The 40,712-nt window shown below is 72.5% G+C and carries 36 protein-coding genes; 23 read left to right on the top strand and 13 right to left on the bottom strand.

The window, feature by feature from the left end; translation table 11 throughout:
• Nucleotides 1-1,504: flagellin N-terminal helical domain-containing protein (locus VQ02_RS00815; RefSeq protein WP_048442249.1), on the bottom strand; the 1,504-nt coding region annotated here is incomplete at its 3' end.
• Between the two features lie 419 nt (nucleotides 1,505-1,923).
• Between VQ02_RS00815 and VQ02_RS36600 the strand changes: the two genes are divergently transcribed.
• The 9 genes from VQ02_RS36600 to VQ02_RS00770 all read left to right on the top strand — a co-directional run bounded on the left by VQ02_RS36600 (nucleotide 1,924) and on the right by VQ02_RS00770 (nucleotide 8,738).
• Entirely contained in the window at nucleotides 1,924-2,352 is a 429-nt protein-coding gene (locus VQ02_RS36600) for a flagellar biosynthesis repressor FlbT (RefSeq protein ID WP_048442248.1), read from the top strand.
• Nucleotides 2,353-2,436: 84 nt separating this feature from the next.
• Nucleotides 2,437-3,309, top strand: a complete 873-nt coding sequence (motA, locus tag VQ02_RS00805) for a flagellar motor stator protein MotA (RefSeq protein WP_048442247.1) — start codon at nucleotides 2,437-2,439, stop codon at nucleotides 3,307-3,309.
• Nucleotides 3,310-3,375: 66 nt separating this feature from the next.
• Nucleotides 3,376-4,314: a flagellar motor switch protein FliM gene (locus tag VQ02_RS00800; RefSeq protein WP_048442246.1), complete on the top strand. Its 939-nt coding sequence runs from the start codon at nucleotides 3,376-3,378 to the stop codon at nucleotides 4,312-4,314.
• Complete coding sequence (locus VQ02_RS00795; RefSeq protein ID WP_048442245.1) at nucleotides 4,298-4,591, top strand: hypothetical protein; 294 nt, start codon at nucleotides 4,298-4,300, stop codon at nucleotides 4,589-4,591. The genes VQ02_RS00800 and VQ02_RS00795 overlap by 17 nt, the downstream gene beginning before the upstream one ends.
• 126 nt (nucleotides 4,592-4,717) lie before the next feature.
• Nucleotides 4,718-5,071, top strand: coding sequence for a flagellar motor switch protein FliN (fliN, locus tag VQ02_RS00790; protein WP_048442244.1), 354 nt, complete (start codon nucleotides 4,718-4,720; stop codon nucleotides 5,069-5,071).
• Nucleotides 5,072-5,081: 10 nt separating this feature from the next.
• Nucleotides 5,082-6,113: a flagellar motor switch protein FliG gene (locus VQ02_RS00785; protein WP_048442243.1), complete on the top strand. Its 1,032-nt coding sequence runs from the start codon at nucleotides 5,082-5,084 to the stop codon at nucleotides 6,111-6,113.
• A 77-nt stretch (nucleotides 6,114-6,190) separates the two neighbouring features.
• Entirely contained in the window at nucleotides 6,191-7,255 is a 1,065-nt protein-coding gene (gene flhB, locus VQ02_RS00780; protein WP_048442242.1) for a flagellar biosynthesis protein FlhB, read from the top strand.
• Nucleotides 7,252-7,692 (top strand): hypothetical protein, encoded by a 441-nt coding sequence (locus tag VQ02_RS00775; protein ID WP_048442241.1) that lies wholly within the window; start codon nucleotides 7,252-7,254, stop codon nucleotides 7,690-7,692. The genes flhB and VQ02_RS00775 overlap by 4 nt, the downstream gene beginning before the upstream one ends.
• Nucleotides 7,693-8,015: 323 nt before the next feature.
• Nucleotides 8,016-8,738: a response regulator transcription factor gene (locus VQ02_RS00770; RefSeq protein ID WP_048442240.1), complete on the top strand. Its 723-nt coding sequence runs from the start codon at nucleotides 8,016-8,018 to the stop codon at nucleotides 8,736-8,738.
• A 52-nt stretch (nucleotides 8,739-8,790) separates the two neighbouring features.
• Here the strand turns inward: VQ02_RS00770 and VQ02_RS00765 are convergent, their stop codons facing one another.
• The 6 genes from VQ02_RS00765 to fliF all read right to left on the bottom strand — a co-directional run bounded on the left by VQ02_RS00765 (nucleotide 8,791) and on the right by fliF (nucleotide 18,146).
• Nucleotides 8,791-9,393, bottom strand: coding sequence for a transglycosylase SLT domain-containing protein (locus tag VQ02_RS00765; protein ID WP_053080093.1), 603 nt, complete (start codon nucleotides 9,391-9,393; stop codon nucleotides 8,791-8,793).
• Entirely contained in the window at nucleotides 9,347-10,072 is a 726-nt protein-coding gene (gene fliK, locus VQ02_RS36595) for a flagellar hook-length control protein FliK (RefSeq protein ID WP_157080434.1), read from the bottom strand. Before fliK ends, VQ02_RS00765 begins: the two co-directional genes overlap by 47 nt.
• 3,032 nt (nucleotides 10,073-13,104) lie before the next feature.
• A complete protein-coding gene (locus VQ02_RS00750; RefSeq protein WP_048442238.1) occupies nucleotides 13,105-14,355 on the bottom strand; it encodes a chemotaxis protein MotC in 1,251 nt (416 codons plus the stop codon).
• Nucleotides 14,352-15,683: a MotB family protein gene (locus tag VQ02_RS00745; RefSeq protein WP_048442237.1), complete on the bottom strand. Its 1,332-nt coding sequence runs from the start codon at nucleotides 15,681-15,683 to the stop codon at nucleotides 14,352-14,354. Before VQ02_RS00745 ends, VQ02_RS00750 begins: the two co-directional genes overlap by 4 nt.
• A gap of 1 nt (nucleotide 15,684) precedes the next feature.
• A complete protein-coding gene (locus tag VQ02_RS00740) occupies nucleotides 15,685-16,458 on the bottom strand; it encodes a hypothetical protein (protein WP_048442236.1) in 774 nt (257 codons plus the stop codon).
• Entirely contained in the window at nucleotides 16,458-18,146 is a 1,689-nt protein-coding gene (fliF, locus tag VQ02_RS00735) for a flagellar basal-body MS-ring/collar protein FliF (protein ID WP_048442235.1), read from the bottom strand. The genes VQ02_RS00740 and fliF overlap by 1 nt, the downstream gene beginning before the upstream one ends.
• A gap of 195 nt (nucleotides 18,147-18,341) precedes the next feature.
• Between fliF and VQ02_RS00730 the strand changes: the two genes are divergently transcribed.
• Nucleotides 18,342-19,127, top strand: coding sequence for an SDR family NAD(P)-dependent oxidoreductase (locus VQ02_RS00730; protein ID WP_048442234.1), 786 nt, complete (start codon nucleotides 18,342-18,344; stop codon nucleotides 19,125-19,127).
• A 159-nt stretch (nucleotides 19,128-19,286) separates the two neighbouring features.
• Here the strand turns inward: VQ02_RS00730 and VQ02_RS00725 are convergent, their stop codons facing one another.
• From VQ02_RS00725 to VQ02_RS00715, 3 genes are all read right to left on the bottom strand, one after another.
• A complete protein-coding gene (locus VQ02_RS00725; protein WP_053080089.1) occupies nucleotides 19,287-20,777 on the bottom strand; it encodes an oligosaccharide flippase family protein in 1,491 nt (496 codons plus the stop codon).
• A 75-nt stretch (nucleotides 20,778-20,852) separates the two neighbouring features.
• Nucleotides 20,853-21,755: a glycosyltransferase family 2 protein gene (locus tag VQ02_RS34520; protein WP_053080087.1), complete on the bottom strand. Its 903-nt coding sequence runs from the start codon at nucleotides 21,753-21,755 to the stop codon at nucleotides 20,853-20,855.
• Between the two features lie 6 nt (nucleotides 21,756-21,761).
• The gene (locus VQ02_RS00715) at nucleotides 21,762-22,412 is read right to left on the bottom strand and encodes a NeuD/PglB/VioB family sugar acetyltransferase (RefSeq protein WP_048442233.1); all 651 of its coding nucleotides are present in this window, start codon (nucleotides 22,410-22,412) and stop codon (nucleotides 21,762-21,764) included.
• Between the two features lie 327 nt (nucleotides 22,413-22,739).
• On the opposite strand from VQ02_RS00715, the gene VQ02_RS00710 reads away from it, so the two are divergent.
• Nucleotides 22,740-24,008 (top strand): glycosyltransferase family 4 protein, encoded by a 1,269-nt coding sequence (locus tag VQ02_RS00710; RefSeq protein WP_048442232.1) that lies wholly within the window; start codon nucleotides 22,740-22,742, stop codon nucleotides 24,006-24,008.
• A gap of 256 nt (nucleotides 24,009-24,264) precedes the next feature.
• Here the strand turns inward: VQ02_RS00710 and VQ02_RS00705 are convergent, their stop codons facing one another.
• Both VQ02_RS00705 and VQ02_RS00700 read right to left on the bottom strand, forming a co-directional pair.
• Complete coding sequence (locus VQ02_RS00705) at nucleotides 24,265-24,696, bottom strand: GtrA family protein (protein ID WP_048442231.1); 432 nt, start codon at nucleotides 24,694-24,696, stop codon at nucleotides 24,265-24,267.
• Between the two features lie 150 nt (nucleotides 24,697-24,846).
• Nucleotides 24,847-25,626, bottom strand: a complete 780-nt coding sequence (locus tag VQ02_RS00700) for an SDR family NAD(P)-dependent oxidoreductase (RefSeq protein WP_048442230.1) — start codon at nucleotides 25,624-25,626, stop codon at nucleotides 24,847-24,849.
• A gap of 162 nt (nucleotides 25,627-25,788) precedes the next feature.
• On the opposite strand from VQ02_RS00700, the gene carB reads away from it, so the two are divergent.
• From carB to VQ02_RS00670, 6 genes are all read left to right on the top strand, one after another.
• Nucleotides 25,789-29,262, top strand: a complete 3,474-nt coding sequence (gene carB, locus VQ02_RS00695) for a carbamoyl-phosphate synthase large subunit (RefSeq protein ID WP_048442229.1) — start codon at nucleotides 25,789-25,791, stop codon at nucleotides 29,260-29,262.
• Nucleotides 29,263-29,386: 124 nt separating this feature from the next.
• Entirely contained in the window at nucleotides 29,387-29,863 is a 477-nt protein-coding gene (gene greA / locus VQ02_RS00690) for a transcription elongation factor GreA (protein ID WP_048442228.1), read from the top strand.
• 133 nt (nucleotides 29,864-29,996) lie between these two features.
• Entirely contained in the window at nucleotides 29,997-30,518 is a 522-nt protein-coding gene (locus tag VQ02_RS00685; RefSeq protein ID WP_157080433.1) for a hypothetical protein, read from the top strand.
• A gap of 251 nt (nucleotides 30,519-30,769) precedes the next feature.
• A complete protein-coding gene (locus VQ02_RS00680; RefSeq protein WP_048442227.1) occupies nucleotides 30,770-31,669 on the top strand; it encodes a LysR substrate-binding domain-containing protein in 900 nt (299 codons plus the stop codon).
• A gap of 201 nt (nucleotides 31,670-31,870) precedes the next feature.
• The gene (aspA, locus tag VQ02_RS00675) at nucleotides 31,871-33,286 is read left to right on the top strand and encodes an aspartate ammonia-lyase (protein ID WP_048442226.1); all 1,416 of its coding nucleotides are present in this window, start codon (nucleotides 31,871-31,873) and stop codon (nucleotides 33,284-33,286) included.
• Nucleotides 33,287-33,407: 121 nt separating this feature from the next.
• Complete coding sequence (locus tag VQ02_RS00670) at nucleotides 33,408-34,724, top strand: dicarboxylate/amino acid:cation symporter (RefSeq protein WP_048442225.1); 1,317 nt, start codon at nucleotides 33,408-33,410, stop codon at nucleotides 34,722-34,724.
• A 104-nt stretch (nucleotides 34,725-34,828) separates the two neighbouring features.
• On the opposite strand, the gene VQ02_RS00665 is transcribed toward VQ02_RS00670, so the two are convergent.
• On the bottom strand, nucleotides 34,829-35,638 hold the full coding sequence (locus tag VQ02_RS00665) for an alpha/beta fold hydrolase (protein ID WP_245239577.1): 810 nt from the start codon (nucleotides 35,636-35,638) through the stop codon (nucleotides 34,829-34,831).
• 187 nt (nucleotides 35,639-35,825) lie between these two features.
• Between VQ02_RS00665 and VQ02_RS37980 the strand changes: the two genes are divergently transcribed.
• The 6 genes from VQ02_RS37980 to VQ02_RS00640 all read left to right on the top strand — a co-directional run.
• On the top strand, nucleotides 35,826-36,002 hold the full coding sequence (locus VQ02_RS37980) for a hypothetical protein (protein ID WP_167350690.1): 177 nt from the start codon (nucleotides 35,826-35,828) through the stop codon (nucleotides 36,000-36,002).
• Nucleotides 35,999-37,060, top strand: a complete 1,062-nt coding sequence (locus tag VQ02_RS00660) for a single-stranded-DNA-specific exonuclease RecJ family protein (protein ID WP_048442224.1) — start codon at nucleotides 35,999-36,001, stop codon at nucleotides 37,058-37,060. Before VQ02_RS37980 ends, VQ02_RS00660 begins: the two co-directional genes overlap by 4 nt.
• 225 nt (nucleotides 37,061-37,285) lie before the next feature.
• Entirely contained in the window at nucleotides 37,286-38,026 is a 741-nt protein-coding gene (locus VQ02_RS00655) for a DUF7986 domain-containing protein (RefSeq protein WP_048442223.1), read from the top strand.
• Between the two features lie 320 nt (nucleotides 38,027-38,346).
• On the top strand, nucleotides 38,347-38,835 hold the full coding sequence (locus VQ02_RS00650) for a DNA polymerase ligase N-terminal domain-containing protein (RefSeq protein WP_048442222.1): 489 nt from the start codon (nucleotides 38,347-38,349) through the stop codon (nucleotides 38,833-38,835).
• 302 nt (nucleotides 38,836-39,137) lie between these two features.
• Nucleotides 39,138-40,265 carry a mechanosensitive ion channel family protein gene (locus VQ02_RS00645; protein WP_048442221.1) on the top strand — a complete coding sequence of 376 codons (1,128 nt, stop codon included), beginning with the start codon at nucleotides 39,138-39,140 and terminating at the stop codon, nucleotides 40,263-40,265.
• A 262-nt stretch (nucleotides 40,266-40,527) separates the two neighbouring features.
• Nucleotides 40,528-40,712 (top strand): transposase family protein (locus tag VQ02_RS00640; RefSeq protein WP_048442220.1); only part of this gene is annotated, 185 nt, incomplete at its 3' end.

Here is a 40,712-nt window from a genome sequence, read left to right as displayed (position 1 = left end):
CCGCCGTGATGATCGCCTGGAGATCCGTGTCACCGGCAGTGCCGACGAGATTGGCGATGTTGAGGTTGGCGATCGAGTAGGAGCCGCCGCCGGTGTAGGAGCCGACCGCGGTGTCGAGGATACCTTGAGCCTGGGTGGTGCCGGCATTGGTGCCGGACGCGGTGCGCGCCACGACCGTGCCGGCCGCCGCCGCGTTGGTGACGCTGGCGGTGAGGCCGACGCTCGTCGCATCGGCGCCCGCGATGGTGATGGCGGTGGTGGCGGACGAGTTGGTCAGGGTGATCTTGCCACCGGCGAGCGACGCCGTGATCGTGCTGGCGGTCGCCGCGCTCAGCGTCGCGTTGATCATCGCCACCACGTCGGTGGCGTTCACCGAGGCGTTGCTCGTCGACGTCGCGGCGCCGCCGAGCGCCGTGTAGCTCGCGGCGTTGAGGTTGATGGTCTTCAACGTCGCGCCGTCGTTGATGGTGAAGGTCTTCGTCCCCGACGAAAGATCGAGATTGCTGAAGGTGGTGCCGGTGACGATCGCCGGCTGGGCCGCGGCCGTCGTGGTGCCGAAGCCGACGTCGATGACCTTCTTGCTGCCCGACGACGCGTTGGCGAGCTGCACGCTCAGGGTCGACGTGGTGCCGGTGCCGGTCGTGGTGAAGGTGAGGCGCCCGGCCGAGTCGAGACCCGCCGTCACCTTGCCGCTGAGGTTGCTCGAGGCGGCGATCTGGTTGTTCAGGGCCGCGAGGAACTCGTCGGTGGTGACCTTGTTCAGGTCCTTGGCCGCCGACTGAAGGGTGGCCGTATTGAGCGTCAGGGTGCTGGCTTGTCCCGCCACGTTGACGGTCAGCGAGACCTCGTTCGGACCCGAGAAGTCGGCGGTGCCCGCGCCCGAGCCGAAGCCGGCCGTGCCGGTCAGCGAGGTCGTGGAGACGATCTGGGCGTTGGTGGCAGCCGTCGTCACGCTGGTCGAGTTGGTGTCGTAGAGCTTCACGCTCTGCACGTTCACGGCGATCTGCGAGAAGGTGATCGTGCCGCTCGCCGAGCGGGCAAAGCCGCCCACCACGTTCTGCGTCGCTTGGTAGGCGGTGTTGCTGGCCGAGGAGTTGACCGAGAGCCAGTTCTGGCCGCTCGAGTTCGAGGAGTCGGCGGTCGCCTTCATCTTCGACTGGATGGCGGCGATCTCGGTCTGCACCTTCGTGCGGTCGGTGCCCGGCGACAGCGCCGTCTGCAGCTTGGCGCGCATGTTCTGCAGGTCGGAGATGATGCTGTTGAGGCCGTTATAGGCCGTGTCCACCGCCGACGAGCCGAGGCCCAGCGAGTCCTTGACGGCGCTCAGCGAGGCGTTGTCGGTGCGCACCGTGGTGGCGATGGACCAGTAGGCGGCATTGTCGGAGGCGCTCGAGACGCGCTGGCCGGTCGAGACGCGGTTGCTGGTCGTGTCGAGTTGCTGGTTGATGCCCTTGAGCGTCGTCAGGGCCGTCATCGCAGAGTTGTTCGTCAGCAGGCTGGTCACGGCTGTTGGTTCCGGTGTTGCGCGTTGGCAGGAATGTGCAAGAGTCCGGGCTCGCACCGGTGCAGCGGAACGGCATCATGCCTTCGGGCGCTGCGCGCCCGACCAACTGCGCTTTGTACACATCCGGATTCTCACCGGGGTCAGCGGTCCGACATCATGTCCCTGGGCCCGGGGGAGCCCATCCGCTGCGCCTGCCGCCGCGGCCCTCCATGGGCCCCGCCGACACGAGGCACTATCCCCACCCGCCCCTTATCAAGCGATTAAGCCGCTTCCCGCGGTGCAGCGATCCGGGCGCGGCGACCTGGGACAAGCGGGGACAACCTCGCGGAAGGCCGGCGCTCCCCGCGCGCCGCCCCCAAGGCCCGGGCAAGGAAGCCGCCCTATGCGGGGCGGGACGGAGCGGGGGTCCCGGGCACAGGATGAGCGACAGAGGCAACGTGGCGGCACCGTCCAGGGGAAGGGATCCCGGCGGCACGGCGGCCGGGCCGGCACGCGTCGTCATCAAGCGGGGCGCGACCTTCTTCCTCAACGGCGCGCTGATCCGGGCCCAGGACGGCTTCGGCGCCGAGATCCACCTCGCCGAGGCCCTGCTGCTGCCGAGCCAGATCCTCGCCGCCGACGAGGTGCGCACGCCGCTGCAGCGGCTCTACTACTGCGTCCAGCAGGCGCTGATCGAGCCCGGGCGGGCGGCGGCCTGGTCCGGCGCCTTCGCCCAGGGCCTGCGGGACGCGGACGCGTCGGCACCCCGGGAGATCCTCGCCCGCATCGCCGACCTGGTGGCGCAGGAGCGCCTCGCCGAGGCGCTCGCGTCCCTGCGCCGGCTGATCCGGGCCGAGGCCGCGGCCTGACCCGGCCGGCGGAAAGGCCGGCAAAAAGCCCCGCGCAAGCCACCGGCCTTAGGGCTGTCACCATCAAACGGAGCGTTGCGGGACATGGGGATCTTCGTCGGCCTGCTCATCGCCATCGGCTGCATGCTCGGCGGCTTCGTGGCCATGGGCGGCCACCTGATCGTGATCTGGCAGCCCTGGGAGTTCGTCATCATCGGCGGGATGGCGGCCGGCACCTTCGTGATCGCCAACCCGATGAAGACGGTGGTCGATTCCGGCAAGGCGACCATGGAGGCGATCACCAACAAGGGCCCGAAGCGCCAGGATTTCCTGTCCCTGCTCGGCCTGCTCCACGCCCTCTTGCGCGAGATCAAGACCAAGCCGCGCAACGAGGTCGAGACCCACTTCGACGATCCGGCGAATTCCGAGATCTTCAAGAACTATCCGGACGTGACCAAGGACCAGAGCCTGGTCCTGTTCATCTGCGATTACTGCCGGCTGATCCTGATCGGCGGCGCCCGCTCACACGAGATCGAGGCGCTGATGGAGGAGGAGATCGGCACCCACAAGAAGTACGCGCTCAAGCCCTACGCGGCGATCAACACGGTGGCGGAAGCGCTGCCGGCGCTCGGGATCGTGGCGGCGGTGCTCGGCATCGTGAAGGCGATGGGCGCGCTCGACCAGTCGCCCCAGATCCTCGGCGGCCTCATCGGCGCGGCCCTCGTCGGCACCTTCATCGGGGTGTTCGCCTCCTACGGCGTGCTGGCGCCGCTCGCCATCAAGATCAAGGGCCTGCGCGAGAAGCAGTGCTCCGTCTACACCATCGTGAAGCAGAGCCTGATCGCCTACATGAACGGCGCCCTGCCGCAGGTCGCGATCGAGCACGGCCGCAAGGGCATCGCCGCCGCCGACCGCCCGACCATCGACGAGGTCGAGGCCGCCACCGTGCCGGGCGCCCAAGCCCGCGAAGCGGCATGAAGCCCCCGCGAGGCGGCATAACGATCACCATCCGCGAGGCGGCCTGAGGGCCTGGACACCCGAGAGATGGACCCGACGATCCTCAAGAACCCCGCCGACATCCGCGCCCGCATCCAGGAGGCCGCCGGCCTGTCCCTGGACCGGCTGCCGATGCTGCAGCTCATCTTCGACCGCCTGGCCACCGCCTGCGGCGACGGCCTCAAGCACCTCGCCGCCTCGTCGATCCTCTACTCCCTGAGCGGCGTCGAGAGCGGACGCTTCGGCGAGTTCCTGGACGCCTACGACTCGAATGCCGTGGTGGGCATCTTCCAGGCCCCGGCCTGGGACGGCCACATCCTGGTCGGCTTCGACCGCGACTTCATCTTCACCATGGTGGAGGTGCTGTTCGGGGCCGACGGCTCGGAGCAGCCGGTGGACGACGAGCGCGCCTTCTCGGCGACCGAGCTGCGCATCGCCCAGATGATCCTCGAGCAGGTCGGCCGGGCGCTCGAATCCTCCTTCGGCCTCGTCTCGAAGACGCCGTTCATCCTCGAGCGCACCGAGACCCGGATGGAGTTCGCGGTGATCGGCCGGCGCAGCAACAAGGCGGTGCAGGCCAAGTTCCTGCTCCAGGCGCTCAACCGCGGCGGCGAGATGTTCATCATCATCCCGCAGACGGTCCTCAACCCGCTGCGGCCGAGCCTCGCCAAGGTGCTGACCGGCGAATCGAGCGCCCGGCGCGACCCGCGCTGGGCGACCCAAATCGCCGCCGAGGTGCAGAAGACCACGGTGCACCTGCGTGCCGTGCTGGAGGAGCGCCACCTGAGCTTGGGCGAGATCGCCGGGCTGAAGGTCGGCCAGGTGATCGCCCTCGACGCCACGCCGGCGACGCGGATCAAGCTCGAGGGCAACGACAAGCCGCTGTTCTGGTGCCATGCCGGGCAGTCGCAGGGGGCCTACGTCCTGCGGATCGACGAGGCCATCAACCCGGACAAGGAAGGGGCGGAGCATGGTCTCGCTGGTTGACGGAGTGCTGCTCGCCGCCCTGGTCGGGACGAATGCCTGCGTGCTGCCGCTCTACCTGAAGCTCAAGCGCCTCGACCGCGCCCAGGCCGAGTACGGCCGGGCGGTCGCCGCCTCGGGCCACGCGCTCGCCAGCGCCGGGGAGGCGGTGCGCAGCTTCACCGGCGAGGGCCGCGAGGTGCTCGAGGCCCTGAGCCGGAAGATCGACGAGGCCCGCGCCACCCTGGACGCCCTCGAGGCGGGCCGCCGCGCCGCTGCGCCGGCCGAGGGCGGCCGGTAGCGCCGGGACCCGCTGGCGCCGGCGCCGCGCGTCGGTGCCGAGCGCCGGGGACGGATGCCGCAAGCCTCGGATCAGCTTGGGCGCATACGACTGTCAGGGACTTCCAGGATTCCACGCGAGCCCGCGATGAGCACGAGCCCCTTCCCCGATGCCGGCGCCAGCCCCGTCTTCCCGAGCCAGGGGTCCCAGCAAGGCTCCTTGCAGGCCGGCGACGAGCGCAACCTCGACTCGATCCTGCGCATCCCGGTGCTGGTGCAGGTGGTGCTGGGCTCGGCCACCATGCCGGTCGCCAACCTGATGAAGCTCGGCCGCGGCGCCATCGTGTCCCTCGACCACCGGGTCGGCGAGCCGGTGGACGTGATGGTCAACGGCCGGGTGATCGCCCGGGGCGAGATCGTCATCGTCGAGGAGGACAATTCCCGCTTCGGCGTCTCGCTGACCGAGGTGGTCGGCCCGGCCGACGCGCCGCACAACGGCTGATCGCGTGAACATGGCGGCGCCCCCCCCGGCCCTGCGCGGCGCCTCGCGGCAGCTCGCGCCCGTTGACCAGGTCGCGACCCTGCTCCTGGCCATGGGCAAGCCCGCGGCGGGGCGCCTGCTGAAGTACTTCGAGCCGGACGAGATCAAGCGGATCACCCACTCGGCCTCGCGGCTCGGCGCGGTGAGCCCCGACCAGCTCGACACGGTGGTGGCGACCTTCGCGGAGGAATTCGCCGGCGGCTCGAGCCTCGTCGGCACCGTGCAGGAGGTCGAGAAGCTCCTCACCGGCCTGCTGCCGGCCGACCAGGTCGCCGACATCCTGGCCGAGGTGCGCGGCAACGCCAACCGCTCGGTCTGGGAGCGCATGGCCTCGGTGTCGGAGAGCGTGCTGGCGAGCTACCTCGTCAAGGAGCACCCGCAGACCGCCGCCCTGATCCTGTCGCGGGTCAAGCCCGCCATCGCCGCCAAGGTGATGGGGCACCTGCCGCTTCCCTTGCGCAACACCGTGATGCGGCGGATGCTGAGCTTCAAGCCGGTGGTCGACGAGGCGATGCAGGCGGTCGAGCGCGCCCTGCACGAGGACTTCCTGATCAACGGGTCGCGCAACTCCGGCGCCGACACCCACGCCAAGATGGCCGATATCATCAACAAGATGGACCGCCAGCAGATGGACGAGGCGCTTACCAGCCTCGCCGAGGCGCGGCCGAAGTCGGTCGAGATCCTCAAGGGCCTGCTCTTCACCTTCGACGACATCGTCAAGCTGGCGCCGCGCGCCCGCACCACCCTGTTCGACGCGGTGCCCAACGACCGGCTGGTGCTCGCCCTCAAGGGGACGGACGCGGAGTTCCGCACCGTGGTGCTGAGCGCCCTCTCGGCGCGCGTGCGCCGCATGGTCGAGCACGAGCTCAACGGCGGCGAGCCGGCGGCGCAGCGCGACGTGATGGAGGCCCGCCGCAGCATCACCGACCTCGCCATGGACATGGCGGGCCGCGGCGAGATCGAGATCAACCCGGGAGGCGAGGATGAGGCCCTCATCCGCTGAGCGGCGCAGGGCGGCGACGGTGAGAGGGACGGCCGCGACGGCGCGCGCGCCGGGCCTGCGGCCCCGCGGTCCGATCCATGTCTGAGGAGACCGACCAGGAGAGCAAGACCGAGGCCGCCACCGAGCGGAAGGTGCGCGACGCGATCGAGAAGGGCGACGTGCCGTTCTCCCGCGAGGCGCCGGTCTTCGCCTCGATCCTCGGCCTGCTGGTCTGCCTGAGCCTGGTGGTGCGGGGGCAGGCGGCGGCGCTCGCCCGCGACCTCGCGTCGTTCCTCGACCATCCGGGGGACTTCTCCCTCGGCAGCGGCGAGGACGCGCTGACGCTGATGCACGCCACCGGCTTCGCGCTGGCGCGTTTCCTCACCCCGATCCTGCTGGTGCTCGCCGGCTTCGGGCTCGTCGCCTCGCTGGCGCAGAACGTGCCGAGCCTCGTTTCCGACCGCATCGCCCCGAAGTGGAACCGCATCTCTCCGGCCTCGGGCTGGAGCCGGATCTTCGGCCGCTCCGGCCAGATCGAGTTCCTGAAAGCCGTCCTTAAAGTCTCATCGGTCAGTCTCGTCGTCCTCCTGCTCCTGCGCTCGGAACAGGGCAAAGCCGTGAGTGCCATGTTCGTCGACCCGAGCCAGCTCCCGGAGCTGATCCTCACGACCGCGATCCGCCTCGTCTCGGCGGTGAGCATCGCCACGATCGTGATCGTGGCGGGCGATCTCGTCTGGGCGCGCCTGCGCTGGCAGCGCTCGCTCAGGATGTCGCGCCAGGAGATCAAGGACGAGCACAAGCAGGTCGAGGGCGACCCGAGCGTCAAGGCGCGCCTGCGCTCGCTGGCCCAGGACCGCACCCGCAAGCGCATGCTCGGCCAGGTCAGCCGGGCCACCGTCGTCATCGCCAACCCGACCCACTTCGCGGTGGCCCTGCGCTACGAGCCCTCCGAGGGCCCGGCCCCGATCGTGCTTGCCAAGGGCCAGGACCTCATCGCCCTGCGCATCCGCGAGATCGCCGAGGAGCACGGCATCGCGGTGATCGAGGACAAGCCTCTGGCAAGGTCGCTGTACGATGCTGTCCAGGTCGACCAGATGATCCCCGCGGAGTTCTACCGCGCGGTCGCGCAGATCCTGTTCTTCCTGTTCGCGAGACAACGATGATCCCTCACGACCACGATCTCGCGCAGGCCCGGCCGGTGTCCCGGGACGTGATCGCGGCGGCCGAGGAGGTCTTCGCGGCGGCGATCCGCGACTTCATCTCCGAGTTCTGCCTGCTCGACGGCAGCGTGCTGATCGGCTGGGTGCGGGGCGAGCGCCACGGCAATATCGCCGACCTCGTCGCCTCCTCGGCCGAGCCGTTCTTCAAGCACGCCACCCTGACCTACGCCGACGCCGCCGACGTCTGCCTCGACTGGGGCCGCTCGATGCAGGTGGTGCTCGACATGGAGTTCGCAGCCAAGCCCGTGACGGTGTTCTTCAAGCTCGTCCTCGACGGCTGCTACGTCGGCGTGGCGATCCAGCGCATCCTGGCCGAGGACGGCCCGCCGCTCCGCCTCGACGCCTTCGCCCGCGCCCTCTCGGATGCCCGCCTGGCCTGAGCCGGAGCCCGGCCGGGCCGCCAGGGTGCTGCTTCCCGGCGAGCTAACTCCGGCCTAACGCGTCCTCGCGCACACACTCCCCCACCGTTTCTTAAAAAAGCCCTGCGAAGCGGGCTCGCTGCGGCGTGGCAGTCATTGACCGGCCGCTGCGGCCCGGACATGTATTGGTGCGGCGCACATCGGACACCGCAGGGTTTCGGGACGGCGCGCGGGCCTCGCGCGCCGGACAGGTCAAGATTGCGCGCCGACGGGAACAAGACAGGTCGCAGGCCGGATCGGCGCGCCGCTGCGCCACCCGGCCGGGTCCAGCGGGGACATGACAGATGTATTTCTTGGTCGATGCCAGGAAATCGGTGAACGCGGGCTTCAAGGCCGGCTTCGATCGGGAAGGCGTATCGTCCTTCTCGCTGTCGCCGGAAGAGTTCACGAGCTGGATCGAATCGGCGTCCCGCAGTGATTTGGATGCGGTCCAGGGTTTCCTGCTGGGCGATTTCGACGAGCGCGCCCGCTGCGCGAGCGTGATCCGCCGGCAGTCCCGCGCCCCGATCATCGCCCTCGCCGACACGCGCTCGCTGGAGCAGACCCTGGTGCTGTTCGACGCCGGGATCGACGACGTGCTGCCCAAACCGGTCCACGTGCGCGAGATCCTGGCCCGGACCGAGGCGATCTGGCGGCGGGTCAACGGGGAACCGCCGCAGGCCGCCGAGACCGGGGACGCCCCGGACGGCGACCCGCAGGCCGTCCCGGCGGGCCGGGGCCCCGAGCGGCTCCGGGTGTTCTTCGACGGGCGCGACCCCGAGATCGACGGCGTGCCCCTCTCCCTGCCGCGGCGGGAGCGGCACATCCTGGAGTTCCTGGTGCGCAACCGGGGCCGGCGGGTGACCAAGTCCCAGCTCTTCAACGGCGTCTACGGCGTCTACAGCGACGGCGTCGAGGAGAGCGTCGTCGAGGGCCACGTCAGCAAGCTGCGCAAGAAGCTGGCGCAGCAGCTCGGCCACGACCCGATCGAGGCCAAGCGCTACATCGGCTACACCTACGTGGGGTGACACCGGTTCCGGGCGGCGACGTCCTGATGGGGGCTCATTGGCAGAACGCCCGTCATTGGCAGAAGGATTTGGCGCCGGGCGTCCACTGGCCGAAGCCGGTGGCCACCATGTTGGTGATTACCCGGCAGACGTACTGCTTCTGCGCCGGGTTGTTGTTCGGCCCGGCGTGGTAGCGGGCCACCGCCAGGGTCCAGCTGCCCTCCCGGGCCTTCAGCTCCTTGAGGAAGATCGTCGCGTACTCGACGTTCTGGCGCGGGTCGATCATCGCCTCGAGGGAGGAGAACCGCGCCCGGTGGTAATGGTGGTTGATCTGCATGCAGCCGAGATCGACGAGCTTCACGCCGCTGGCCTGCGCCTCGCCTAGGCGCCGGACCACGTCGGCGGCGCTGGTGCCGAAATAGGCCTTGCCGCCGATGTTCATGGCGTAGGGCTGCAGCGAGCCGCGATTGCCGCTCTCGGTCAGCCCGACGGCGTACAGCATGCCGAGGGGCACGCCGTGGCGCGCCGCGGCCTGCGCCATCTGCTGCTCGCAGACCCTGCCGGTCGGGGCCGTCGGGCCCGTCGCGGCGCCGGCCACCGTGGCGGCGGCCCGGGCGCCCGTCGCGGCGCTAAAGATACAGACCGCCGCGGCCGCGATCGCCAGGATGCGCTTCATCTCTCTGCTCCGTGGTCCGGCGCCCGCCTTCCTCGGGCGCGTCAGGGGTGCGGCGGGCCGGCTGGTCCGGGGCGGCGCCGCCCTGCTGGCCCTGTCCTCCGGTGGGGGCCTGGAAGGCCTGGCCGCCCTGCGGTGCCTCGGGCTGGCCTCCGGGCTGGCCCGCCAGGCGGCCGGCCTCGATCGTGACGAGGTCGGGCCGGTAGCCGGCATTGCGCACCAGCTCGGTCAGCAGGCCGCCGTCGCGCCGCAGCAGCTCCGCGGTCTCCTCGCGCTCGGCCCGCAGGCTCATCTCGAGGCGCCCGTCCTGGAGCCGCATCCGGACCAAGACCGGGCCGAGCTCGGCCGGGCGCAGCTGCAGCGTGAGGAGCCGCACCGGACCCTCCGCCTGGGCGGCGGCGCTCCAGGCCGCCGCGACCGCCCCGGCCCGGACCGCGGCGGCGTCTGGCAGGGACGAGGCCCCCGTCGCCACGGCATCGGCGATCTGGCGCAAGGTGGCGGCCGGCAGTGCCGGCGGGGCCGCGGCCGGCGTCGTCGCGGGCTCAGTCAGGCGGGCCGGGGCGCCCGCCGTCAGGTCCTCGGCGCGACGCTCCCCGGTCATGGCCGGGGTGGCGGCCTTACCCTCGGGCGACGATCGGCCCTCGGGCGGGGGCGCGTCGGGTTCGCCCTCGCGTAGGGCCATCGGCTCCGCCGCGCGGATCGCTGCGGGCGCCTCCGGGTGGAGCTCGACGGTGCGGTCCGGCGTCCCGGCCGGTGCGAGACCGGACGGTGGCAGACCGCTCCCTGGGACCGGCGCGGGCGATGCCTGCCGGCCTGCATCGGCTGCAGGCCCAGGCGCAGGTTCGCTCGCGGCGGAACCATCCACCGGCATCGGAGCCGGAGAGGCCGGAGCTGCGGATGGCGGCGCGGCCGCGGATGGCCGGGCTGCAGCCGGCTCCGGTGCGGGCGATACTTGCCCGCCTGCATTGGCGGCCGGCGACGCGGCCGGCCCGGGCGCAGGCTCGCTCGTTGCGGAACGATCCATCGCCACCGGAGCCGGCGAGACCGGAGCTGCGGATAGCGGTGCGGCCGCGGATGTCCGGGCTGCGGCCCGGTCCGGCACGGCGGCGCGAACCGGGCCGATGGCGGCGTGCTGCGCCAGCGCGGCGGAGGGCGCGGTCATCTGCTCCGGATTGCCACGTCGTGCGCCGTCGATCGCCTCGGGCATCGGGGCCGGTGCGGCGGGTGACGGGACGGCGACGGGCACGGCGTCTGTCGTGGCCGCAGCTGCTCCGGTCGCCTGCGTGACAGGCCCCACCTCCCGGGCCGCATCACGCGGCAGCAGGGGGGGCGCGGCCTCCGGGGCAGCCGTCCCGCCGGGACCGGCCGCCGCCGGAGCGGGAACGGTCCGAGCGTCCGGCGCCGCGCTTGCCTCCATCGGAGCGGCGGGTGCCGCGTCCGCCGTCGGCGGCACGGTCGCCGCGTCGGACGGAGGGCGGGGCTGCCCCGGACCGGACGGCGCGGCCGGGCCGGCCGCGAGGGACGTGAGCGATCCGCGCCCGTTCGCCGACACCGCGGCCGGAGGAGCGGGCGGCGCGTCGGGCGCTGCGGCGAGCGGCTGGACTTCCGACGCGGGGGTCGACGGGTCCGGCGCCGGCGCAACGGAAATGCGAGCCGGGGTGGTCGGACTGGCGGCGGGCGGCGCGAGCGCTCCCTTCTCGGGCGCGGAAGCGACGAGCGGAGGAGCCGCCGCATCGGCGCCGGGCGCTGCGGCGAGCCAATGGAGGTCCGACTCATCAGACGCGACCGGCGCCGCCGCGAGGGAGGCGCGAGCCGGGCCGGCAGGCGGCGCTGCCTCTTGCCTCGCGGCGGCGACCGGCTCGGCCTGCACAGCCTCGGCGATGCCGGGCCGTGCGACATCTGCCGGTGCGGCCGGTGCCGGGTCCATCGGCGGCCGCAGCACCGACCCGGCGCCGCTCGTCGCTGATGGCTGCCGCGGCTGTCCGACACCGTGCGGCGCGTCGATCGCGGACGGCGGATCAGCCGGAGGCCGGGCCGTGGACGCCGTCACAGGCGTCGGAGTGGAGGGCCGCGCGGACGGGGCCGCAGCGGGTGCAACGGCAACGGGTGCCATCGCAACGGACGCCGCGTCCGCTGCTCCGCTCACTGGCCGCGCTGCACCGATGCCGCGGGCCTCATCCGCAGCCGGGGCCGTCGCATCAGACGTGGAGGGCAGAGCCCGCACTGGCGGAGCCTGCACCGGCGGAGCCGGCAGCCGGGCGGTGGGTTGGGCAACCCCGGCCGCGGTCGGCGCCGGAGCCGCGGCACGTGGCGATTCGATCGGCGCGGCGACCTGGGGCCGGGTCTCGGCGGGCCCGTCGGCGGTCACGCTCCCCAGGTCGTCGGGCCGAAATGCAGGGCCCGGGACCCGGGTGGCGTCGGCGGCCCCGATCCTCCCGCGCGCGGCTTCCGGCATGGGAGCCGCCGCGGCGGGGGCTGTCGACGGGACGGACGCGGCGGGTCCGGCCATCAGCGGCTTTGAGACCGGCAACGGGTTCGTCGGACCGGGCGCGGCGACGAGCGTCGCCCGGTGGGCCGGGCTCTCTCCGCCGCGGGCCGTGGGCTCGGCCGTCCGGGGCTGCAACACGTGATCCCGAACTGCTGCTTCCTGCGCCACAGCGGGGGTATCCCCCCTCGCGAGAGGCGGGACGGGCCGGGGGTCTGTCGCCACACCGGGCGCGACGGCGGCGCCTGCTTGCTCGCGCGCACCGCGGCCGGTCGGCGTCGCGACGGGGGCGAAGTGCGTCTCCTGCGAGACCACGGTCACGGCCGCCCGCGCCGAGTCGAACCCGCTGGAGGCAGGCCCGCCAGCCGGAACGTCGGCGATCGGCGCCGGAGCGGGCCCGGGCCGGAATGCCTGCGTCGGCACCGGGGCCGGAGCGGTCGGAATAGGAAATGGGATCGCGGCGTCGGCGTGGACCGGCCTCGATACGGGGGCGAGCGGGGCGATGTCGGCCGGAGCCGGCGACAGCTCGGCGTCGGTCCCGGCCTCGACCTCCGGCGCGGACGCCGGATCCGCGTCTCCGGCGGAGCTCAGGGCCTCAGAGGGCGGCATGAGGCCGGCCGGAGGCGATCCGGCGCGCGACCGCGCCGGGTGCTCGGCCTGCGCCTCCGCCTCGGGCCGGGCGAGGGGCGTGCGGCGCGCCGGAGCGGCGGTCCGCAGGAGGTCCGGCGCCGCGTCACCGCGGGTGACGTCCGCGGGCGCCACCTCGTCCGGGAGGGGGGCATCGGCGCCGACCGATGCTGGTCCGGCCTGGACGACCGCATTGGGGAGAAGGACCGGCGCGGCGGGCGGCCGGACAGGCGCCGTCTCCGGCCGCGGCGCGGCCCCGGGGCCCGTCGTCCCGGCCGGGCCCGGTCCGGGTCCTCGGCTGGCCGCGCGCTCGACCAGGGCGACGATGTCCGCCCCGGCCGGACGATGGGACGCCGCGGACCCCGAATCGGCGAGGAGCGCCGCGAGGGTGCGGGGCGCCGTGTCGGCGGGTTGCGCCGCGGCATCAGGAGCAACGTCAGGGGCGGCGGCCTGCCCCACATCCAGGCCTGCGGGCTCGCGGCCCTCGAGGAGGCCGAGCATGGCGTCGAATCCGGGCCCGGCATCGGTGCGGGGCGCCTCGCCGGCGCTGCGGGCAGCGTCGAGGCGCGGCCGCGAACCCGGCAGCATGGCGTCGAGGGAGTTCACGGATCGGTCCTGTCGATGATCTGGTCGACCCGCGCGAGCGTCTCCTGCGCTCGTGCGATCGAGGCGGCCTCGGGGATCTGGCGCCGGCCGGCGGGCGGTGCGGCGGCGGAGGCCGGCGGCGCCGGTGGGGCACCGCCGCGGATCTGGCCGGCGGTAGAGAGGGCGGCGTCGAGGAGGCCGAGATCGGCCGGGTCGAGCCCGGCCCGGTCGACGGCGCGCAGGGCCTCGAGGCCCTCCTCGTAGCGGCCCTCGGCGACGATCAGGGCGGCGGCGCGGTAGAGCCGGGCCCGGGCGGCGGCCTCGGTGTCCGGGCCGGCGAGGCTCAGCGCCCGCTCGGCCGCGAAGGTCGCGGTCTCGCGCCGGCCCTGCTCCAGGCCGGCCCGGGCGACCAGGAGGTAGAGGTCCCGCCGTCCCTCCGGCTCGATCTCATTCAGCATCCGCTCGAGCTGGGCGACGCGGGCATGGTCGCTGTCGAAGTCGAGCCGCGTCAGGGCGGTGGCGAAGCGCTGGCGGAAGGCACCGGCATAGACCGAGCGGCGGAACCGGCGCAGGTACTGGATCGCCAGGGCCTCGAAGCGCACGGCGTCGCCGCCCTGGGCGTGGATGAAGATTTCCCGGCGCAGGGCCCCCTCCTCCACCAGCGTGCCGGGGGCGAGGAGCCGCGCGAGGGCGAGCAGCTCGATCGCCCGCCGGGGCGCCTCGCGCACGCTGAGCGCTGCCTGGGTCAGGGCGAGCTGGCCGGCGAGGCCGGGGGGCTGACCGCGCGGATCGAAGCGGCCGAGCAGGGTCCGGGCCTCCCGCTCGCGGCCCTCCAGATACGCGAGGGCGCCGAGCACCAGGGAGGCATCGCCCTCCGGCAGCTTGCCCGTCTCGAGCATCCGCCGCGGCAGGGCGGGCCCGCCGCCGCTGAGCGCGAAGGTCACCGCCGCCCGCACGTTCTCCGGCGCCGCCCAGGCCTCGGGCTCAAGGGCGAGCAGGCGCTGCTCGATGTGGCCGAGGAGCTGGCGCTGGGCGAGGTGGGCCTGGGTCGAGCCGCGGGCGATGCGGTCCTGCAGCAGTTGGAGCGTGCGCACCAGCTCGACCGGCAGGCCGCGGGGCGCCACCGGCAGGGGCTCGATCGGCTTCGGCGGCTCGCTGTGGCCTCCGCCGGCGGCGCGGGCCGGCGCGGCCGCCAGGAGGCCACCTGCCACGAGCCCCGCCGTCAGGAATCCGGCCGTGACCAGGCCGGCGACGCTGCGGCGGCTCATTCGGGCAGCCCCCGCACCAGGATCTCGATGCGCCGGTTCTCCGCTGCCTTCGGGTCGGCGGGGTTACGGGGCTGGCGGTCGGCGTAGCCCTCGATGCGCTCGATCCGGCCCTCGTCGACGCCGCCGCGCACCAGCATGTAGGAGGCCATCTGGGCCCGGGCCGTCGAGAGGCGCCAGTTGTCGTAGGTCTCGGAGCGGAACGGCCGCCCGTCGGTGTGGCCGCGGACCACGATGCGGCCGGGCCGGGCGTTGATCACCTTGGCGATGCGCTCGAGCGCCCGCACCACCTTCGGCGTCGGCTCCGCCGAGCCGATGCCGAACATGCTGAAGTCGATCTCGTCGGTGATGCTGATGAGGATGCCCTCGCCCGAGCGGCGCACCTCGACCTTCGGGGTCGGCGCGCCGGTGGCGAGCGGCGCCACCGCCTTGGCGATCTCGGCCTTCATCGCGGCGACCGCAGCGGTCTCGGCCGACTTGTCCCTGGACGGGTCCTTCGCCGCATCCTTCTGCGCCGGATCCTTGCCCTGCGGGGAATCCTTCGGGGCGTCCCTGGCCGACGGCTCCCGGAGGGCGGCCTCCTTGGTGGCCTCCTTGGCCGCGTCCTTCGCCGGATCGCGCGGGGTCAGCGGGAGCGTGGCCTCCGCCGACGCGACGCGGGTGGCTGCCTCCTTCAGCTCGGGGCGCGCCGGATCCCGCGGCTTGCCGGAGGCCACCTGGCCTGAAGCCACCTGGCCCTTGGCGTCGAGGCGGGTCTCGGACGGGGCCGCCACCGCGGTGCCGAGGCTGCCCGGCCGCTCGGTGCGGTGGCGCGGCAGGGGCTCGACCTGCCAGTAGAGCGGATCGAACGGATCCCGCGCCGCGTCGCCGCCGCTGATCCCGGGCTGGCCGGATTCGACGGAAGCCGCGTCGGCGCTCGCCGTGTCGCCCCGGTCGGCCTCGGCGGCGAGGCGGGCCAGCACCGCGTAGGGGTCCTGGAACAGGGCCGATTCCCGCGCGCGGCTGCCGGGCGCGACCTCGCCCCGGGCGTCTCCGGCCTTGCCCTCGGCCTTGCCGCCCTCGGCGCCGGGCTCGGAGGGGGTGTCGTGGGGATCGCGCAGGCCCTTGCGGTCGTGGGTGACCTCGGCGAGCTTCACCGGGTTGAAGTACTCGGCGATGGTCTGCTTCTGCTCCTTGCTGGTGGAGTTGATCAGCCACATCACCAGGAACAGCGCCATCATGGCGGTCATGAAGTCGGCGAGCGCGATCTTCCAGGCGCCGCCGTGATGACCGTCCTCGTGGTCGCCGTGGCGCTTGATGATGATGATTTCCTGGTGGCCGCCTTCGGACATCTCAGGCCTCCGCCACCGCTGCCGCGAGCAGGCGCGTCCAGGCGCCGAGCTGGGTGTCGATCACCGTCTGGTCGGCGCTGACCTGCACCTCGGCGGTCTCGGCCGCCGTGAACGTGACCGACGCCGCAAGCGGCCCGAGGCGGGCGGCCAGCGCCGCCAGCAGGTCCTCGGGCCCGCTCACCCGGACGCTCGCGGCCTGCGGCTCGGCGAGGAGCCGCGTCAGCGCGCCGCTCAGCTCCGCCACCGCCTGCCGGCGCAGGGCGTCGGTCAGGACCGGCACCAGCAGCCGGGCGATCCGCTCGGTCAGGCTGGCGTCGAGGGCGCGCAGGGCCGCCGCGAAGCCGTCGGCCAGGGCCTCAGCCTCGGCCTCGCTCCAGTGCCGGCGCGCCTCGGCGAGGCGGGCCTCGGCCGCCTCGGCCGCCCGCAGGCGCGCGGCCTCGGCCTCTTCCCGCGCCTGCGCCAGGCCCTGCTGCCGGCCGCGCTCCTCGGCGGCGGCCAGCAGCGCGGCGCGCTCCTCCGGCGTCTCGCGCCTGGCGGCCGGCGGCCGCACGGGCTGCGGGCCGACGGGCTCGGGCCGAAGGGGCTCGGGCCGCACGGGCTCGATCTGGATGGCGTCGTCGGCGTCCGCCAGCGGGGCCGCGGGCCGCGGGGCGCGGGCGAGGCCGGCCCAGGGGTTGCCGAAGTCGTCCGGGGCCGGGACCTGCACCGGGGCGCCGCCGCCGGGAACCGCGGGTCGCGAGAAGTCCGGCAGGTAGCGGGCGATCACCGCGTCCATCACGCCGGCTCCTCACGCAGGAGCCAGCGCTTGAGGATGGCGGCGACCTGCTCCTCGTCGACGTCGATCATCTGCTCCAGCCGCTTCTGCGGCGAGTGCTTCGCCTTCTCGGCCATGTCCTCGATCAGGCTCGCCATGGCGGGCATGCCCTCGGGGCCGGCGAGCGCCGGCTGGCCGGGGACGATCGGCCCGGGCGCCGGCAGGGCTCCGGCCTCCGGCGCGCCCGGCAGGGCCGCCGCGGCGGCCCCGGCCTCGAGCGCCGCGACCTCGGCCTGGGCCGCCTCGGGCACCGCCAGGATGGCGCGCAGCGCCGGGCGCAGGCCGAACCAGATCAGCAGGCCCGCCACCACCAGGATGGTGGCCGCGTTGATGAGGGTCGCGGATTGCCGCACCATCACGTCGGTGATGCTGAGCGGCGGCACCGGCTCCAGGGCCTGGCCGTCGTTGATGAAGCCCACCGCCGCGACCTTGATGGTGTCGCCCCGCTCCTTGCTGGCGCCGGCCGCGGAGGCGACGAGCTGCTCGATCTCGGCGATCTGCTTGTCGACGTTGGCCGCGGCCTCCTGGCCCTGCTGCCCGGCCGCGAGGCGCGAGCGGTTGACCAGCACCGCCACCGAGAGGTGCTTCACGGCGTAGCCGTCGCTCACCGTCTGGATCACCTTCTGGGAGATCTCGTAGTTGGTGAGGTCCTCCTTCTTGGAGGTCTCGTTGCTGGCGGTGTCGTTGCCGTCCGAGCGGGTGCGCTGGTCGGGCAGGTTCTGCTGGGCGCTGGTCGGCCGCTGGGCGCTGCGGTTCTGGCTGTTCTCGTTCTCGCGCACCGAGCGGACCGAGCGCGCGACCTGCTGGTCCGGGTTGTAGATCGTCTCGTTGGTCGAGGTCTTGTCGGTGTTGAGCTGGGCCGCGACGCTGACCTCGAAGTTGCCGAGGCCGAGATAGGGCGTCAGCGCCCGGCGGATCCGGTCCTGCACCTCGCGGCTGACGTCCTTCTCCAGGCTCGCCATCCTGCCGGTCGGGGCGGTGCCGCCCTCGTCGCCCGACAGGAGCAGGGTGCCGTCGGCGCCGATCACCGTGACCCGGTCGGGCCTCATGCCGGGGATCGCCGAGGCGACGAGCTGGCGGATCGCCTGGGCGCCGCTGCGGTCGTCGGCGGGCTCGGTGCGCACCACCACGGAGGCCGAGGGCGCCTGCTGGTCGCGCCGGAACGAGCCCCGGTCGGGCAGCACGATGTGGACGCGCGCGGCGCGCACGCCCTTCATGCCCTGGATCGTGCGGGCGATCTCGCCCTCGAGCGCCCGGACCCGGGTCACCTCCTGCATGAACGAGGTCATGCCGAGCGAGCCGAGGTCGTTGAACAATTCGTAGCCGGACTTCGAGCTCTGCGGCAGGCCCTTCTCGGCGAGCAGCATCCGGGCCTGGGCGGTATTGCCGTAGGGCACCAGCACGGCGGCCCCGTCGGCGCTGACGTCGAAGCGGATGCCGGCATCCTTCAGCACGCCGCCGATCCGGGCCACGTCCTCGCGGGAGAGGCCGGTATAGAGCGTCTCCTGCGCCGGGCGGCTCAGGTAGTAGGCGCCCAGGCCCACCGCCAGGAACACCACGAGGCCGATCAGCCCGAGGGCGGCGAGGCGCCGGGGCCCGAGCTCGACGATGTTGCTCCACAGCCTCTCGGCTTGCTCGCGACCGGACATGCCCCTGCCAATCCCGCTCCAGCACAGGCGATTTCTGCCTCATGGCTCTGTGACGCGGCTGCCTTGTGCGGAGGTTGCGGCCCCGGCGTGCGCCGGCGCACGCGGCAACGGCGGCCGCGATTGACGGATTTCATGATGATTGTCATCAATAATCTCATGTCGGCCATCATGAATAGGCCGGCCAGGAGCACGACCATGACCAGCGCATCGCCCGCCGCCCTCGTCACCGGCGCCTCGTCCGGCATCGGCGCCACCTATGCCGACCGCCTCGCCCGGCGCGGCCACCCCCTGGTGCTGGTGGCGCGGGACGCCGCCCGCCTGGAGGCCTTGGGCGCGCGCCTGCGCGCCGAGACCGGCGTCGCCGTCGACGTGCTGCCGGCCGACCTCACCGATCCGGCCGGGCTCGCCGCCGTCGAGGCGCGCCTGCGCGACGATGCCCGGATCGGGATCCTCGTGAACAATGCCGGTGCGGCGGCGCCCGCCGGCTTCTCAGCCGCCGACCTCGCGCCCCAGTACCGCCTGGTCGACCTCAACGTGGTGGCGCTGACCCGGCTCGCCGGCGCCGCCGCGCAGGCCTTCCTCGGCCGCGGCGGCGGGGCGATCGTCAACATCAGCTCGGTGGTGGCGCTGGCGCCCGAGTGGCTGCCGGGCGTCTACGGGGCGACCAAGGCCTACGTGCTGACCCTGTCGCGGGCGCTGCAGGCCGAGCTCGGACCCCGCGGCGTCTACGTCCAGGCGGTGCTGCCGGCCGCGACCCGCACGGAGATCTGGGAGCGCTCGGGACGCGCCGTGGAGAGCCTCCAGGGAGTGATGGAGGTCGGCGAGATGGTCGATGCCGCGCTCACCGGCTTCGACCGCCGCGAGGTGGTGACGATCCCGTCCCTGCCGGACGCCGCCCAGTGGGAGGCCTTCGAGGCGGCGCGCCAGGCGATGGTGCCGAACTTCGCGCAGGAGCACGCGGCGGCGCGCTACCGGGCCTGAGGCGCCGGCCCGTCACCTCGGGACCGGACCGCGCCGATCGGCCGTGATCGGGCGATCCGGGCCGGATGGCGAACGGGCCGGCCCGCCGGGCGCCGCGGCGCGGGCGGCAAAGCGATGATGGCGAGGGGACGGCCCGGGACCGGCGTCCCCTCCCCTCCCTCACCGGATCCCCTCGTCGCCGGCCTGGACGGCCGCGCGGGCGCGGGGGCGCAGGAGGAGGAGCACCGGGCGAAGCGTCTCGCGGACGTGGCCGGCGACCGGATGATCGAGGGCCAGCATGGCCGCGAGCCAGGCTGCCGCGCCGCCGAACCCGGCGAGCACGCCCTGCGGCACCGTGAGGGCGAAGCCGTGGCCCGACAGGGCGATGACCGCGAGCGGCGGCAGGGCTGTCGCGACGGTGACGAGGGCGCTGATCCGCACCGAGGCGGCGAGATCGGCCAGGGTGAACGGCACCCGGCGGCGGATGAAGCAGAGGGCGACGCCGACCTGGAGCGGGACGGTGACGAACTGGCTCAGCGCCACCGCGAGCGGCCCGCCCGACGCCGCGCAGGCGACGACGGCTGCGCTCGGGGGCAGGCTGATCAGGCTCGCCGTCAGGGTGTCGCGCAGGCCCCCGCTCGCCAGCAGCACCGGGTAGGTCAGCATCGCCGGGAAGGTCAGCATCGAGGCCAGCGCCAGCACCTGCACGATCGGCACGCTGGCGATCCACTGCGACCCGAGCAGGACCAGGACCACCGGCTGGGCGATGAGCGCCATCAGCAGGGAGACCGGCCAGAGGACCGCCGTGATGTTGGCGATCGAGGCGAGGTAGGACGGGGCCAGGCAGCGCCCGTCGCGCCGGTCGGCGGCGAACATCGGCAGGATCACCGAGGCCAGGCTGCCGAGGATCAGCTTGTCCGGCAGCTGGCTCACCACCTGCGCCCGGCCGTAGAGGCCGACGAGGTCCGGCCCGCCGACCCGGCCGATGAGGAAGATCGGCAGCAGGTCGTAGGCGCGGTTGAGCAGGGTCGTCACGCTGGCGCAGCCCCCGATCGCCAGCGCCGTGCGCCAGCCCTGGAGGCAGGGGCGGAAGATCCCCGGCTCCGGCCGGCCGGCGAGGCTCAGGGCCACCGTGGCGACGGCGCTCGCCACCGCGGCCCAGGCGAAGCTCATCGCCCCGAAGCCGAGGAGCGCCAGGGTGACGAGCACCACCGCGTAGGTCAGGCAGGTGCCGACATTCACCCACATCAGGGCGGCGAACTGGAAGTCCCGGCGCATCAGCGCCATCAGGGGCCCGGAGAACGGCACCAGCAGGAAGCTCAGGCCCAGCACCCTCAGGTAGGGTTCGAGCAGCGGCTGGCCGTAGACCCGTGCCCAGAGACCGGCGAAGGCCACGAGCGCGACCGCGAAGACGGCCGACAGGGCGAGGAGCACCGTGAAGGCGGTCCTGGCGCTCTGGTGCGAGGCGGCCGGGTCGTGGATGATGTAGTTGGTGGTGCCGAAATCCCGCATCCCGTCGATGACCTGGACCAGGGCGACGCCGAGCAGCGACAGGCCGACCTCCTCCGGGGTGAGCAGGCGCGAGACGAGGGCAGTCTGGCACAACGTGATCGTGAGAACGAGGTAGCGCTCGCCCGAGAGGAGCAGGACGGCGCGCTTGACGAGGCTCATCGAGAATCCCTTCTTGAACGGCAGATCCCCGGACGGTGCGCCCCCGGACGACGCGCCGGGGCGTGACCGGTCGGGTCAGGGCGACCCGGCGAGGGCCCCGGGCGCCGGCCAGGCCCGGCCCGCCCGCCAGATGCGGGCGAGCGCCGCGAGGTAGCGCCCCGGATCGAGACCCGGGACGCAGTCCCGCGCCAGCGTCGCCCGCGCCTCGGCCGGGCGGCCGGCCTCCGCGAGCCGGCGGGCGTGACCGAGCATCAGGCGATTGCGGTAGCGCCGGGCGGCCGGCGCGAGGTCAGCGGGCACCGCGCCCTCGTCGAGGAGCCTCCCTAGAGTGGCGGCGAGGAGGGGCGGCGCCGGCAGGCGCCGGGACACCGCGTCCGGGCCCAGGACCGCCGTCGGCCGGGCGACGTAGCGGAACGGCCCCTGGAGGGCGAGGCGTCCCCAGAGATCGAGGTCCGGCCCGCATCCGGCCTGGAGCGGGAAGAGGCCGGCATCGATCGCCGCGGCCCGCTCGATCAGCACGGCGCTCGCCCGCACCGGCGCGGCCCCGACCCGGAGCGAGAAGGCGAACAGGTCGGCGACGCGGCCTGCCGGCACGCTCATCGGCAGCAGGGGCCGGCCGCTCCCGGACAGGACGGGATTGCCGAACACCGCGACGGCGTCGCCGAAGCGGGTCGCGGCGACGAGTTCGGCGAGGTGGTCCTCGCGCCACAGGTCGCCGGGATCGAGGAAGGCCACCCACTCGGCCCGCGCCGCCGTCACGCCGCGGTTGCGGGCGGCAGCCCGCCCGGCGCCGTCCTCGCGCAGCGCCCGCACCCGCGGATCGGCCGCGGCGCCGGCGGCCTCCAGCGCCCCCTCCCCGACCGCCAGCGCCTCGAAGTCGCCGAAGGTCTGGGCGCGCAGGGCGGCGAGCGCCGGCCCGACGGGCACGCCCGCCCGGAGCGGGAGCACGACCGAGACCCTGGGGCCGGCGCGGCGCATGGCGCTTCAGGCCCCCATCCGCAAGGTGCGGGCGGGATTGCCCACGACCGTCGCCCCCGCCGGCACATCGCGCAGCACGACGGCGCCGAGGCCGACGAGCGCCCGCTCGCCGATCGCGACGCGCTGGCGGAGCGCACTGCCCGCCCCGACGTAGCAGGAGCGCCCGAGGCGCACGAAGCCGCTGACCACGCAGCCCGGGGCGAGCATCGCCCCGTCGCCGATCACCGTGTCGTGCCCGACGATGGCGCCGGGCCCGATGCCGACATGGGCACCGGCCACGACGTTGCCGGCGACGCTGGCGCCGTGATGGACGCAGGTGCCGGGGCCGAGCACGGCCCGGGACGAGACTGCGGCGCCGGCATGGACCAGCGTCGCGAAGCGCTCGGGCGCCAGCCCGGTCCCGGCGACGATCGCCAACCGCTCGCGGTGGCTGGCATCGCTGCCGATGGCGTTGACGAAGGCGACCGCCCCATCCTCGGCGAGACGCCGCGCCTCGGCGAGGCGCCCGAGCACCGGCAGCCCGGCGACGCGGTCGCCCTCCGGCCGGGCATCGTCCAGGAAGCCGGCCACCCGCCAGGATCCGGGCCGGCTCTCGACGAGATCCAGGATGTCGAGGGCGTTGCCGCCGGTGCCGAGGATGATCAGGGGGCGCTGCATGGCTGTGCCGGTCGGGCCGTGCCGTTTCCCGCCGCGGTGCCGCGGCCTCTCGATCCAGGCTAGCCGGCCGGGCCCGGAGGGTAAGCGTCGCAATCGGCGGACCGGGTCACCTCAAAAGATGTACGCGCACCCGCCGTTCTGGGCACCGACGCCGCCGAATTCCGCCGCTCCCGCGCCGGGGACCGACCTCTAGGCTGCGGGTCAAGACACGTCGCCAAGCCAAACGTCGCCAAGACGAGACATGTCGCCAAGACAAGACACGCCACCAGGTCACGCCGCTCTCGCGCGTAAGACCGGCAAGACGCGCATTCGGGAGCGTTCCGGCCCATGAAGATCGCCTACCTGGTCAACACCGCCCCGGTGACGAGCTCCACCTTCATCCGGCGCGAGATGGCGGCACTGGAGGCGCAGGGCGTCACGGTGCGGCGCTTCGCGCTCCGGCGCTGGCACCAGCCCCTCGTCGATCCCCTCGACGTCGCCGATCAGGCGCGCACCCACTACATCCTCAGCGGCAACCTGCGCGGGCTCCTGCTCGCGGCGCTTCGCCAGGCCGCGACCGGCCCGGCGGCCTTCGCCCGGGGCGCCTGGCTCGCCGCGCGGCTCGCCCGCTCCGGCGGCGGCGCGGTGCGGCACGCGGCCTACCTCCTCGAGGCGGTGTACTTCCTGCGCTGCCTGCGGCGGGAGGGCATCGCCCACACCCACGTCCACTTCTCCTCGAACGCGACCGCGGTGGCGCTGATCGCCCGGACCATGGGCGGGCCCTCCTACAGCTTCACCGCCCACGGCCCGGACGAGTTCCTGACCGCCGCCGAGGACGGCCTCGCTTGCAAGCTCGCCGGCGCCGCCTTCGCGGTGGCGATCTCGAACTTCTGCCGCGGGCAGCTCCTGCGGTTCGGCGGCGCCCAGCACCGCGACCGGATCGCGGTGGCGCGCTGCGGCCTCGACCTGTCGGAGTTCGTGCCCTCCGACCGGCCGGCGGGGGAGAGCCGCACCCTGGTCTGCGTCGGCCGGCTCTGCCCGCAGAAGGGGCAGGTCCACCTGCCGGCGGCGGTGGCGGAGCTTCGCCGGACCGAGGCACCGTTCCGCCTGGTCCTGATCGGCGACGGCGAGAGCCGCCCGGCGATCGAGGCCGAGATCGCGCGCCACGGCGTCGGCGACCTGATCGAGCTGCGCGGCTGGCGCAGCAACGCGGAGGTGCGCGCCACCGTGGCGCAGGCCCGAGCCCTGGTGCTGCCGAGCTTCGCCGAGGGCCTGCCGATCGTGCTGCTCGAGGCCCTGGCGCTGGAACGGCCGGTGGTGACCACCACGGTGGCGGGCATCCCGGAGCTGGTCGACGAGTCATGCGGCCGCATCGTGCCCCCCGGCGACGGCGCGGCCCTGACCGGCGCCTTGCGCGACATCCTGCGGGCGGACGGGGCGACGCTCGCCGCGATGGGCCGCACCGGCCGCGCCCGCGTCGCCCGCCACCACGACCTCGGCACCCTGGCCACCACCCTGCGCGACCTGTTCGCGGCGGCGATCGCCCGGGAGGGGGCCGTTGCGGTGCCGTCCGGGCGGGCGACGGTGGGGCGGGAGGCGGCGGAGGTGAAGTCGTGAGGGCGGAGGCTAGAACAGCACCCATCGCCCGCCTCCCCTTTCCCGGACGAGTGTAGCGAACCGGAATGAGATCCGGGATCCAGGGGAGAGATGCCGCGAAGCGGCTCTGTTTTTACAACGTCGCAGACGGACGGACACTCCACGAATTCTTGCGCGGGATCCAAGATATCCTTCCGCTGACGGTTCGGTCGTCCGGAAAATGTTAGGGCCTTACAGGCGCGCCGATACTGACCTCACCAAAAAATGCGGCAGCGTTTCACCGCATCCCCGACGCCCCTTCCGACAGCACCGGGACCGGTCTCGCCGCGAAGGTCCAGAGGCGGTGGCCGAGGAAGTTCCAGAACACCACCGCCCCCGTCGCCAGCACCTGGGCCGCGAGGTAGGGCAGGCCGAGCCCGCGGGTGAGCCCCGCCATGATGAGCCAGGTCAGCCCGAAGCCGACCGCCGCGACGACGCCGAAGCGCCAGGTCGCCTCCGCGTGGGGACGGGCGCTGGCATAGGTCAGGCGCCGGTTGAGCCCGTAGGACACCACGGCCCCAGCGAGGTAGCCGGCGAGCGCCCCGCGCACCGGATCGGCGCGTCCGGTCTCGACCAGGGCGGCGAGCACCCCGTAATGGACGCCGAACGCCGCGAGGCTCACCCCGACATAGGCTGCGAATTGTCGCGCGAGGGCCGGGAGCGCGTCCACGAGCGACGACGTCCGGAGATTCGATCTGGGTTCGCTCGCCACGACGCAACTCGACCAAGCCAGGGACCGACCAAGGCAGCCACGGCCGCCGAACCCTGGTCTACCGCCCGGCACTGAACCGAAGATGACCCGAATCCGGCGAACCTGCGCTCATCCCTGCAGGCGAGCCACCACCTTTCGGCTGAGCCAGCGCGGCATCAGGCGGGCCCCGAGCACCGCCGCCCGGTTGGCCGCGCCCGGGATCACCACCGCCCGGCCGGCGAGGTGGCCGGCGACCGCCTGCCTCGCCACCGCCTCAGGATTCATGACGTTGCCGGTGAAGCGCTTGGTGCCGTCGACATCGGCCCTTGCCGAGAACTCCGTCGCGGTGGCGCCGGGGCAGACCGCCGTCACGGTGACGCCGTGGGGCCGCGCCTCCTCGTAGAGGGCCTCCGACAGCGACAGGAGGTAGGCCTTGCTGGCGTAGTACGCCGCCATGTTGGGCCCGGGGAGGTAGCCGACCACGGAGGCGACGTTGAGGATGCCGCCCGCGCGCCGGGCGATCAGGCCCGGCAGCACCAGGCGGCAGAGCACGGTCGGGGCCATCACGTTGACCGCCACCATCTCGGCTTGGTCCCCGGCCGGCAGAGTGGCGAAGCGACCGCGCAGGCCGAAGCCGGCATTGTTGACCAGCGTGTGCAGGACGACGCCCCGGGCCTCGACCGCCGCGACAAGCGCGTCGGCCGCGCAGGGCACGGCGAGGTCGGCCGGCACCACCTCGACCGGCACGCGGGCGCGCAGCTCCGCCGCCAGCGCCTCCAGGCGCTCCACCCGCCGGGCGCTGAGCACCAGCGGCCGGCCCCGCGCCGCAAAGTCCCGGGCGATCCCGGCCCCGATTCCGCTCGACGCGCCGGTGACCAGCGTCCAGCGCGCATCTCCCCCCAGTCCCATGCTTCCGGCCACACCCTTCCCCTGATCTGATCGCCTATGCTAAGGGCGCCCAACGCAATCCCCGCCGCTCCCGGACGTTCCGCTCCCGCCTCGAAGCCTTCCAGGGTCCCGAGGCCGGACGAGGGACGAGGCCGGGCGCGACGCACGAGTCTGAAGCGTCCGATGCCCAAGCGCACCGATCTCTCCTCCATCCTCATCATCGGCGCGGGCCCGATCGTCATCGGGCAGGCATGCGAGTTCGACTATTCCGGCACGCAGGCCTGCAAGGCCCTGCGCGAGGAAGGCTACCGGATCATCCTGGTCAACTCGAATCCGGCGACGATCATGACCGATCCGGATCTCGCCGACGCCACCTACGTCGAGCCGATCACGCCGGAGATCGTCGCCCGCATCATCGAGAAGGAGCGGCCCGACGCCCTCCTGCCGACGATGGGCGGCCAGACCGCGCTCAACTGCGCCCTCTCGCTCAAGCGCATGGGCGTGCTCGACAAGTTCGGCGTGCAGATGATCGGCGCCACCGCGGAGGCGATCGACAAGGCGGAGGACCGCAGCCTCTTCCGCGACGCGATGACCAAGATCGGGCTCGAGACCCCGAAATCGGCGCTCGCCAACGCCTCGGCGGCCAAGAAGGCCGACCGCGAAAAATACCTCGCCGAGGTGGCGCGGATCGAGGGCGCCGAGACCGATCCGGCCGCCCACGCGGCGGCGCTGGCCGCCTTCGAGAAGAAGTGGGCCTCGGGCGAGAACGACCGGCGCAAGCGCTACGGCGAGCACGCGATCGGCCAGGCGCTCGTGGCGCTCGCCGAGGTGGGCCTGCCGGCGATCATCCGGCCCTCCTTCACCCTGGGCGGCACCGGCGGCGGCATCGCCTACAACCGCGAGGAGTTCCTCGACATCGTCGAGCGCGGCATCGACGCCTCGCCGACCAACGAGGTCCTGATCGAGGAGTCCGTGCTCGGCTGGAAGGAGTACGAGATGGAGGTCGTCCGCGATCGTGCGGACAACTGCATCATCGTCTGCTCGATCGAGAACGTCGACCCGATGGGCGTTCACACCGGCGACTCGATCACCGTGGCGCCGGCCCTGACGCTGACCGACAAGGAATACCAGCGCATGCGCGACGCCTCGCTCGCCGTGCTGCGCGAGATCGGCGTCGAGACCGGCGGCTCGAACGTCCAGTTCGCCATCGACCCGGCCACCGGCCGGATGATCGTGATCGAGATGAACCCGCGCGTCTCGCGGTCCTCGGCGCTGGCCTCGAAGGCCACCGGCTTCCCGATCGCCAAGGTCGCGGCGAAGCTCGCCGTCGGCTACACCCTCGACGAGATCGCCAACGACATCACGGGCGGCGCCACGCCGGCCTCGTTCGAGCCGACGATCGATTACGTCGTCACCAAGATCCCGCGCTTCGCCTTCGAGAAGTTCCCGGGCGCCGAGCCGACGCTGACCACCGCCATGAAGTCGGTCGGCGAGGCGATGGCGATCGGCCGCACCTTCGCCGAATCGCTCCAGAAGGCCCTGCGCTCGCTGGAAACCGGGCTCACCGGCCTCGACGACATCGAGATCGAGGGCCTCGGCAAGGGCGACGACCGCAACGCCATCAAGGCGGCGATCGGCACCCCGACCCCGGACCGGCTGCTGAAGGTGGCGCAGGCCCTGCGGCTCGGCGTCAGCCACGAGGAGGTCCACGCCTCCTGCAAGATCGACCCGTGGTTCCTGGAGCAGCTCCAGGGCATCATCGATCTCGAGACCAAGGTGAAGCGCTTCGGCCTGCCGAAGACCGCCGGCGCCTTCCGCCAGCTCAAGGCGGCGGGCTTCTCGGACGCGCGCCTCGCGGTGCTCGCCAACACCGACGAGGCGGCGGTGCGCTCCGCCCGCCGGGCGCTCCAGGTGCGGCCGGTGTTCAAGCGCATCGACACCTGCGCGGCCGAGTTCAAGTCGCCGACCGCCTACATGTACTCGACCTACGTCGCCCCCTTCGCCGGCAGCGTGGCGGACGAGGCCCAGCCCTCCGACAAGAAGAAGGTGATCATCCTCGGCGGCGGCCCGAACCGGATCGGCCAGGGCATCGAGTTCGACTATTGCTGCTGCCACGCCTGCTTCGCGCTCACTGACGCGGGCTACGAGACCATCATGGTCAACTGCAACCCGGAGACGGTCTCGACCGACTACGACACCTCGGACCGGCTCTACTTCGAGCCGCTGACCGCCGAGGACGTGCTCGAGATCATCGAGACCGAGCGGCAGGCCGGCACGCTCCACGGCGTCATCGTGCAGTTCGGCGGCCAGACCCCGCTGAAGCTCGCCCGCGCCCTGGAGGAAGCCGGCGTGCCGATCCTCGGCACCTCGCCGGACGCGATCGACCTCGCCGAGGACCGCGACCGCTTCAAGCGCCTGCTCGACAAGCTGCACCTGAAGCAGCCGAAGAACGGCATCGCCTACTCGGTCGAGCAGAGCCGGCTGATCGCCGCCGAGCTCGGCCTGCCCTTCGTGGTGCGGCCCTCCTACGTCCTCGGCGGGCGCGCGATGGCGATCATCCGCGACGAGACCCAGTTCGCCGACTACCTGCTCGACACCCTGCCGAGCCTGATCCCGTCGGACGTCAAGGCCCGCTACCCCAACGACAAGACCGGCCAGATCAACACGGTGCTGGGCAAGAACCCGCTCCTGTTCGACCGCTACCTGTCGGACGCGATCGAGGTCGACGTCGACGCGGTGTCGGACGGCAAGGACGTGTTCATCGCCGGCATCATGGAGCACATCGAGGAGGCGGGCATCCACTCGGGCGACTCGGCCTGCTCGCTGCCGCCGCGCTCGCTGTCGCCGGAGACGATCGCCGAGCTCGAGCGCCAGACCCGCGGGCTGGCGCTGGCGCTGGAGGTCGGCGGCCTGATGAACGTGCAGTACGCGATCAAGAACGGCGAGATCTACGTGCTCGAGGTCAACCCCCGGGCCTCGCGCACCGTGCCCTTCGTCGCCAAGGTGATCGGCGAGCCGATCGCCAAGATCGCCGCCCGGGTCATGGCCGGCGAGCCGCTCGCGAGTTTCGGCCTCAAGCCGAAGACCCTGCCGCACATCGCCGTCAAGGAAGCGGTCTTCCCCTTCGCCCGCTTCCCCGGGGTCGACGTGCTGCTCGGGCCGGAGATGCGCTCCACCGGCGAGGTTATCGGCCTCGACCGCGGCTTCGGCGTCGCCTTCGCCAAGAGCCAGCTCGGCTCGGGCACGCAGGTGCCGAAGGCCGGCACGGTCTTCGTCTCGGTGCGCGACGACGACAAGGCCCGCATCCTGCCGGCGATCAAGCTGCTCGCCGAGGTCGGCTTCACGGTGCTCGCCACGGCCGGCACGCAGCGCTACCTCGCCGAGAACGGCGTGGCCGCCGCCCGCATCAACAAGGTGCTGGAGGGCCGGCCGCACGTGGTCGACGCGATCAAGAACGGCGACATCCACCTGGTGTTCAACACCACGGAGGGGGCGGGCGCGCTCTCCGACTCCCGGTCCCTGCGCCGGGCGGCCCTCTTGCATAAAGTGCCGTACTACACCACTCTCGCGGGAGCGATGGCGGCCGCAGAGGGGATCAAGGCCTATCTCGGGGGTGATCTCGAGGTGCGGGCCCTGCAGGAATATTTTGCGGCTTAAGTCGTAACGCCGCGGACGAGACCTATCTCATCCCCTCGCGCCCGCGCGAGACAATCGGAAACAGGCCCGGTCGGGAGGCTCAACCTCCCGCCGGGCCGATTATTTGTGACGCGAGACGACGACGATGGACAAGGTTCCGATCACGGTACGGGGATTCGCGGCTCTCGAGGCGGAGCTGAAGCGCCGCCAGCAGGAGGAGCGCCCGCGGATCATCCAGGCGATCGCGGAGGCCCGCGCGCTCGGCGACCTGTCGGAGAACGCCGAGTACCACGCCGCCAAGGAGGCCCAGTCCCACAACGAGGGCCGGGTGCTGGAGCTGGAGAGCCTGATCTCCCGCGCCGAGGTCATCGACGTGTCGAAGCTCTCCGGCACGAAGGTCAAGTTCGGCGCCACCGTCAAGCTGATCGACGAGGACACCGAGGAGGAGAAGACCTACCAGATCGTCGGCGAGCCCGAGGCCGACGTGCATGCCGGCCGGGTCTCGATCACCTCGCCGATCGCCCGCGCGCTGATCGGCAAGGCCGTCGGCGACACCGTCGAGGTCGTCACTCCGGGCGGCGGCAAGTCCTACGAGATCGTCGGCATCCAGTTCGGCGCCTGACGCGCCGGATGTCGTTCGGCGCCTGAGCGCCTTCAAGCGTTGCCGGAGCGGGCTGCGGCGGCTATCCCGGCGGACACGCGGCGCCTCCCGGTGGGGGCGCGCGGCGCCCGGGGGCGCCAGGAAGGTGACGTCGATGCTGCGCTGGTTCCGGTCCCTGATCGCGGCCGCCCTGACGGGGGTGGCCTTCTTCGGGGCGATCCTGCCCGCGGGCGCGCAGGACGCCGCCCTGCCGCCGGCCACGCGCTTCTCCGCCATCCGGGTCGATGTCGGCCCTCTCCTCGCCCGCGGCCTCGGCGGCTACGCCGAGGGCGTGCGGGGCGAGCTTCAGGCGGCCCTGGCCCGGACCTTCGCCGACCGGGTCGGCGGCCCCGGCCCGATCCTGGTGGTGCGGGTGACCGGCGTCTCGCTCAACCCCTATGCCGGCAGCGAGACCCGTTTCGGCGGCGGCGGCAACGCCACCAACAGCGACTACCTTGAGGGCGAGGCCCTGGTCGTCGGCCGCGGCGGCGAGGTGCTGCTGCGCCATCCCCAGCTCTCCGCCACGCCCGCGAGCTCCGGCGGCGCCTGGTACGACCCGGCCTCGGAGCGCCGGCGCGTGAGCTACATCGCGGAGCACTACGCGGCGTGGCTGAAGCGCGGGTTGGGGTTGGATTAGGCGGGACGCTGAGGCACGTCCCTGCCGCATCGATCATCGACCTCTGTCGGCCAGCCCCCATCCTCGACCTCATCCCGAGGTGTGCAGCGATCGAAGATCGCGGAGCCTCGAAGGAGGCCTCCAGAAAGCTCGTGATCCCTGGAAGCCTCCTTCGAGGTCAGCCGATCTCCCATCGACCGGCACCTCAGGATGAGGTCGAGGATGGGAGAATCCGAGCACGGACGGAGACCCCGCCCATCCGGACGACAGCGATGGAACTCAAGTGGATCGAGGACTTCCTGAGCCTCGCCGAGACCCGCAGCTTCTCGCGCTCGGCGGAGTTGCGCGCGGTCACGCAGTCGGCCTTCAGCCGCCGCATCCGCTCGCTGGAGGTCTGGCTCGGCACCGCGCTCCTCGACCGCAGCACCTACCCGATCACGCTGACCGCCGACGGGCGGCAGTTCCTCGAGACCGCCGAGGAGGTGGTGCGGCTCCTGACCCTGAGCCGGGCCGACTTCCGCACCCGCAGTGACGGCGCCGGGCTGCCGGTGGTGACGATCACGGCGCTGCACTCGCTCTGCCTGTCGTTCCTTCCCCGTTGGCTCGGCCGGATCCGTGACGCGCTCGGGCCGGTGGCGAGCCGGGTGCTGCCGGACAACTTCAACATCTGCGTCCAGGCGCTGGTCGAGGGCGGCTACGACCTCCTTCTCACCTATCACCACCCGGGCATCCCGATCCCCCTCGATCCCGGGCGCTATCCCTGCCGGGTCGTCGGCCGCGACAGCCTGGCGGCGGTGGCGGCCCCGCGCGGCCTGGTGCCCGACGCGCGCGGGCGCCTGCCGCTGCTGCAATATTCCCGCGGCTCGTTCCTCGGCCGCCTCGCCGCGATCGCGCAGAGCGCCGAGGACGCGCCCCCGACCTTCCCGGTCCACACCAACGAGAACTCGATGGCCGAGGCCCTGCGCTCGATGGCGCTCGGCGGCCACGGCATCGCTTGGCTGCCGCGCAGCCTCGTCGAGGCCGAGATCAGGGCCGGGGCGCTCACGGTGCTCGGGCGCGAGATGCCGATGGACGTCCGGCTCTACCGCAGCGCCGAGCGGCACCGCCCCTTCCTCGACGAGGTCTGGGCCGTCGCGGCGGAGGATCCGCCAAACTATTCGGATGCGGAATAGTTCATCGCCAACATAGCATTGGCGGCGCGGGCGATGCGGGATTATTCCGCCGCCATCCGGTGACGACGCCGCAGTTCTCCATGAACCGGCGGGCCTGATCCCGGCTCAACCCGTCCCTTCGACGCGGCTCCGCCGCCTGCCCGCCGTCAGGCGCGCCGGATCGCGACCGCGTGCCGACAATCCGGCGTCAGGAGTAATCCCTTGTCCGACGTTTCGACCCGCATCGAGCACGATCTTCTCGGCGACCGGGAGGTGCCGGCCCACGCCTATTACGGCGTCCACTCCCTGCGTGCCGTCGAGAACTTCCCGATCACCGGCACGACGCTGGCGACCTGCCCTGACCTGATCCGGGCGCTCGCCGCGATCAAGCAGGCGGCGGCGCTCGCCAACCGCGAGCTCGGCCTCCTCGACGTCGAGCGCTGCGACGCCATCGTGGCGGCCTGCCTGGAGATCCGCGCCGGCCGCCTGCACGACCAGTTCGTGGTCGACCAGATCCAGGGAGGTGCGGGCACCTCGACCAACATGAACGCCAACGAGGTGATCGCCAACCGGGCGCTCGAGATCCTCGGCCACGCGCGGGGCGATTACGGCCGGCTGCACCCGAACGAGCACGTCAACATGGGCCAGAGCACCAACGACGTGTACCCGACGGCGCTCAAGATCGCGGCGATCGGGGCGACCCGCCGTCTGGTCGAGGCCATGGCGCGCTTAAGGGCCAGCTTCGAGGCCAAATCGGAAGAGTTCCGCGACATCCTCAAGATGGGCCGCACCCAGCTCCAGGACGCCGTGCCGATGACGCTGGGCCAGGAATTCGGCACCTACGCCCGGATGCTGGCGGAGGACGAGTCGCGCCTCGGCGAGGCCGAGCTGCTGATCCGCGAGATCAACATGGGCGCCACCGCCATCGGCACCGGCATCACCGCCCACCCGCTCTACGCGGGCCTGGTGCGCGAGCGCCTCGCCACGATCACCGGGATCCCGCTGGTGACGGCGGAAGACCTCGTCGAGGCGACCCAGGATTGCGGCGCCTTCGTCCAGGTGTCGGGCGTGCTCAAGCGCGTCGCCGTCAAGCTGTCGAAGACCTGCAACGACCTGCGCCTGCTCTCGAGCGGCCCGCGGGCCGGCTTCGGCGAGATCAACCTGCCGGCGCGCCAGGCCGGCTCCTCGATCATGCCCGGCAAGGTCAACCCGGTGATCCCGGAGGTCGTCAACCAGGTCGCCTTCGAGGTCATCGGCAACGACGTCACCATCACCTTCGCGGCCGAGGCCGGGCAGTTGCAGCTCAACGCCTTCGAGCCGGTGATCGCCTACAGCCTGTTTCGCAGCCTCGCCCATCTCGAGGCGGCCTGCCGCACCCTCGACCTGCACTGCGTCCGCGGCATCACGGCGAACCGCGAGCGCCTGCGCGCCAGCGTCGAGAACTCCATCGGCATCGTGACGGCGCTCAACCCGTATATCGGCTATCGCAACGCGACCGCCGTCGCTATGGAGGCGCACGCCACGGGCCGGGGCGTCTACGACCTCGTGCTCGAGAAGCGGCTGATGGCCCGCGACCAGCTCGACAGGGTGCTCCAGCCCGACCAGCTGACGCGCCCGCAGGCCCTCACGGTGATCTGACCGATCCCCTGATCGCGGCACGCTCACGGACGGAAACGCCAGACATTCGCGGGACGAACCCGGGCGCAGGACTGCGCCCGGGACCTTCCGCACATCCGTTCACCCCTGGGAGGAACACGAAATGGCACAGGTTGAGACGACCGGACGCTCGGGCCGGCTGACGCTCTACACCGGAATCGGCCTCGCCCTCGGCGTCGCGGTCGGCGCGGTGCTGCACGGCATGGCGGCGACCCCCGCGGAGGCGAAGGAGATCGCCGGCTACTTCACCATCGGCACCGACATCTTCCTGCGGCTGATCAAGATGATCATCGCGCCGCTGGTCTTCGCCACCATCGTGGCGGGCATCGCCAGCTTCGGCGACACCAAGGCGGTCGGCCGCGTCGCGGGCTTCGCCATGGGCTGGTTCCTCACCGCCTCGATCGTCTCGCTCTCGCTGGGCTTCCTCGTCGCCAACATCTTCCAGCCCGGCGCCAGCCTCGGCCTGCCGCTGCCGGATGCCGGGGCCCAGACCGGCCTGAAGGCCGCCTCGATCAACCTGCGCGAGTTCCTCACCCACGTCTTCCCGACCAGCATCGTGTCGGCGATGGCGACGAACGAGGTGCTGCAGATCCTGGTCTTCTCGGTGTTCTTCGGCTTCGGCCTCAGCGCCATCGACCGCGCTTACGCGGATCCGATGGTGCAGATGCTGAACGGCCTCGCCCAGGTGATGTTCAAGGTCACCGACGCGGTGATGCAGGTGGCGCCGCTCGCGGTCTTCGCCGCGATGGCCTCGGTCGTCACCATCCAGGGCCTCGGCGTGCTCGTCGATTACGGCAAGTTCATCGCCGTGTTCTACCTCGGCCTCGCGGTGCTGTGGGCGCTCCTCATCGGCGCCGGCTGGCTGGTGCTCGGCAACAGCGTCGTGCGGCTCCTGCGCCTCCTGCGCACCCCGATGATCGTCGCCTTCTCGACCGCAAGCAGCGAGGCCGCCTTCCCGCGCACCGTCGAGGTGCTGGAGCGGTTCGGCGTGCGGCCCCGCGTCACCGGCTTCGTGCTGCCGCTCGGCTACTCGTTCAACCTCGACGGCTCGATGATGTACCAGGCGATGGCCTCGCTGTTCATCGCGCAGGCCTTCGGCATCCATCTCAGCCTCACCGAGCAGCTCACCATGCTCCTCGTCATGATGGTGACGAGCAAAGGGATCGCCGGCGTGCCCCGGGCCTCCCTGGTCGTGGTCGCCGCCACCGTGCCGATGTTCGGACTGCCCGCCGCCGGCATCCTGCTGATCATGGGCGTCGACCAGATCCTCGACATGGGCCGCACCGTCACCAACGTGCTCGGCAACGGCCTCGCCACCGCCGCGGTCGCCCGCTGGCAGGGCGAGATCGACGAGACGACGGACGAGGCCGCACCCGAGGCGCCCGCCGTCCTCCCCGTGCCGGCCGGCAGGGCCGCCTGAGGCGGAGGGACCGGCGGTCGCCGCGGATGACCGCCGGCCGGTGAGGTCACGTCCTTCAGAAAACCGGGCCTCCCGCCCTGTCCGTGTGGACGCGGTCCGCCGCCCTACCCGACGCCCGACAGCACCTCGACGACTTTCTCGGGGTTCGGCACCTCGACGTCGTGCGGCACCGCCAGCTCGCGGTAGTGCCAACCGGCCTTCGCCCGGGCCCGCTGCCGGCTCGGCTCGATCGAGGCGAGCGCCGGGCTCGTATAGGCGACGTAGGTCACCGGCAGGCCGGCCCCGGCGGGCTTCGCGAGCCGCACCGGGCTCTCGTAGGTGCCGATCGGGTGCGGCCGCAGGCGCTGCATGAACCAGTCCTTGGCCGGGCCCGCCGGGATCGGGAACGCGTCCGGGCCGGGCACCGGCAGCGCCACGCCCGCGCCCTGCTCGAGCGCCGCCTTGCGCCGGGCCTCCGCCATGCCGGCGGGCAGGAGCGCGAAGGCGGTGTCGCCGTTCTCGGGGATCAGCGCGTCGAGGTAGACGATGTGGCGGACCCGGTCGGTCAGGCGGTCGGCGACCCCGGTGACCGCCATGCCGCCGTAGGAATGCCCGACCAGGACGACGTCGCGCAGGTCCTCCATCGCGAAAAGGCTCGCCACGTCCTCGATGTGGGTGTCGACGGTGATCTGGCGCGACAGGAGGTGGCTGCGCTCGCCGAGCCCGGTCTGCGTCGGCGTGAAGACCCGGTGTCCCTGCTGCCGCAGGCCCGCGGCGATGTCCCGCCAGATCCAGCCGCCGCCGTAGGCGCCGTGCACCAGCACGTAGGTCTTCGGTGCGCCCGGCGCGGCTTGCGCCTGCGCGTCGCCCCGCGACAGGGCGGCGGCTCCCAGGGCCGAGAGGCCCGCCAGGGCGATCCTGCGATTGACGCTCACGCTCGAATTCCTCCCTTTGTTCGTCCTTGGAGAGCGTTGTAGCGGCTCGCCGGCGGAGATCCATCGCCGACGCGCGTCCTCCACTGCGCTTGCACCGCGCGCTCGACCGCGGCGTCGCCTTGTCCGGTGCGGCGCCGTGCCGGCCCGGGGGAGAAGAACCCGCGGCGCGCCGGCGTGTTGCCCCGGCATGACCGACGACTACTCACCGACAGCAGCGACGCAGGCCCACCGGCGGGAGATCGTCGTAGAGAGCTGCGTCGACCGTCTCGGCGATCCTGCCACCGGCGCGACCCGGGACGACGAGGCCGTGCGCGCGGTCGCGCGGCGGTCCATCGCCGGCCTCCGGACCGAAGCGCGGCCGTGACCGTCGCCGGCTTCGCGGAGACGCTGGCGCGGTTCGGCGCCGGCACGCCCGTGGTGCTGTGCCACGACGACGCCGACGGCCTCGCGGCCGGCGCGATCCTCGCCCGCGCCCTCGCGGGCACGCCGCACGGTCCGGCGCGGGTGCGGGTGATCGGGCGCGGCGAGAGTGCCTGGTCCGACGCGGTCCGCGCCGAGCTCGCGGCCGGACCGCCGGTGTCGGGCCTCCTCGTCACCGATCTCGGCGTGCAGGCGGAGGCGATCCTCTCCGGCCTGCCGACCGTCATCATCGATCACCACGTACCGCGCAGCGAGCCGGCCCCGGAGGTCGCGACCGTCATCAGCGGCTACGGCTCGGAGCCGACCCCGACCTCGAGCCTGCTGGCGCATCGCTGCGCGACCGCGCTCATCGGCGAGGCGGGCGCCGACCCGCTTGTCTGGCTCGCCGCCCTCGGCGCCGTCGGCGACCTGGGGGAGCGCGCGAGCGCGGCGCATTTCCCGGACGTCATGGCCCGGGCGCGGCGGTCCCACACGCTGAAGGCGCTGCGCGAGGCCGTGAGCCTGGTCAACGCTCCGCGCCGCGCCAGCCGCGGCGATGCCTCACCCGCCCTGCGCCTGCTGCTGCGCGCGAGCGGACCGGGGGAGATCGCCTCCGACACCTCGCCCGACGGCGACGCGCTGCGGCAGGCCCGGGCCGAGGTGAAGGACGCCCTCGAGGCGGCGCGCAAGGTGCCCCCGCTCTTCTCCGGGCCGGTCGCCCTGGTCCGCTGCGACTCGCCCTGCCAGATCCACGCCCTCGTCGCCCAGTCCTGGACGCACCGCCTGCGCCGGCAGGTGGTGATCGGTGCCAATGCGGGCTTTCGCGACGGCTTCGTCCACTTCGCCGCGCGCAGCGCCGGCGTGCCGGACCTCATCGCCTTCCTGAACGAGCGCGCGCCGCCCCTCGGCCCCGACGACCAATTCGCGCAAGGCCATCGGCGCGCGACGGGCGGCCAGATCACGCGGGAGACCTGGAACCGCTTCGCCTCCGGGCTCGGCTTCGGGCCCGAGGCCATGGCCTGATCCGCGTTCCGATCAGTTGACTCCGGCGACCGCTGCGCGGGCGCGGTCGCCACGCGGATTTCGGCTTCGCTCAGGCGTGCGAAGCGAAGCTTCGCCGCGCGGGCTGGTGATTCGCTGTCCGGCAGGGATCTTCCGGACAGCGAATGCCGGGACCGCGCCGGGACTCGGCCCGACGCGGCCGCGATCATCGCGCGACCCATCTCCCGGCGGGCGAGGAGGACGATCATGACCGATGACGATGCCGCCCCGGCGCGTGAGGCGCTTCTCACGCGATACCGGCCGATCCGGCAATCGATCCAGGCCGTCCTCGCGCAGGCCGTCCAGTCCTGCAGGAAGCCCGACCTCGACCGGGCTGCCAAGCATCTCGGCCTCGTGGACGACGCGCAGCTCGAGGACGATACGATCTTCGACATGCTCTGCGACGTTGCGCTGTTCGAGCCCAACCAGCGCGGCCGGCGCGTCTTCGACGGCTTCCTGCGCGACCGCCTCGCCGCCCTCGGGCCACCGGAGCAGGACATCGCCCGCCGGATGGGCGGCGCGTTCGTGTCGATCTTCCGGGTGGCCGAGCGGCACGCGCAGGCCGGCCTCTGGCTCGAGGACCTGCTCACGGCGGGCCGCCGGCTGTGGCTCCTCGACGAGAGCCTCGAAGCCTCGGTTCCCCAGGGCCTCGTGATCGGCATGCGGCTGTTCGAGGCCGGGCCATTCCACGCCGGATTCGGCATCATCGTCGAGCCCCGGGAGGATCTGGTCGCGTTCTGCACGCAGGCCGCCCGCGGCGACCGCCTGCCCGTGCGCCACTCGCTGGCAGCGGCGCTCTATGCCGACGACATCATGGCGCGGAGCCTGACCGTCGTTTCGGCAGCGGAGGTGCCCGACGCGGTCGTCGAGGCCCTGATGCGACAGGCCTGCCTCCCGGCGGACACGCCCGTGATCCAGGCTCGAGGGAGCCGCAGACGGCCCAAGTGAGGCACGCGGCGCCAGCCGCGCCGCACGCCATCCGCTTTCAGCCCCGTGTCCTATCCCCCGACACGCTTCGACCCTGTGACCTTTGCCGTCGGAGCCTTCCAGGATCTCCTTGAACGGACACGCCTTCCCTGGGCCGGCCCTTGACGGGTGCGATCCTCGGCGTGCCGACGAGCTTCGGAGGCGGGAGCAGTCTGCCCTGTCCGGTCACGTCCGCGAGTTCGGTCGTGCTGCTCTGATCCGGCAACCGTAGGACCGCTCGACCGTTGCGCCTGTGGGGCTCGCCGGGACGCAGTTGCCGAACCAGATCCATCAGCGCTCACATGCCGTCCTTCGTCGTCCAGAAGCACGCTGCCCGCCGGCTCCACTACGACTTCCGGCTCGAGGTCGGCGGCGTGCTGAAGAGCTGGGCGGTGACCCGCGGCCCGAGCTTGATCGCCGGCGAGAAGCGGCTCGCCATCGAGGTCGAGGACCACGCCTTGAGCTACGGCAGCTTCGAGGGCGTGATCCCGGCCGGGTCCTACGGGGCGGGTGCCGTGCTCCTGTGGGATCGCGGCACCTGGGAGCCGGATGGCGACCCGGTCGCCAATCTCGCCGCAGGGTCGCTCCGCTTCCGCCTTCACGGCGCGAAGCTGATCGGCGGCTGGCGCCTCGCTCGCATGCCACCCCGCGGACGACAGGTCTCCTGGCTCCTCATCAAGGCGGCCGACGCGGCGGCCCGCCCGCGCGGCGCGCCCGACATCCTGGAGGAGCGCCCGCTCTCCGTCGTCTCCGGCCGTCCGATCGAAGCACTGTCAGCGGACGCGCCGTGAGTTTCGTGTCCTGCGCGAGCCTTCGGGCGCACAGGTGATCGGGGCGACCCTCCCGGGCAAGCTCGACGGGCAGATCAAGGCCGCGTCCATCCCGACTGCGAGGCGATCCGGCCGCTCTCCGGATATCGGACTCGTGCGAGGCCGAGTGTCCGGCCGATCCCGCCGTTACCCATGTCCGCGCGACGGGATCGCCCCGGATGCACGTGGGGCATCCCAGCGTCTCGCGACGCACAGCAGTGATTGTGCATCGCGGAACCCGCCGGGTCGCCTGAGCTTGCCTCTCGGCTTGCCATGGAGGTCCGATGCCCGCCGTGAACACGCTGATGAACGATGCGCTGCGCTGGCTCTCGTGGGTGCCGTGGTGGGCGCAGAGCCTGATCCTCATCGCCGGCTGCTGCGCCGTCGTGCTGCCGCTGCACCGGTTCGCCTCCCGCGCCCTGCAGCGCGCCGTGGCGAACCGGACCCTGTTCTGGCGCTCCCTGGTCGCGCGCACCCATGGCCCGACCCGCCTGGCGCTCCTGATCGTCGCCCTCTCGACCGCCTCGGCCACGGCTCCGGTGTCGTGGGAGGTGCGCATCGCCGTCAACCAGATCCTGCTCTTGGCCTTCGTCGCCCTTGTCGGCTGGGCCTGCGCCGTCGCCCTGCACATCGCGACCGTGATCTACCTGCGCCGGTTCAAGCTCGACGCCGAGGACAACCTTCTCGCCCGCAAGCACTTCACGCAGATGCGCCTGCTCGAGCGGGCCGGCATCACGCTCGTGGCCCTGGTCACCGTCTCGATCGCCCTGATGACCTTCGAGCCGGTCCGGCAATACGGGGTGAGCCTGCTGGCCTCCGCCGGCGCCGCCGGCCTGATCCTGGGCCTGGCGATGCAGCCCGTCCTCTCGAACCTCGTCGCGGGCATCCAGATCGCGATCACCCAGCCGATCCGGATCGAGGACGCCGTCATCGTCGAGAACGAGTGGGGCTGGGTCGAGGAGATCACCTCGACCTACGTCGTGGTGCGGCTCTGGGACTGGCGCCGTCTGGTTCTGCCGCTCACCTACTTCATCCAGAAGCCGTTTCAGAACTGGACCCGCGAGGGAGCGTCCCTGATCGGCAGCGTGTTCCTCTACGTCGATCACACGGCGCCGGTCGACGCGATGCGCAGGAAGCTCGGCGAGATCGCCGCCAAGTCGGCCCTGTGGGACCGCAACGTCGTCAACCTGCAGGTCTCCGACGCGAAAGAGACCGTGATCGAGGTCCGGATGCTGGTCAGCGCCCGGAACGCCCCGCAAGCCTGGGATCTGCGCTGCGAGGTGCGCGAGAAGATGATCACGTTCCTGCAGACCGAGCACCCCGGCGCCCTGCCGCGGCACCGCTCGGAGTGGATCCAGCCCGATGGCGTGCTGCCGGCGGCAGACAGGCTGGGTCGTCGGCAAGCCGCCTGATCGGATGGGGTGAGCCGCGTCTCTCACGCGTCCCGCGGCACACCTGCGGCACGCGGCGTCAGCCGCGCCGCCTGCACCCAAGGCGCGAGCCTGGCTCCTCCGATCGTCTTTCCCCTTTCCCCGGCGCACCCGACACGCTTCGACCGTGCGACCTTCGGTCGAGACCTTCGCCCGGATCCCCTTGAGCGGATGCGCGATCCCAGGGCAATCGGGTGAATGAGGGAGGTGACAAGGGCCTGAAGGTCTGAATCGGTTGTCCGCCATGACGTGGCTTGGGGGGCGGGCGATGGACGAGGCGAGCGAGCCGGTAGCGGCCGTGTTCGAGGCGACGGTGTTCCTCGATCATTTCGCGGACCTGCCTGACCCGCGCCAGCCCGGCAAAGTTGCCTATCGCCTGGACGAGGTTCTGCTCCTGGCGTTGCTCGCCATCCTAGCAGGGGCTGAAGG

This window comes from Methylobacterium variabile (assembly GCF_001043975.1).
Taxonomy (GTDB): domain Bacteria; phylum Pseudomonadota; class Alphaproteobacteria; order Rhizobiales; family Beijerinckiaceae; genus Methylobacterium; species Methylobacterium variabile.
Note: the sequence above shows the minus strand (reverse complement) of the source record. Positions and strands in the feature narration are given on the sequence as shown.

What these genes read in the sequence shown, in the direction of transcription:
- VQ02_RS36600 (WP_048442248.1), top strand. Translation starts at nt 1,924, where the DNA reads ATGAGCGACAGAGGCAACGTGGCGGCACCGTCCAGGGGAAGGGATCCC.
- motA (WP_048442247.1), top strand. Translation starts at nt 2,437, where the DNA reads ATGGGGATCTTCGTCGGCCTGCTCATCGCCATCGGCTGCATGCTCGGC.
- VQ02_RS00800 (WP_048442246.1), top strand. Translation starts at nt 3,376, where the DNA reads ATGGACCCGACGATCCTCAAGAACCCCGCCGACATCCGCGCCCGCATC.
- VQ02_RS00795 (WP_048442245.1), top strand. Translation starts at nt 4,298, where the DNA reads ATGGTCTCGCTGGTTGACGGAGTGCTGCTCGCCGCCCTGGTCGGGACG.
- fliN (WP_048442244.1), top strand. Translation starts at nt 4,718, where the DNA reads ATGAGCACGAGCCCCTTCCCCGATGCCGGCGCCAGCCCCGTCTTCCCG.
- VQ02_RS00785 (WP_048442243.1), top strand. Translation starts at nt 5,082, where the DNA reads ATGGCGGCGCCCCCCCCGGCCCTGCGCGGCGCCTCGCGGCAGCTCGCG.
- flhB (WP_048442242.1), top strand. Translation starts at nt 6,191, where the DNA reads ATGTCTGAGGAGACCGACCAGGAGAGCAAGACCGAGGCCGCCACCGAG.
- VQ02_RS00775 (WP_048442241.1), top strand. Translation starts at nt 7,252, where the DNA reads ATGATCCCTCACGACCACGATCTCGCGCAGGCCCGGCCGGTGTCCCGG.
- VQ02_RS00770 (WP_048442240.1), top strand. Translation starts at nt 8,016, where the DNA reads ATGTATTTCTTGGTCGATGCCAGGAAATCGGTGAACGCGGGCTTCAAG.
- VQ02_RS00765 (WP_053080093.1), bottom strand. Translation starts at nt 9,393, where the DNA reads ATGAAGCGCATCCTGGCGATCGCGGCCGCGGCGGTCTGTATCTTTAGC.
- fliK (WP_157080434.1), bottom strand. Translation starts at nt 10,072, where the DNA reads ATGGCCCTACGCGAGGGCGAACCCGACGCGCCCCCGCCCGAGGGCCGA.
- VQ02_RS00750 (WP_048442238.1), bottom strand. Translation starts at nt 14,355, where the DNA reads ATGAGCCGCCGCAGCGTCGCCGGCCTGGTCACGGCCGGATTCCTGACG.
- VQ02_RS00745 (WP_048442237.1), bottom strand. Translation starts at nt 15,683, where the DNA reads ATGTCCGAAGGCGGCCACCAGGAAATCATCATCATCAAGCGCCACGGC.
- VQ02_RS00740 (WP_048442236.1), bottom strand. Translation starts at nt 16,458, where the DNA reads ATGGACGCGGTGATCGCCCGCTACCTGCCGGACTTCTCGCGACCCGCG.
- fliF (WP_048442235.1), bottom strand. Translation starts at nt 18,146, where the DNA reads ATGTCCGGTCGCGAGCAAGCCGAGAGGCTGTGGAGCAACATCGTCGAG.
- VQ02_RS00730 (WP_048442234.1), top strand. Translation starts at nt 18,342, where the DNA reads ATGACCAGCGCATCGCCCGCCGCCCTCGTCACCGGCGCCTCGTCCGGC.
- VQ02_RS00725 (WP_053080089.1), bottom strand. Translation starts at nt 20,777, where the DNA reads ATGAGCCTCGTCAAGCGCGCCGTCCTGCTCCTCTCGGGCGAGCGCTAC.
- VQ02_RS34520 (WP_053080087.1), bottom strand. Translation starts at nt 21,755, where the DNA reads ATGCGCCGCGCCGGCCCCAGGGTCTCGGTCGTGCTCCCGCTCCGGGCG.
- VQ02_RS00715 (WP_048442233.1), bottom strand. Translation starts at nt 22,412, where the DNA reads ATGCAGCGCCCCCTGATCATCCTCGGCACCGGCGGCAACGCCCTCGAC.
- VQ02_RS00710 (WP_048442232.1), top strand. Translation starts at nt 22,740, where the DNA reads ATGAAGATCGCCTACCTGGTCAACACCGCCCCGGTGACGAGCTCCACC.
- VQ02_RS00700 (WP_048442230.1), bottom strand. Translation starts at nt 25,626, where the DNA reads ATGGGACTGGGGGGAGATGCGCGCTGGACGCTGGTCACCGGCGCGTCG.
- carB (WP_048442229.1), top strand. Translation starts at nt 25,789, where the DNA reads ATGCCCAAGCGCACCGATCTCTCCTCCATCCTCATCATCGGCGCGGGC.
- greA (WP_048442228.1), top strand. Translation starts at nt 29,387, where the DNA reads ATGGACAAGGTTCCGATCACGGTACGGGGATTCGCGGCTCTCGAGGCG.
- VQ02_RS00685 (WP_157080433.1), top strand. Translation starts at nt 29,997, where the DNA reads ATGCTGCGCTGGTTCCGGTCCCTGATCGCGGCCGCCCTGACGGGGGTG.
- VQ02_RS00680 (WP_048442227.1), top strand. Translation starts at nt 30,770, where the DNA reads ATGGAACTCAAGTGGATCGAGGACTTCCTGAGCCTCGCCGAGACCCGC.
- VQ02_RS00670 (WP_048442225.1), top strand. Translation starts at nt 33,408, where the DNA reads ATGGCACAGGTTGAGACGACCGGACGCTCGGGCCGGCTGACGCTCTAC.
- VQ02_RS37980 (WP_167350690.1), top strand. Translation starts at nt 35,826, where the DNA reads ATGACCGACGACTACTCACCGACAGCAGCGACGCAGGCCCACCGGCGG.
- VQ02_RS00655 (WP_048442223.1), top strand. Translation starts at nt 37,286, where the DNA reads ATGACCGATGACGATGCCGCCCCGGCGCGTGAGGCGCTTCTCACGCGA.
- VQ02_RS00650 (WP_048442222.1), top strand. Translation starts at nt 38,347, where the DNA reads ATGCCGTCCTTCGTCGTCCAGAAGCACGCTGCCCGCCGGCTCCACTAC.
- VQ02_RS00645 (WP_048442221.1), top strand. Translation starts at nt 39,138, where the DNA reads ATGCCCGCCGTGAACACGCTGATGAACGATGCGCTGCGCTGGCTCTCG.